The sequence below is a fragment of the Mesorhizobium sp. M0898 genome (assembly GCF_040319695.1).
GTDB lineage: Bacteria > Pseudomonadota > Alphaproteobacteria > Rhizobiales > Rhizobiaceae > Mesorhizobium.
This window is the reverse complement of the sequence record NZ_JAMYOE010000011.1, coordinates 55,932-111,217: the sequence shown is the minus strand read 5'-3', so window position 1 is coordinate 111,217 and position 55,286 is coordinate 55,932. Positions and strand designations below refer to the sequence as shown.

Below are 55,286 nucleotides of genomic sequence, written 5' to 3'. Positions count from 1 at the left end.
TTCTTCAGCACGGCCGTCGGGCCATGATTGTATTCGGCGGCGGTGAAGATGAAGCCGTCGAATCCGGCGACCTTCTTTTGCCAGCGCTGCGCCACTTCGTTCTGCGACGGCGCCCAGGCGGAGGATGCGACCTCATCGAAGAACGGCAGCGGGAAATCGCGCAGGTCGACGACTTCGACGTCGATATCGGCGTGCGACTTGGCGATCTTGGCAATCCATTCGGCCGGGACGTCGGCAAAGCGCGCGGCGCGGGTCGAACCAATGACGATGGCAATTTTGGGTTTTGACATAGAGGGGCTCTCCTTACAGGAATACTGGTATCGTTTAGATACCTGAGCTATATGAGTAACTGGCCGCTCAATGTGCAAGGAGGCACTTTTTTGTTACCAAGGCACCCGCACCGCACCGAGGACTGCCGCGCCATCTCGGAAATCCTGCAGCGCGTCGGCGACAAATGGACGGTGCTCGTGGTCGGCAAGCTTGGCAACGGGCCGCTGCGTTTCAACGAGTTGCGCAGCGCCGTCGGCGGCATTTCGCAAAAGATGCTGACCACCACCTTGCGCGGGCTCGAGCGCGACGGCTTCGTTACGCGCACCGTGTTCCCGACCATCCCGCCGCGGGTCGACTACGAATTGACCGATCTTGGCTACGAACTGCTGGTGCCGGTCGATGCGCTCGGCGAATGGGCACGCAAGAACACCGAGCGCGTCAAGGCGGCGCGCGAGAAGTTCGACGCCATGCACAGCTGAACCCTTGTGCTGCAAGGGTTTGAACCTGCCCGGGAGCCTCCGGATGAGCGCTACTGCTGTAACTGCATCTTGCTCTTCGGCAGCTTCTCGATCCGGTTCCATTTCGGGTTGGGACTGACCACCCTGCCGCCAATTGTGCAGGTCGTGGTCGTCTCCTTGCGGCAATTGCTCACCGTCGTGCCGCTGGTGTCGCATTTCGTCGCCGAGCAGATCTCGCACTTAGCCGCCTGCCCGTTGATGGTGCGGTTTTCCGACGTGCAGGTGGCGCCTGGATCGCCTTTTTTGACCTCGGCAAAAGCGCTTGCGGACGACAGGCAGAGCAAGGCTGCAAAGCCACCCGCCAGGGCAGCGTTCAGCATGTGTTGACGCATTGTCTTTCCTCCCAAGATCCCGTCGGTCGCGCTGCAGGCGCGCATGCGGGAACCCGTTAGCCAAAGACCACGCGGGATCGCTGTCCGCATCCCCCGCGCGGGAGAGACGGCTGTTTAAATCCGTCTTCTGGAATCAGGCCGGGTCAGCCTTCGGCCGGAACCGCCTTCGGCTTGCCTTCGCCGTCCAGCGCCACCATGACGAAGTCGGCATGGGTGACCTTCTCCATCAGGTCGGAGAGATAGCGCTGCGCCCAGGCCTCGACCTTGAGCGTCATCGAGGTGCGGCCGACGCGTTCGACATGCGTATAGATGCACAGCGTGTCGCCGATCTTCATCGGCTTGGCGAAGGACATTTCCTTCACCGCCGCCGTCACCACGCGGCCCTTGGCGCGCTCGGCGGCGCGGATGCCGCAGGCGAGATCCATCTGCGCCATCACCCAGCCGCCAAAAATGTCGCCTGCCGCATTGGCGTCGGAAGGCATGGCCAGCGTCCTGAGCGTCAGATCGCCGATCGGCCGCCCGTCCGCGTAATGCACCATGCTGAAAAAACCTTTGCGATCGATTGTCCCGATCCGTATCGGCGGGACGATGATACGTCAACGCGCTCTCCGCACCTGGGTTGCCGGTATGGTGCGCGGCGCACGTACTAACGATAGAGTGCGTAATCGATGGACTTCTCACTTGCTTCTAGGGCGATACACCCCGCCATCACGTGCGAAAGGCTCTATATCTCGACAATCAGGAGGGGCTTTAACGGCGGCCATCCTTGCCAACAGGTACGGGACTCGAAACTCATCCATATTATTTTTTTGCATTTTCTCCACAGCGTTCGAACTGACAGAGTAATCGGGGCAAGTGATGAACGCTTGGAGATATCCACCCCATGCCACCGCCGCTGCATAGATTTTGTACTGTGAACTGCCACGCGGCGCCGCATTGAGTAGACTTAGCATCTCGTCGCGGGGATTCGGGGTTCCAATATCTAAATCTAGAATTTCATAGCTGAGGTCATCGCACTCTGTTCCGGGTACCCCGCCGCCTTTGGCGCTCCAAGTGGTTTGTGCGTCGGAGTAGTGCTTTTGTACCAGCGCGAGGTCTGAAGGACTAAGGCTCCAAGTCAGCTTCTTGTAGTAATTTTCGAATGCCTTCATGTCTATCAGCGGAACCAAGTCGCACTTGTCGTCAAATTCTTTGTGTCTCGTCAGCGCGTTCATCATGCGGCCGAGTATGTCGGCGCGAGCCAATGAATCTTGGCTGGCCACGTTGTGATAGACCTCCTCCGCCAAAACGGTCGACGACGCGAGAGATGCGAGAAGCGGCAATACAAAGATGAGGCGCATTTGAGACTCTTCACGTGAGCGTCGCCGATTTTGTCAGATGCAGCAGACCCTAACGAAGGACTGAGATAACAACAATATAGGAATTACGGCTCTACCTACCGATAGACTGAACGGCCTCGAAGAATTCACTCGATGCCGAGCCCTTGCTTTGCGTGCCGGACAGGTGTCTGACGTTCGAGCGCTCGACGCAACGTCGGCGCCTCTTGCTCGATATGATCCCATAGACGGTTCGAGATCGGCCCGTGCGGCCGGTCGCGGCGGCGCGCCACCACCAACTCCTCGGTGCGGCCTGGCAGATGACGGCCGGCAACGGATTGCAGGCGTCCGTCGCGCAGCTCTTCCTCGATCAGGAAGCGGGGCATGTGGCCCCACGCGAGGCCCTGCAGGATGATTTCCTTCTTCATCCCCTGGTCGGCCACCATGCATTGCGGCGCACCCTCGATCATGAAGTAGTCTTGTTGCGGTGAATGGCGGGCCGTGTCGCGCATGACACATTGGGTGAACGCGTGCATCTGATCCGGCGTGATGGGGTGCTTGATCCGCTCCGGTAGAAAGCCCGACGCCACTACTGGGACGAAGGGCACCTTGCACAGATCGATCCATTCCACCCGCGGATCGGTCTTGTCGATCCAGTGCAGGATCAAATCGGCTTCGTCATCGAAGAGGCGCTCCCACGGGCCGCCCACCGCCTCGAAGTGCAGATGCAGGCGTGTGCCCGGACACTGGGCGAAGAACCGTCCGAGCATGCCCAATGCCTGCGGACGCGGGCAAAGGTCGCCGATCACCACATGGATCTCGCTTTCTTCGCCCATTGACAGCTGAGCAGCATGAAGCCGCAAGCCCTCGAGCTCGCGCAGCAGCGATTGTGCCCTGCGATGGAACGACAGCCCTGCCTCGGTGGGGCGCACGCGATAGCCGCTGCGATCCAGGAGAACGAGGTCGAGTTGCCGCTCCAGCTTTGCAACGGCTGCGAACACAGCCGGGTGCGAGCGATGCAGCATGGCCGCCGCAGGCTGAAAGCCGCCGCAGCGGACCACCGCATCAAAGCATTGCAGGTCGTGCAAAGTGAATTCGGCCATGTCAGCTTCTATTACAGAGATAGTCCTATCTTTGTAATATCATCAAAAGCGCGCCGCAGCTAGGCTTTGCCACATTCAACGCTCCAAGAAGGAAGGTGTATTCACCATGAATGAGCTGGATTTCGTGACCGTCGGCGATGGCACACGCATCGCCTACCGCATCGACGGCGACGCCGGGAAGCCCGTGCTGATGCTGTCGAATTCCATCGCCACGACGCTGCGGATGTGGGACATGCAGGTCGGCGAGCTGTCGAACCATTTCCGTGTTCTGCGCTATGATTTTCGCGGCCACGGAGGGTCGAGCGTTCCGGCCGGCGCTTATTCGCTCGACCGGCTTGGCCGCGACGTGATCGAGTTGCTCGACACCCTGGGCATTGAACGCGTACACTTCCTCGGTCTGTCGTTGGGCGGCTTCGTCGGGCAGTGGCTCGGCATCCACGCGCCCGAGCGGATCGAGCGCTTGATCCTGAGCAACACCTCGTCCTACCTCGGACCGGCAAAGCAGTTTGACGAGCGGATTGCCGCCGTGCTGCAGGCGCCGGATATGTCCGAAACCGCCGAGATGTTCCTGGGCAACTGGTTTCCTGCGCGTATGCTGGCGGCCAACGAGCCCGTCATCGAAGAATTTCGCGCCATGCTGCTGGCCATCGACCGGCAAGGCTTGGCTGGTCTGTTCGCGGCGGTTCGCGATGCGGACCTTCGCCGAACCGTAGCGCTGATTTCCAGGCCAACGTTGGTGATCGCCGGCCGGCACGACACTGTGACAGCCGCCAGCCATAGCGAGTTGATCGCGGCGATGGTGCCCGGCGCGAAACTGGTTGTCCTGCCCGCGGTCCACTTGTCGAATGTCGAGTACCCCACCGAGTTCATGGAGGCCATGCTTGGTTTTCTGCGCTGAGATGGAGCACGACAGGGACGCTGAGTGAAACCCCGGTTTGAACATCCCCGCATGGACCGCAACCTATGATGCGCTAGCGCGCAGTGCAGGCTAGACTGGGCAATATCAATAGCGGATGACGGCTGACATGGAACTTGGCTTTCGCCCATTAACGCCCGATCTGTGGCCGGCGCTCGAGGACCTGTTCGGTGACAGCGCCGTCTGCAGTCGCTGTTGGTGTATGTACGGACGGATCGGCAGTTCTTATCGAAAGCGACCCGGCGAGGAAAACAAGGCAGCGTTCCGGCAGGCCGTCCAGCATGGTCCGCCTCCGGGTTTGCTCGCTTTCGACGGCGATACGGCTGTCGGCTGGTGCCGGGTGACGCTGCGAGATGCCCTGCCCTGGCTCGATCGGCTATGGCAGCTCAAGCGCGTGGACGACAGGCCGGTCTGGTCCCTGTCCTGCCTCTACGTGCGAAAACGATACCGCAGGCGGGGCGTAACATTCCAGCTGATTGCGGAAGCACTGGAAGTCGCAAGGCGCGCAAATGCTCCGGCACTCGAAGCCTATCCTTTCGAGGCCGACGTATCGCCGAGTGCTTCCGGCAGCGGATATGCCTCCACCTTCGCGCGCGCCGGGTTCAGGGTCGTCGCTCGCAGAACGCCGGCCCGCCCGATCATGCGCTATGATTTCAAGCAGATTGCCGATCATCGCCTGTAATGCTTGGATCGCTTGCGAGGAAGCTCAGGCACTTCGAAATGAAGCCGGATCGTTTTCAACTTTTGGTCAGAGGCACAACGTGGATTGGTTCACACGACGCAAGCCGTTCTCGGGCGCTGCGAAGTCAGCTTTCCCATTCAGCATGTTGACCACCATGGCAGAGGAGGAGCTGACGCCCTTTGTCGACGACACTTACCGAACGACGTCCCGACATCTCATTTCTGATGGAGCGGTCATCTATATTCCTTATCGGTTACATTTTCTGCCAAGCGTGCGAGAGCATCACCTTGGCTTTTCATTTCCGTTGCATTGCCTGCTGACACGATCGACAGATGGCTTTTTGCGGCAGAAATCAGCCAAGGTGATCCTGTCGCTGAACGAAAGTTGGAGCATCGCCTTCGTCGTTCTGCTGTTGGGCGAATATGTCGTCGAAATCGCCGAAGACATCTACGCCGCAGTACCTGATCTGGACGCTTCAGCCTATGCCAGTTTTGTCCGACAGAACCGAGACGTAATGCGTGCAATGCGCAGCAAGGCCACAAGCTATTGGAATGCCTATTACAGGCGTGCTTATCCCAACCGGAAATCCTATCCAGCCATTGCTGTCCTCAATCAACTCGATGCGTGGGCAAGTTAGGTCTTCATCAATCTTCTTGGCGCTGAAAGTCGAAATTCAAACGAAGTTGCCAGTCGCTTTTTTCACATCGGATGCCGGAAGACCCGGCGACGCCGCGCCGCGCTCAAGTCTAGGCTAGAGCTGAATTCCGGAGCCGGCCCATCCACCATGCAGACCTATGACTTCATCATCGTTGGCTCCGGTTCGGCCGGCTCGGTCCTGGCCGAAAGACTGTCAGCCTCGGGCCGCTTCTCGGTGCTGGTGCTCGAGGCCGGCGGCAGCGACCGTCGCTTCTACGTGCAGATGCCGCTCGGCTACGGCAAGACCTTCTTCGACCCGGCGGTCAACTGGAACTACAAGGCCGAGCCGGATCCCGGCCTCGCCGGCAATGCCGACCACTGGCCGCGCGGCAAGCTGCTCGGCGGCTCGAGCTCGATCAACGCCATGGTCTGGATCAGGGGCGCGCGCGAGGATTTCGACGCTTGGGCAGCGGCCGGCAATCCCGGCTGGGGCTTCGATGACCTGCTGCCCGCCTTCAAGGCGCTGGAGGATAACCAGGCCGGCGCCGACCAATGGCGCGGCGTCGGCGGGCCGCTGCATGTCACCGACTGCTCGACCTCCGTCCATCCGCTCACCAAGCGCTATCTCGCCGCCGCCAACCAGGCCGGCCTGCCGCTCAACCCGGATTTCAACGGCGCCTCGCAGGAAGGCGTCGGCATCTACCAGATCACCACCAGGAACGGCCGCCGCATGTCGGCGGCGCGCGCCTTCCTGCGCCCGGCGATGAAGCGCAAAAATGTCCGCGTCGAGATCAACGCGCTGGCGACAAAGATCCTGTTCGAGGGCAAACGCGCCGTCGGCATCGAATATCTCCAGAATGGCGCGACGAAAACCGCCCGTGCCGGCCGCGAGGTCATCCTGTCGGGCGGCTCGGTCAATTCGCCCCAACTTCTCCAGCTCTCCGGTGTCGGCCCGTCGGCGCTTCTTGGCGCGCTCGGCATTCCCGTCGTTCACGCCAACGAGAATGTCGGGGCAAACCTGCAGGACCATGTCGGCATCAACTGCACGTTCAAGGGCAGTCTGCCGACGCTCAACCAGATCCTGCGCCCGTGGTGGGGCAAGCTGCTGGTCGGCATGCAATACGTGTTTTTGCGCTCAGGCCCGCTGTCGCTGTCGATGAACAATGCCGGCGGCTTCTTTCGCACCGATCCGGCCACGGCACGGCCCAACATGCAGCTCTATTTCCAGGCGTTTTCGACCGTCATTCCGAAGAGCGGCGAACGCCCGATCCTGACGCCCGATCCATGGCCGGGCTTTTCCATCGGACTGTCCAATTGCCGTCCGTCGAGCCGCGGCGAAATCATGATCCGTTCCGCCAATCCGCGCGATTATCCCAAAATCGTCGCCAATGCCTTTTCGACCGAGGCGGACGTCGCTGAAATGCTGGCGGCGGTAAAATTCGTCCGGAAGATCGCCTCGATGCCAGCGATGGCGGAGATCATAGAGGAAGAGGTTTTGCCCGGTCCCTCGATCACCTCCGACGCGGATCTCATTCAGGATTTCAGGAAGCGCTCGGGCACCGTCTATCACCCGGTCTCGACCTGCCGCATGGGGCCGGACCCGGCGCGCGCCGTCGTCGATCCGCGCCTCAAGGTACACGGCATCCAGGCGTTGCGCGTCATCGACGCCTCGATCTTTCCGGACAACATAACCGGCAACACCAACGCCGCCGCGATCATGACCGGATGGAAGGGCGCCGAACTGGTTCTGGAGGATCAAAAATGAAAATCACCGACGTCAAGACCTGGGTGGTCGGCAATCCGCCGCCCGGCATCGGCGGCAAGTATTTCATCTTCGTCAAGCTCACCACCGATGGCGGCGTCGTCGGCTATGGCGAGGCCTACAACGCCACCTTCTCGGCACATGTCACCGCAAAAATGGTCGAGGACATGGCCGAGCGTTATCTGATCGGCCGCGACCCGCACGATATCGAGACCTTCTTCCGCCGCGCCTATTCATCCGGCTTCACCCAGAGGCCCGACGTGTCAGGCATGGGCTGTTTCTCGGCGCTGGAAATCGCCTGCTGGGACATTATCGGCAAGGAGGCCGGCAAGCCGGTCTACAAGCTGCTTGGCGGCCAGGTACACGAAACGCTGCGTTCCTATACCTACCTCTACCCGCACAGCGGCAGCGTCCATTCGGAGGACGCCCGCGGCAAGAACGTCTACAACGACCCAGATCTGGCCGCCGCCTGCGCGCTCGAATATGTCGAGCAGGGTTTCAATGCGGTCAAGCTTGACCCAGCCGGCCCCTACACCGCCTTCGACGGCCACCAGCCGCGCCTCGTCGACATCGACCTCTCCGCCCGCATGGTTAAGGCGATCCGCGAGGCGGTCGGCACCAGGGCCGACATCCTGTTCGGTACGCACGGCCAGTTCACCGCATCGGGCGCGCTGCGCCTCGCCCGCGCCATCGAGCCCTATGATCCGCTGTGGTTCGAGGAGCCGGTGCCGCCCGACATGCCCGAGGTGATGGCGCAGGTCGCCCGCGCGACCTCGATCCCGATTGCCACCGGCGAGCGGCTAACAACCAAATTTGAGTTCGCCCGCGTCATCGAGAACCGTGCGGCGACCATTCTTCAGCCCGACCTTGGCCGCTCCGGCGGCATTCTCGAAACCAAAAAGATCGCCGCCATGGCCGAAGCCTACCACATCCAGGTCGCGCCGCACTGCTACTGCGGACCGATCGTCGGCGCCGCCAACATCCAGCTTGCGGTGACGCTGCCCAATTTCCTCATTCTGGAATCGCTGAAACAGTGGGACGGTTTTCACGCGAAGCTGCTCAAGAAGAAGATCGAATGGCTGGACGGCAACGTCATCCCGTCGAAGGAGCCAGGCCTCGGTGTCGAACTCGACGAAGCCGTCTGCGAGGCGCATCCCTGGACCGGCAAGGACCTGCATTTGCAGATGCTGCAGACGCCGTTGATGCCGTGAGCGCGCGTCAGAGCTATGCCTTCGTCGGTCTTGGCCATCTCGGCGGCCAGTTCGCCGCCAACCTGATCCACAACGGCTTTGCCGTCACCGTATTCGACCTCGACCAGGCGGCCGTCGAGCGGCTGGTGATGCTTGGTGCCGATGCCGCCAACAGCCCGGCTGATGCCGCTGGCCGCGCCGGCAATGCCATCACCTGCCTGCCCTCGCCAAAAGTCAGCGAGGCGGTGCTGGCCGGCCCCGGCGGATTGCTCGAAGGCCTGCCCGCAGGCGGCAGTTGGATCGAGATGTCGACCAATGGCCAAGACGAGATCTTGCGCCTTGCATCCCTCGCCTCGGCAAGAGGCGTCGAGACGCTCGAATGCCCGGTCACCGGCGGCGTGCATCTGGCAGCCGTCGGACAGATCACCGCGCTGGTCGGCGGCGACATAGCGCTTTATGCGCGCCACCGCCCTGCCGTCGAGGCGATGTGCGCGCGCTCGTTCCTGATGGGTCCGGTCGGCTCGGCGGCGGTGATCAAGGTCATCACCAACATGCTGGCCTTCATCCATCTGGTCGCCGCCGGCGAAGCGCTGATGCTGGCCAAAAAGGGCGGGCTCGACCTTGCCCAGTCCTATCACGCCATCGTCGCCTCCTCCGGCAACAGCTTCGTCCATGAGACCGAAAGCCAGCTGGTGCTGAACGGCTCCTACGACATCGGCTTCACCATGGACCTGGCGTTGAAGGATCTCGGCTTCGCCCTCGGCATGGGTGAAAAATTCGGCGTTCCGCTCGAGCTTGCCTCGCGCGTCGACGCAATCTTCAGGCAAGGCAAGCAGGCCTATGGCGGCAGCGCCTGGTCGACGATGATCGTGAAACTGCTCGAGGATGCCGTCGGCACCGACCTGCGCGCACCCGGTTTCCCGGCTAAACTCGCAAGTTGATATTGGCCGGATTATCAATCGATTTCAGTCGATTGGAGAGATCGCCGGAACCAGAGCCGCAGTCAACTGAATCAAAGACTTAACAGCTTGATTCAATATCTCAGCGTCAATGCGCCGGGCAGGATCTCGAAAGTCGCTGGTATGCGACCCGGCGATTCGCCGTCTATGTCGATCAGCGCGGCGTTCTTTTGCAGATCGCCGAGCGGCTCGACAACCACTTTCTTGCCGCGCAGGATGGTGATCGCAGGATGGTTGCGGTGCCGCCCGCCATAGAGCAGGCGGATGTCCCAGATCAGCTTCAGCTTGCCGGCGGCGCGCAGGATGACGATGTCGAACTCGCCGTCGTTAAGCTCGGCGTCGGGCGCGATCATCATGCCGCCGCCGAAGAATTTGCCGTTGGCCACCGCCACCAATGCCATGCGCGCCTCAACCGGGGCACCGTCGTCGATGGTGATCGCAACCTCCTGGAACCGATAGCGGAGGAATTCCCAGACCGTGCGCCAGTAGAACAGTGCCTTGGCCGAAACCTTGCCCTTGCGCCTGTCGGCGTTGACGGCACGGTCGGTAGCGCCGGAAAGCCCGAGGCTGGCGATGTTGATGAAATGGCGGCTGGCCAGTGCGCCATGGTCGTCGACATAGCTGATGCAGCCGGCATCGACCTTGCGCGGCTTGGCCTCGGCAATCCGCTTCAGCGTCAGATCGACATTGTTCGACAGGCCGAGCCCGCGGGCAAAGTCGATGCCGGTGCCGCAAGGCAGCAGCCCGAGTTCGGCCGTCCGGCCGCTTTCCCGGAAAGCCTTCAGCAGCCCGTCGGCGACTTCGCTGGCGGTGCCGTCGCCGCCGGCCGCGATCACCAGCTCGAAGCCGATGGCGGCAAGGTCGAGCGCCAGCCGTTCGGCATCCCCCTCGGCCTGCGTTTCACGCAGCTCGAAATCACCGAAATGTCTTTTCAGCGAAGCCGCAACCTCGGGCCAATGCCGCTTGAGCCTGCCGCCGCCGGCGATCGGATTGAGAACCACCGCGACCTTCAAGCCTGCCTCCCCAAGGCCATCGAACACGCCTTCCAATCATTTGCCGGCATTGAAGCCCGCGCCGGCCTGCGGGGCAAGGGTCGATTACCCGACAATGCGGCTTCGGCATCGAGGCGGCAAATCCTGACCGGCGGCGGCAGAGATCGGAAAGTCGCTATTTTGGCAGGGTCAGTCCCCGATAATCCCGCTATCCACAGGCATGCGGCAGTTCCGCCAAACGCTTATCCGACGTACGTTAAAACCCATCTCAGGCGGCTACCGATCGCCACGCCGAAAGGCAAAGCGGAACGGCGGATTTCCTGAGGCCCGTACGGCCCTGAACGAGAACAGGCTTGCTTGTTGGAGGGATGGACGCCGAGACCTACGGGGCCGCGGAAAGCGTGCGAACGCCGACGGCGGACCGATGCTGCCATGAAGGACGGCAAAAACCTTCGATGGCGCGCTGGGCAAAGCTCGCAAGAGTGGAGACCGGCGTGGTCCGGAACGGACGCTGCCCTCGGGTGGCGACTGGCAGGACCGTCAAAATCAAGGCCGGCATGGCGCGACATCTTTCGGGAGTTGCTGCCGCGACCGTGTCCTGATCTGACAGGGAGGCGCTGGGAGAAATCCCGGCGCCGACTGTCTTTGTGGCCCCGCCTGACGATTTTGCCGGCGACGCTTCACGCTGCGCCAAAATCAGCTACTATCCATTTGTCGTCGGGGGCCGTTTAAAGGGGCTGACGGCAGGGGGACATTTCATGACGCTCATCCAGAAGCTTGCTGTTGCCTATGCTTTCCTGTTCTTCGGCGTTGTTGCCATCGGCTATGTGCCGGCTTTCAACGACGCCGGCGGCAATCTGTTCGGCCTGTTCTCGCTGCAATGGTACGACGATTTGCTGCACGCCTTCTCCGGCGTCTGGGCGCTGGCCGCCGCCTTCATCTCGCACCGCCAGGCGGTGTTCTATTTCAAGCTGTTCGGCTCGGTCTATCTGTTCGACGGCGTGCTCGGCCTGGTCACCGGTTCCGGCTGCCTCGATGGCGGCATCTTCATCAACGGCTTCCGCTCCCTGAACGACATCGAATTCCCGGCCCGCTTCTTCGCCAACCTGCCGCACATCGTCATCGGCGGCTTCGCCGTCTACGTCGGGTTCTGGCTGTCGAAACGTGTGTACGACCATTTCGCCACGGCCTGACCGGCCATGTTCCTGTTCCGCTGGCTGAAGCGCATCATCAAGGCGATCCTCTGGCTCGTCGTCATTGTCGTGTTGATCCCGATCGCCGGGCTGGCCTACGGCTTTCTCACGACGCCGTCGCTGGACACAACGCCATTGCCGGGCGTCGCCGAGGGTGCCCCGCCAAAGGCGCTGGCCGACAAGATCCGTGCCGAGATCCCCGGCTACCAGCGGCCGGAGGAATCGACCTTTCTTACCTATCCGGAATGGACCATCGTCTACGCCGCCCGCGAATATGCCGGCTTCGTCGACAAGAACCAGCCGAGCGGTTTTCCCTATCTCTCCTATATCGGCCGCTTCTGGCAGGACTATGCGATGGTCATCCGCGCCAGTTCTACCTACAAGTTCAACCTCGACAACCACCAGATGCTGGTGATCATCGGCACCAGCCACACGATCGAGCACGCCATCCAGTGGGCCTATGAAAATACGATCGGCCGCGTCACCGAAGCGACAGCCGGCAAGCGCACCGCCGTCGACATCTACCAGGCCAAGGTGGCGGCCGACTACGCCGGTTTTCTCGATCAGGTGCCGTGGTACCAGTTTCCCTATGCCGAAAAGCGTGCCGGCCTGTTTGCCGTCCAGCCGGCGCCGGACGACAGCGCCGTCCGCACCAGCGAACGCAAGCTCGCCTTCGGCCTCGCCGACACGGTCAAGCAGGGCTATGCCGATCTGATCAAGTCGGCGCTCGCCGCCACCACCGATCCCGCCTTGCTCGATATTCATGTCTGGGCCAAGGGTCCGGTCGGCGAGGTGACGCGCAACGAACCCGACACCTTGCTGGAGCGCGATCTCGGCGCCGACGGCGCGATCTTCGTCACCAGACGCTATCAGGTGTTCACCGACATGATCCCGCGCCTGATCGGCAAGGGCGTCTCCTTCGTCGAGATCGGCGGCAATGACGAGATCATGGTCACCATGCTTTCCAATGACGAGATCAATGTTCCCGAAGGTGCACGCACCTTGTTCAGCTACCCGCTTCCGGCGGAACCTTCGACGCGCCGCACCGGCCTGACCGTCGCCGTGCGCAAGCTGCACATCGTGCTGCCGGCGCTGATGACGGCGGGCGCCAGGCTCGAGCATGTCTACGATTACTGAGGCCTTTCGGTCACAGCCGGCCTCGGCAGGACGTTGCGTGATGCTCCGCCACGCTCATTCCACAATCGCGGCCAAATCCCGCCTTGTTCCGCAACGATTGATGATGCCGTAGACACGTTGTCTTGCGCACATGTGCCAGGCAACTCGGAGGGACAAGACCGTGATCAAGACCGCCCTTGTCGCCATGACCATCGTCGGCTGCGATTGCGACGCCAGGCTTTGCGAATATATCGGCGAGACGCCCGCCAAATGGTCGACCATCGCCGAATGCGAAGCGGCGATGAAAAGCCAGATGCTGCACGAGCGCAATTTCGACTATCCGCTGGTCTCCGGCATCTGCCGGACACAGAACTCGTCTTCGTCATCGCAGCTCGCTGCGACCGCTTCCGAGCCTGAATTGACGACGGCCAGTACGGCCGCGACAGACCCGCTGCCACCGGAACTGAGCCATCGGCCCAGTGCTGCGGTCGGAACGCAGGCCGCGGCGACGGAAACGGAAGCCGTCCGGCCGGTCGCCTATGAAGCGGCGGTCGATGGCGGCCGCGCCGTGGTCTACCGCACGAAGGCCGGCTACGCCGTGGTCAAGACCGATCTCGGCCGCGCCGCATCGGCAACGATCGGCATCGCCAGGCGTTCGGCGAACTGGCTGGCGGCGAAGCTGCCTGACGGTTTGTAGCCGCCGCTTCAGGCCGTGCCGATCAGTGCCTTGACGGCGCGATAAAAAATCGACGAAAACAGCTCGCCCGGATCGTATTGCAGCTTCTTCGCCAGGAAGGACGGCAGTTCCGGATAGGAGGCAAGCAGCTCCTTGCCTGTGTAGTGGAGCTGGTAGGGCAGGAAAAAACGCCCGCCATGCTTGATCGTCACGTCGATCAGCGCCCTTGTCAGCGCCCGCATCCTGGCATTGCCGTCGGTGTCTGTCGGCTGATTGATGTAGAGCACCAGCGAATAGGCCGGCTCCGGCGCATAATTCAGCGCCACATCCTCCTTGTGGACGATGCGTACCGACGCGTTGAGCACCGGCAGGGTCTGGTTGCGCAGGATCTCGCGCGCTTCCGCGATGAACGGGTTATAGGCCGCCCGCGGGATGAAATACTCGTGCAGGATGTCGGTCTCGTCGAGCAGATCGTTGAACAGATAGGGCACTGAATCGTGCATCGGATGGTTGCGCGTGACGAGGCAGGCCTCGCCCTCGCCCATTGCCGTCGTCCGCGCCACCGTGCAGCTCTCGAATTGCGGCTCCAGCGTCTTTTCGGTGAACCATTTCAGCTCCTGGAACAGGCTGCCCCATTTCGCCAGGTTAATGATCACCCGCTTGAGCCCGACCGAACCCGGTTCACCGATTGCCGGCTGGTCGGCCGGCGGCTGGTCGGCGACCTTATCATAGCGGTAGACGATCATATCCTCGAGGAAATTGCCCGGCGCAGTCGACAGATGCCCATAAAACAGACCGATCGCCCTGTTTGGCTCCAGAACCTCGGCGAAGAACGTCGGGAAATCGTCCGATTTGATGATCTCGCGCGAGGTCCGGTAGACGGCGTTGTCGACGATGTCGAGTGTCGCCTCCAGCACCACGCCGAACAGGCCGTAGCCGCCGACGACGTGGCGGAACAGCTCGGTATTTTCGGCCGGTGAGCAGGTCGTCACCGAACCGTCCGCCAGCATCACCCGCATCGATCGGATCGAGCCGGCGACCGAGCCGGCCTGGTGGTCCATGCCATGCGCGTTGACCGACAGCGAGCCGCCGACCGAAAAGATGTCGGTCGACTGCATCGCCTTCACCGCGAAGCGCGGGTGCAAAAGGTTCTGGATGTCGTGCCAGCGCGCGCCCGGCTGCAAGGTCATCGTCTTTGCAGCCGGGTCGATACTGACCTTGTTGAATTTACGCATGTCGAGGACCAGCGCGTTGTCGTCGAAGGCGTGGCCGCCCATCGAATGGCGCACCGCCGCGACCGAGACCTTCAGGCCATTGGCGCGGGCAAAGGCCAGCGCGCTCGCGATGTGGTCTTCCTTGCTGACTTCGATAACGCCGTAGACCGGTGTCATCGACAGGCCGCTGGCATCGTTGATGTTGCCGCCCTTGGTCAGCCATGGCAGCGCCGGATCGTAGGCTGGCGGGCCCTCCAGCGGCTTCTGCGCCAGGTCGATTCCGTCAATGTCGGCGATGCGCCCGGAATTCTTCTGCCCCGACGGACCGCGCGCCAGCCGCGCCACGGTCGTGCCGCCCCAGAGCATCGCGCCGCCGACCACGGTCGTACCCAGCAGCAGCCGCCGCGACAGGCGAAACCCCTTGCGTTCTTCGACCATAGCCCCACCCCACTGCCCCAGGAATAGCGCCTGATGGAGACAAAAACCAGTTGCCAATCAGACGTTCGGCGAACGATGATCCGGTTTGTCTGGCGAAAATGTCGAAAGCAGTCGCATCATGAAGCTTGCAGCCCGTATCGCGCTTGCCCTGTTGCTTGCGTTTGCTCCGGCATCAGCCGACGCGCAGACTCCTGGTCAAGGCGACGACAAGGTCGTCAGCGTAGCTGGCGACGATCCGGAGATGGCGGCCGCTATCGAGCAGGCGCGTGCCAGCCTCGACGACTTCCTGGTATTGGCCGACGCACCGCCATCCGGAACGGCCGACTTCCAATTGAAAGTCGTGGTCAGGGACGGGGACGCCACTGAACATTTCTGGGTCTTTCCCTTCCACCGGACGGCGGCCGGATTTGCAGGAACCTTGGACAACGAGCCGCAGACCGTGCACAACGTCGTGGCAGGCCAGGAGATCGAATTCAGCCGGGACGATATTTCCGACTGGGGCTACATGAAGAACGGCCGCCGGGTGGGAAGTTTCACTGTCTGCGTTCTCTTCAAAAAAATGTCGAAGGAAGACGCCGACTATTATCGCCAGAACTATGGCTTCGATTGCTGACGGCTGAATTCTAGTTCAACCGGCTTCTACATCCTTCACGCCGATCTTGCGGACCAGTGCCGCGGTCGCCAGGATCGTGGCCATGTCGGCGATCATCGGCGCAACATGCTTGGCATAGTCGAGCGGCACAGAGATGTCCGGCAGTTCGAAGAAGTTCTTCGTCTGCGGAAGCAGCAGAAAGCCGTCGCTGCCGTTGAGCGCGACGCGTGCCGGTTCCTTCGGCCATGTTTCGCCAAGCCATTCGAGCGCCTGCGCCAGCCGGCCGGTCACCAGCGGCCGCGCCGCTTCGATGTTGTCGGTGTGGAACTCGTAGGCGGCGTCGAGTTCGGGTACGCCGCATGACAGTTGTTCCGTCTTGCTGCCGAACATGCCTCGGAAGAAACCTACCACCATATTGGCACGGCGCGCCGCCACCAAGATTCCCGGGAACGGCGCAATGGTGTCGAACGCGATAATGACGCCCTTGAACGCCTGAGATGTGGTCTTGCCGTTCCTCTCCAGCAGCGTCACCTCATAGAGCTCGAACGCAAAGCCTTCATACCGACCGGAGACGACGTCCTCGAAATACGAACGGTTGAACACGCCAATCGTCTCGCGCGGCAGCCGATCGAAGGAGTTCGGCGTTACGCCAGGCTGATAGCGCACGTCCTGGATGAAGCCGAAGACGATCGGCAGCAAACTGTTGCGGAACGTCTGCTGCAATTTGCGCGCCGGCCTGATCGCCTGGAGATAGAGCAGGATCGCCGCCAGGAACCCGCCGATATAGAGGAACACATGCGGGGTCGAGAACCACTGCTCGTTGGGGTCGGCAACCCCGTTGAAGAGCCAGGCCACCAGCGCCACGAAGACAACCACCGATCCGATGAAAAGTGGCACCCGCCAGTGCGTCCGGCGATAGGCCGAAGCCCTTTGCGCCTCGTAGGCCTCGATGTCCTTCCTGAGGCCGGCGATCACCGCTTCGCTCGGCATGAAATCCGCAGTTTCCATCACCCACCCGCCCCACAAGCCCGCCCGCGTTGGGCATGATAGCCGGTTTGGTGGACCGCGTCAGCGCAGCTGTCAGCGCCCGGCACCGAAGATCGCATCGAGGCGGGCCAGAACCCTTTGCCTGGATTTTCCCGCCAGCGTTTCAACCGGCATCAGCCGCTCGTGATCGCCGGCGCGCAGCCGCATGAAGGCATGCAGCCGGTAGGCGGCGATGGCCCCGCGCGTGCCGGGATCGTCGCTGATGTCGACGACGAGAATGGCGCCGATGCGGCCGGGCCATGGCTGGCGCGCGAAGGCGGTGCCGATGAAATCGCCGAGCCCATAGGCGACGAGCGTCTTGCCGATCCGCTCGATCGGCTGCACGACATGGGCATGATGCCCGGCGATCAGGCCGACGCCATGTTCGGCCAGAAGTCGCGCCATTGCCCGCGTCTTCGCACGTGGAAAATGCCGGAATTCCCAATCCCAATGCGGCACCGCGCAGAGGAGGTCGACACCCGAAGCGGCAGCGTGCGGCCATTGCGTCGGATCGGCTTGCATCGAGACTCGGCCCGCCAACTGAGCCTCGTCGGTATTGCGCCACAAGGTAAAGGCGGCAAGGCCTATGGTCAGCGAACCAACCGCAAACCGCTCGACCGGAGCCGCACTGCCGATCGTGCGGATGCCTAATTGCTCCAGCGCGGCGACGGTCTCGTCGAAGCCGGCAATACCCTGGTCGAGCACATGGTTGTTGGCCAGCGACAGCACCAGTTTTTCACGCGAAATGCCGGCGGCGGCCAGCGCCTCGGCAAGGAACCGCTCGCTCATCGCGTGGTGCGTGCCGAGCCTGGTGCCCCAAACAGCGCTCGGCCGCTCCACCACCGGGCTTTCGCAATTGCCGACCACCAGATCGGCCGAGGCAAGCAGTGCCGCAATCGCCGGATCGCAGTCTGGCGCGCGGCGATTGGCCACCGCCGAGATATCGCCGACGAAAGCCAGCCGCACCGTCCGCGCCGGCAGTGGTTCGAGCAGGGCTGCGGCCGCCGGAGCAAAGCCGCGCGCGTCGCCATTGAGCGAAGGCCGGAGAAAACGCGGCAGCCACGACAGTTTGTAGGAAAGCGGATAGTTCGACACGCGACGCCCAATCGTTTGCCTTGTGTAGACCGTCCGCCGGATTGATTGAAGCGTCGACTGTTGTGGGTGAACCGCAGGCCACAGGCGCAGCGAACCAAATGCGTGTATGATCCACTGCGGAGCGACAAAGGGGCGATCACGATGACGCGTTTTTCCAGGCTGGTGGCGTGCGCCATCATTCTTCTCCTGCCGCTGGCTTCACCCAGCGCCGCGGCTCCCGAAGCGGCGGCCCTGTTCGAGGCAAAAATCGTAGCCGAACGCGACAGCGCTCTTGCCGCTCTGGAAGCCGCCGCGCCAGGCGATCCGGCAGCCGCCTACGCCGCCGGCGCCGGCGAATTCTTCACCGCGCTGGAGATCCTGGCCGGCGGCCTGCACCGCCACGGTTTCGACAGCCCGCAATCCTTCATGCTGCCGCTGATGCGGCTGCCGGTGCCGGACAATGCCAATCCCGAGCCGCTGACCTACGAACAATTCCGCGCCATTCTCGTCGCCTTCCGCGACCGGCTGGAGAAATCCGCAGCCACGCTCGGTTCGGTACCCCCCGACGCCGACATCGGCATGGTCATCGACCTCACCCGTCTCGGCATCGACGTCAACGAGGACGGCACGATCGCGCCGGACGAGAGCGCCGCCGCGATCATGGCGTCTCTGTCACGCGGCGGTGGTGCGCCAGACGCGGCCGCACCCGCCCTCACCTTCCGCTTCGACCGCGCCGACGGCTATTGGCTGCAGGGCTATGCCGAGTTCCTGATGGCGCAGGCCGACTTCTGGCTGGCGCATGATTTCAGAAACACGTTCGACGGCTCCTTCCACATGCTGTTCCCGCGCGCAAAACTGCCGCTGCAGGATACGCTCGTGCCGCTGGACGGTGGCACGAATGGCGGCATCCTGACGTCCGAATGGCGACTAGCCGACTTTATCTCCCTGGTGCATCTCATTAACTGGCAAGTGGTCGAGCCTGAGCGCCGGGAAGCGGCACGCCGCCATCTCATGGAAATGATCCGGCTGTCGCGCGAGGACTGGAAAGCCATCCGCGCCGAAACCGACAATGACCGCGAATGGCTGCCCGGGCCGCAGCAGAAAGGCACCAGCCCGCTGACCGGTCTCGAAGTTGGTGAGCAGCAGGTACAGGCCTGGCTCGCCGCCCTTGATATGGCCGAGGATCTGCTGGAGGGACGCACCTTGCTGCCGCATTTCCGCAGCGCCGACAAAGGCATCAACATGAAGCGCTTCTTTGATGAGCCAAAAACCTTCGACCTGGTGCTGTCGATCACCGGCCCGGCCATCGCGCCCTATCTCGAACGCGGCAAGGTTCTCACCAGCGAGGAGTTCGATCAGATCCAGCGCCAATTCGGCGGCGCCGGGTTTCTGACATTTGCGCTGTGGTTTAATTGAGCGGCGCACTTCGACGTTGCTCCTGACAGCCTGCTGTCAGCAGCCAAATTGCGCGCGGCACCCTTCACCACTCCGCTCTTTCCATTTTGGCCGATACCTCCCATATTCGGGCCATGGCCAGACTCCCCGACAAGAAAACGCCGCCGCCGGCGAATGACGAGCGCGCTTCGCCGCACAAGCGGCGCAGTCCGCTGACCGATTTCCTCGATGCGTCGGAGCCCCTGTACAAGGGCGGCTTTGCCGAGGCGCCGCAGACCGAGTTCACCGGCGCCCCGCTGACCGGCTCGATCGCCGACTGGGCCGAACAGATCGAGCAGGAAGCCGAGAAAGAAGGGCGTCAAATCTCCCCCCTCGAGGGGGAGATGTCGCCGAAGGCGACAGAGGGGGTCGGCAAAGGAAGCGCTCGGCATCAAGGGTCGCCGAGCACTGCCGCACCGACCCCACCCGGCGGCTCCGCCGCCACCCTCCCCTCGAGGGGGAGGGAAGGCGCCAAGTCTGCGAAGAAAATCCCCGAGCGCTCCTCTTCCCCCGGCCGTACGGCACGCGGCACCTCGATGGGCGGCGCGGCTTCGGCGCGGGAGCGCACTGCGGCCGGTCTCAACCCTGTCGCCGGCCTCGATGTCTCACTGGAAGAGGCCGAGACAATGGCCTCGGGCGGCGTCACCGCCACCGTCGCGGCACTGTCGGCGCTGATCGAATCCGGCAATCCGCTGCACAAGGACGGCGTGCTGTGGACACCGCACCGCCCTGCCCGGCCGGAGAAATCCGAAGGTGGCATCGCCATCAGGATGGTTTCGGATTTCGAGCCGGCCGGCGACCAGCCGACCGCGATCAAGGATCTCGTCGAAGGCGTCGACCGCAACGACCGCACCCAGGTGCTGCTCGGCGTCACCGGCTCGGGCAAGACCTTCACCATGGCCAAGGTGATCGAGGAGACGCAGCGCCCCGCTCTGATCCTGGCGCCCAACAAGACGTTGGCCGCGCAGCTCTACTCCGAGTTCAAGAAATTCTTCCCGGAAAACGCCGTCGAGTATTTCGTCAGTTACTACGACTATTACCAGCCGGAGGCCTATGTGCCACGGACCGACACCTACATCGAGAAGGAATCCTCGATCAACGAGCAGATCGACCGCATGCGCCATTCGGCGACGCGTTCGCTGCTTGAGCGCGACGACGTCATCATCGTCGCCTCGGTGTCCTGCATCTACGGTATCGGCTCGGTCGAGACCTACACGGCGATGACCTTCCAGATGCAGATCGGCGACCGGCTCGACCAGCGCGCGCTGCTCGCCGACCTCGTCGCCCAGCAATACAAGCGCCAGGATATCAATTTCGTCCGCGGTTCGTTCCGGGTGCGCGGCGACACGATCGAGATCTTCCCGGCCCACCTTGAGGATCGCGCCTGGCGCATCTCGCTGTTCGGCGACGAGATCGAGGCGATCACCGAGTTCGATCCGCTGACCGGCCAGAAGACCGGCGAGCTGAAGAGCGTCAAGATCTACGCCAATTCGCACTATGTGACGCCGCGGCCGACCTTGAATCAAGCCATCAAGTCGATCAAGGAAGAACTGAAGTATCGCCTGCAAGAGCTTGAAAAGGCTGGCCGCCTGCTTGAGGCGCAGCGGCTCGAGCAGCGCACCCGCTTCGACCTGGAGATGCTTGAGGCGACCGGTTCCTGCGCCGGCATCGAGAATTATTCGCGCTATCTGACCGGCCGCAAGCCGGGCGATCCGCCGCCGACCTTGTTCGAATACATCCCCGACAATGCGCTGGTCTTCATCGACGAAAGCCATGTCACCATACCGCAGATCGGCGGCATGTATCGCGGCGACTTTCGTCGCAAGGCGACGCTGGCCGAGTATGGTTTCCGCCTGCCGTCCTGCATGGACAACCGGCCGCTGCGCTTCGAGGAGTGGGACGCCATGCGCCCGCTCTCCGTCGCGGTTTCGGCGACGCCCGGCGCCTGGGAGATGGAGCAGTCCGGCGGCGTCTTCGCCGAGCAGGTCATCCGCCCGACCGGCCTCATCGACCCGCCGGTCGAAGTACGCCCGGCCAAGACGCAGGTCGACGACGTCGTCGGCGAAATCCGCGAAACCACGAAGGCCGGCTACCGCACGCTGGTCACCGTGCTGACCAAGCGCATGGCCGAGGATTTGACCGAATATCTGCATGAGCAAGGCATACGCGTGCGCTACATGCACTCCGACATCGACACGCTGGAGCGCATCGAGATCCTGCGCGACCTGCGCCTCGGCGCCTTCGACGTGCTGGTCGGCATCAACCTGCTGCGCGAAGGCCTCGACATTCCCGAATGCGGCTTCGTCGCCATTCTCGATGCCGACAAGGAAGGTTTCCTGCGCTCCGAGACATCGCTGATCCAGACGATCGGCCGCGCCGCCAGAAACGTCGACGGCAAGGTCATCCTCTATGCCGACCAGATCACCGGCTCGATGGAGCGGGCAATGGCCGAGACCAACCGCCGTCGCGAAAAGCAGATGGAGTGGAACGCGGCCAACGGCATCACCCCGGAATCGGTCAAGTCGCGCATTTCGGACATCCTGGACTCGGTCTACGAGAAGGACCATGTCCGCGCCGACATTTCGCAGTTCACCGACAGCGCCGGCGCGATGATGGGCAACAATCTGAAAGCGCATCTCGACGCCCTGGACAAGCAGATGCGCGACGCCGCCGCCAACCTCGATTTCGAGAAGGCCGCCCGCATTCGCGACGAGATCAAACGGCTGCGCGAGATGGAACTGTCCATCTCCGACGATCCGCTGGCCAAATATGCCGACATGGAAAGCCCGGTCTCGGGCCGCGAAAAGGGCAAGCACAACAAGGGCGTGGCCAAACATCGTACGGCTGAGGAACAGGAGCGTTTCCGCAAGCTCGACGAGGCACGTGCCGCCGAAGAGGCGGCCCGGCCCAATCTCTTCCGCAAGCCGGCGCTCGACGAAATGGGTGCCGATGGCACCGTGCCGGTGAAGAAGCCGCTGTTTTCGAAGCCCTCGCTCGACGCCATGGGGCCGGGCACGGATATGCCGACCCCGGCCGGCGCAGTGTCGCGTTCGCTGTTCAAGAAGCAGTCGGCCGAAGAGGCGCACGGCTCCGATTTCGGCATCCCGGGCGAACCGACCAAGCCGCTGTTCAAGAAGAACTCGCTCGACGAGATGACCGTGCGGCGGACGGAAAAGCCGGTCGAAGGAAAGGTGCCAGCGAAACCACAGCCAATCTCCCCCGGTGTGGGGGAGATGCCCGGCAGGGCAGAGGGGGGCGCGAAGGAACGCAACGATTCCGCCAAACCCATTGTCCGCCAGCGCAGTGGTATCGGCTCCTACGAAGACCCGGCCGACGCCCGCCGCGAAGAGCGCCGGCCTGGCAAGACGGGGCGCCCGGGACGCTAGCGAGCTTCCCTTCTCCCCTTGGGGGAGAAGGTGGATCGGCGCGCAGCGCCGAGACGGTTGAGGGGTGCTGGACGGATCGCCGTCGGTGCCAAGCTGGAGCACCCCTCATCCGACCGCTTCGCGGCCACCTTCTCCCACAAGTGGAGAAGGGGGAGCCTAGCCACTTGCCATCGGCCCTAGCCTTGGTGTAGCCAGTTTCTACAACTCGAACGTCTTGAAAGGAGGGCTGCGTGTTATTTTCTCACCACCGTCAGCGCGGCCCTGTCTTTGCCCTGCGAGCTAGCTTGCAGGGCTGACCAGGGACGGTCCGGGTTTTTCCCCGCTTCGATTTTTTGGTCTGCCCTTCGTGGTGCGCAATGCCGAGCCTAATGGCTGGCACGTGCACCGTCAAAGTGCATTGAGCCGGGCTCCGGCAAGACCAGAGAAATCAAAATGGCCCTGATCAGCCTCAAATCCCTCGGCGTCACCCTGAATGCGCCGCTGTTTTCCAACCTCGACCTCACCATCGGCACCGGCGACCGGCTCGGCATCGTCGCCGCCAATGGGCGCGGCAAATCCACTTTGCTGAAGTGCCTGACCGGCGAGATGGAGCCGACATCAGGCGACATCACCCGTACGCGCGGCCTGCGCGTCGGCTATGTCGAGCAAGTCGTCCCGGCAGCGCTGGCCGGGCGCAGCTTCCAGCAGGTGGTCGCTGATGCCTTGCCGGCCGGACAGGTCGAAAGCGAACAATGGCGCGTCGATGTGGTTCTTGACTCGCTTGACGTGCCAGAACCGATGCGCGGGCGGCCAATGCAGGCGCTGAGCGGCGGCTGGCAAAGGCTGGCGTTGATCGCCCGCGTCTGGGTCACCGACCCCGACGTCCTGCTTCTCGACGAGCCGACCAACCATCTCGACCTCGGCAAGATCAGCCAGCTCGAGACCTGGCTGAAGGCGCTGCCGCGGGAGGTGCCGGTGGTGATTGCCAGCCACGACCGCGCTTTTCTCGATGCTACGACCAACCGGACGCTGTTCCTGCGCCCCGAACAATCGCCGGTGTTTTCGCTGCCCTATTCGCGGGCGAGGCTTGCGCTGGACGAGGTCGACACCTCGACCGAACGCAAGTTCCAGCGCGACATGAAGGTGGCGCAACAGCTGCGCCGGCAAGCGACCAAGCTCAACAATATCGGCATCAATTCCGGCAGCGACCTTTTGACGGTCAAGACCAAGCAGCTCAACCAGCGGGCAGAGCGTCTGGAAGAAGCGGCAGCGCCGGCACACCGCGAAAGATCGGCGGGCGCGATCAAGCTCGCCAATCGCGGCAGCCATGCCAAGGTGCTGATCACGCTCGACGATTTGGTGGTCGGAACACCTGACGGCACGGTTCTGTTCAGCACCGGCAAGCGCCACATCTGCCAAGGCGACCGCATCGTCCTGCTCGGCCGTAACGGCGTCGGCAAGTCACGGCTGATCGGCCTGATCCGGAACGCCATCGTCGAGCCGGAAACGGCGGCGCAAAGCCTGAAGGTGACGCCGTCGACGGTGCTCGGCTATAGCGGCCAGGCATTGTCGGGCATCGGCGGCGACGACACGCCGCTGGCGATGCTCTCGCGCAGATTCGATGTCGGCGAGCAGCGCGCCCGCTCGCTGCTGGCGGGCGCCGGCGTCAGCATCGACATGCAGGAGCGCAGGATCGGCGTGCTGTCGGGCGGGCAGAAGGCGCGGCTGATGATGCTGGCGCTCAGGCTCGCCAATCCCAATTTCTATTTGCTCGACGAGCCGACCAATCATCTCGATATCGATGGTCAGGAAGCACTGGAAGCGGAATTGCTGGAACATCAGGCGAGTTGCCTGCTTGCCTCGCACGACCGCTCCTTCATCCGCGCGGTTGGCAACCGCATCTGGCTGATCGAGAAACGGCGATTGACCGAGATCGACAGCCCGGAGGAGTTCTTCCGGGAGGTTGCCGAAGCCGGCGGCTGAAGGCTTGCGGAAAAAAATTCCGGCGCTCTGTCGGATGATGATCGCATGCCACGTCCTTGGGTTGCCGACACGGTGATGCCGGCGCCAATCGAGGAGAAAGCATCATGTCCATTCTGTCATCCATAGGTCACGCCGTAACGCGTTACTCGGCGGCTCGCGCCCGTTATCGCAGCGAACGCGCCATCCTGTCATTGCCGATCGAGCTGCGCAAAGATATTGGCTGGCCGGAAATCGTCGTCGACGCGCAAAACAGCCCGCGGATTCGCATCGAAGGTTGAAGGTGGCAGTTGGCCGTCGCGGCAGGCGCCATTTCAAATCCAAAAAACCATCGGCCGTGTAGGATCGTCGCCGTTCCGTTCGTCCTGTGGTTCGCAAAGGCAAACCAGACGCAAAGAGGAGCATGACATGAATGACCAGCCGCAGACCCAGCCCGCCGCCAAAGTGCTTGGCGGATTGACGCCCTACCTTCAGCTTGACGGCGCTTTCAAAGCCGCAGAATTTTACCAAAAGGCCTTCGGTGCCGAGCAGGTCTTTGCCTATCCGCCGGATGAACAGGGCCGGACCATGCATATCCATCTCCACATCAACGGTTCGACCCTGATGCTTTCCGACTTCTATCCCGAGCATGGAATGGCCGCTGTGAAACCGCAGGGCTACACCATGCAGCTCCATCTCGGCAGCGACGACATCGACGCCTGGTGGAAGCGGGCCATCGAGGCGGGCTGCAAGGAAGTCGTGCCGTTGCAGGTGATGTTCTGGGGCGACCGCTGGGGTAATATGCGTGATCCGTTCGGTGTCGAATGGGCAATGAACGCACCGGTGAAAGCAGCTTAGCATTCCACACAGGCTGTGTCTGAAATCACCTCTCCCGCTCCAGACGGAGAGGAAAACGATCGCATGGAGGAAATCAGATGTCCTAATGTCGACGGTTTCGTACTTGCCGTACCAAAGGCAAAGCTCGATGCTTACAAGAAGCTGGCGGAAACCGGCGGCGCCGTCTGGAAGGAGCACGGTGCTCTTGCCTACGTCGAATGCGTCGGCGACGACGTCCCTTATGGCGAGCTCACCTCGTTCCCGCGCGCCGTACAGGCCAAGGACGACGAGGTCGTCATCTTCTCATGGGTGGTCTACGAATCGCGCCAGAGCCGCGACGCGGTGATGGCCAAGGTGATGGCCGACCCGCGCCTCAAGTCGGACTGGGAGACCATGCCATTCGACGGCAAGCGCATGATCTTTGGCGGTTTTCAGCCCTTCATCGAGCTGTAGGCGCCCCTCGATCAAGTTTGTCGTGCAGCGGCTTCAGCCGGTCGCCATAGCGCTTCCACAGGTCGACCGAGCCCTGATACATCGGCTGGCGCACTTGCGCAGCCGACGCCGTTCGCACCGGCCGGTCGGTCTCGTGGAACGACAGCACGGCGTCGTCCCACGGCAGGCCGAGATGGGCGATCAGCGCCCGCGACCGGCCTTCCTGGTCGGCGACGAAATCCTCGTAGCGAACGTCGTGCACGACATCAGGCAGCACGGCATGCCAGTGCGCCATGATGTCGGTGTACAGATTGTGGAAATCGGCGAGCTCGTCGAGATCGTAGCCGTAGCGATGGCTGTCGCCGCGGAAGTGCACCTTGTAGATCGACAGGCAGGTCGCCGCCGCATCGCGCGCGCAATGGATGATCTTGGCCCGCGGCAGCATCATGTGGATGAAACCGACCAACAGGAAATTGCCGGGCATCTTGTCGGTGACCTGTCGAGAACCCGGATAGCGGGCGTGCAACATGTCGAGATAGGCCCGGCCGGCCTCGGCATAGGCCTTGTCGGGCATGTCGGCGATGCCCCAGGGAAAGCCGCCCTTCATGCTGAGCGGAAACTGCTTGCCGACCGCCGTCTTCAATATGCTGAGCTCGCCGGCGCCATAGACCTGCGGATGGCTGGCGATGATCTGCTCGACCAGCGTGGTGCCGGAACGCGGCATGCCGACGACGAAGATCGGCGTGTCCTCGGCTATCCCGCTCGGCTTGTGCCTTTCAAAAAAGGCCTTGTCGAACACCGCCTTCATCGCCTCGAACTCGCCGCGCGTCTTGCCGGCGTCGTAGTCGATGCCCTGGCGGCGGATCGCGTTGCCTTCGGCGAAATAGTCGAAGGCGCGGCCATACTCCCTGAGGTCGTCATTGGCCTTGCCGAGACCGAAGGAAAGCTGCATGCGCGCCAGGCTGCCTTGCGGCGCCTTGGCGTGCTCCGCCTCCATGCGGGCAAGCTCGGCGTCGCGCTCCTTTTGGCGCTTGACCTGGGTAAGCATCAGCCAGGCCCTCGCCATGCCGGGATCCACAGCCAGCGCCTGCCTGAAAAGATCCGCAGCCTCGTCGAGATTGCCCTTTTCCATCAGCCCGACACCCAGGCCGTGCAAAAGATCGGCATCCTTCGGCCGGATCGTCAGCGCCTCGCGAAAAACAGCCAGTGCCTCATCCAGCCGGCCCGCTTCCTGCAGCGTTTCGGCAAGCCCGACGCGGGCGCGGACATGGAACGGGTTGCGGCCGATCGTGCCGCGATAAATATCCTCGGCGCCTTCGAATTGGCCGAGCTGCTTCAGCGACGAGCCGAGATTGTCACGCGCCGCCAGCTGGTCCGGCCGAATCGCCACCACCTTGCGGAAGAGATCGGCGGCGGCCGCGACCCGGCCGAGGTCGCGCAGCACGGTGCCGAGATTGTTGAGGAAATCCGGATTGTTCGGTTGCAGACGCACCGATTGTTCGATCAGCGCCAGCCCCTCAGCGCTGCGCCCGGTCTGGTGCAGCAGAAGCCCGAGGAAATGCGCAGCAGCCGGGTGGTTGGCCTTTTGCGCCAGCACCTGTCGGTAAAGCGCCTCGGCTTCCTGCCGGCGCCCCGCCTGGTGCAGCTGCAGCGCTTGCTGCACGTACTGGTCGAGCCCCAGTGGTGGCTGCCCGCCTGAGCCGTAACGTGCGCCTGCCGGTTGTCTCGGATCTCTGTTGATGGGAAACCTGCCGTGTTGTCCGCCTGCCGCGATCTAGGCCATCGCTGCGGCGCGTGCAAGAGCAGAGGCGGTCGCAAGGGAGCGAACCTCGGAACCCACCGAGCTAGCGGAAGTCGGCCGGCGTCAGCACATACATGTTCCTGCGGCCGTGCGAGTAGGCTTGGCGCGCAATCTCGTGGATCGACGAACGCTTGGCGTCGAAGGCGCTGAGAAATTCGGCCTCGGCTCCGCTTGCAGCCGGGTTTGCCGCCGAAAGTGCCGCGACCTCGACAAAGAACGGGACTTCGAGCATGCCGTCATGGCCGACGAAACGAATGCGCTTGGCCGCCGCGTCATAGGAGCGGCTGGGATTGGGAAAATTGAGCGTCATGGCTTGCGCGTCAAATCAGGCGGTTGCTTTCGGCAAGCTGGCGCGCCCGCCGCGCCGTGCCGTCGGTGTCGGCAATCCTTCGCCTTGCCGCCTCGTCGCTTCTTATCGTGAGACGCGGCGACAAGACCTTTATCGGCTTTGCGACAGGACTGACTGCAACTGTCGGGACATCCGGTGTTCTTGCGGAGTTCATGACTCTCTTCCTTCCATTGCTAGATAAATACAAATGCCGGAGGAATTTTTTCGGAAGTTCTTCAAATAATTTTCGAGGTGCTCCGGGACCGTATCATCGTTCTGCGGATAACTATAGAAAAGTAATTTGACGTTGGTAGGGGTAAGAGGCCGAAAACTTCTTGAATAAGTCGTATTTTCAGACTAGAGGTATGAAACCGTTTGGGTCATGCTTGGCCCCGCGGTGTCAGGGATTCTCGGCCCGCCAAACTTATCCAAATCGCCGACACCTGGTACCGCAATGCAGGCTCCGCTTCCGGGGCAGGCCGGAAAGAAACTTCAAGGCACGAGAACTTCAAGGCACAAGCGAGAACTTCGAGGCGCACAAGAATGTCTGCTCGCACCACCCATTCCATAGCGCATTTCGCGGCACCTTTCGTGCTTGGCGGGCTGGATGGCATGCAGCCGGCCGGCGACTATGACATCGACCACGACGAAGAACTGATCGACGGCATGTCCTGGCCTGCCTGGCGCCGCGTCGCCACTTTCATCCATCTGCCGGCAAGGACAGTGAAAAGCGCGACCAGCCAGCTTGTCGCCATTGACCATGCCGAGCTCGACGCAGCGCTTCGGCACGACCAGGAGAATGTCACATGATCCGCTTCCAGCAGAATGCGCGGCGCACGGACACGCCGGCGCATATCTTCACCGTCGGCCAGACCGTCCGCATGAAGAGCCGCACCGGCCTTGCCCAAAAGACCGCGGAGCTGTTCCAGATCAAGAGCCGGCTGCCGGTCAAGGACGGCTCGCCGCAATATCGCATCCGCAGCGATCAGGAGACCTATGAGCGGGTCACCACGGAAGACAATCTCGAACCGGTCGACAACCCCGCCAACTGAGCCGACGCGCCGCAACGCTGCTTCACATGCTGATGATGCCGCAGATCCGCGTCGCCTGCGCATCTCCAACGGGAACGGCGCTGAGCTCTACGCCGGGGCCCAGATGGTGCTTATCCGGCCAGGCTGAGGTCGGTGCGCTAGCAGGGCCCGTCATCGACGACGCGATAGTCCGCCGCGCGGGCTTCGCATTCGTTGGGGAATGTGCGCAGTTCGCCATGGCGACGGGCACAGACCGGGCGGTATTCGCGGGTGCAGAATGTCTGCTCGCCGCCGCCACCACCGCCGCGGCACTCGCCCTCGCGAATGATGCGGTATCCGGCCCGTTCGGCAAGGCAGGCATTGGCGAAGGTCTGGCGGTCGCCGCCGCGCCGGGCACAGACCGGGTCATATTGCCTGGTGCAGAATTGCGGCCCCGGCCGTGGCGGGCGCGGCCCCGGCCCCTCATCATCCACCACGACGGTGCAAGCTGCGAGAATTGCCGACAGGAACAGGATGGAAAAAACCTGCCGCGGAAAGATTGCCGCAAGAAACCGCATGAATGTTCCCTCCCTCGAAACTCCTGCCCGCACAAATGGTGCCTGGGTCAGGCCGATCCTCGTCATTCCGCTGCCAGATGCAACCCCTGTTTGCAACTGGCGAGCCAGGGCGGTATGCCGGCGCAAGCCAAGACAGCACCTGCCCCGCTTGCTGGACCATGCCTGGGTGAAGTCTGGCCGATGACCGCGCAGAGAACCGGGACTATCGGTGCGATGCGTCGGGATGCGCCTGTTGGGGCCGCCCGCGGCTGTGTCTTGCAAGCATCACGTTTCCGTGCGATAAATTTTGTGTTCGGGCATTTGCGACCCGGAGAGCGGAACGTTTTGGACGACCTTTCCCCGATACTGTGAATCTCTGACAGCCCCGTTTTTCGGCGGGGGGTTTTACCCATGCGCCAATGCATGACTGCCGAAGCAACCACCGGGACTTGCCCACGGCGCCAGGCGGCGGGCGGAACCACCAAGACTGACACGGGTGAAGGAGTTTCCCCAATGGCCCAGACCGGCACCGTTAAATTCTTCAACGCTACCAAAGGCTTCGGCTTCATCACGCCCGATGGCGGCGCCAAGGATGTGTTCGTCCACATCTCGGCGATCGAGGCTTCCGGGCTGCGCACGCTCGTCGACGGTCAGAAGGTCACCTTCGATGTCGAGCCCGACCGTATGGGCAAGGGTCCGAAAGCGGTCAATCTCCGCGCCGCCTGAACGGCGGCGTTCCGCGCGTCCTTTCGGGGTGTGAGGATGCTGCAAGGCTTTTGAGTGAACTTGAATTCTGTAAAGGCGCGGCGGTTTTCGTCGCGCCTTTTGTGTTCCGGGATGCTTGCCGGCACCCGCAAAACTTTCTCTTGCCGATGGCACTAAAATAAAGGACAAATTTCCGTCCGGGCATTTGCCGGCCCGAGACTGGACTTGTGGGATCAAAGGAGCTTCCCATGCCGCAGACCGGCACCGTCAAATTCTTCAATCACGCCAAGGGCTTCGGCTTCATCACGCCGGACGACGGGGCAAAGGATGTCTTCGTCCATATTTCGGCCGTGCAGGCGTCGGGTCTTCCCGGTCTTGAGGATGGGCAGAAAGTGACATTCGACACCGAGCCGGACAAGCGCGGCAAGGGTCCGAAAGCCGTCAACCTGTCGATCGGCTGAACCACCCCCGGGCAGAATGGACGTGGGCCGGTCTGGCCTGCGGTATTTGCCGCACGCTTGAACCGCCCAGTTAGATGAACCGCCTGGCCAAATTTCGTTCAGCCCCCGTTCAGCCACGGTCGCATATTAATCTTCGTTAAAGCCGGACCGCATCCCCCGAAACGACCCGGGCCGGCACGAAGGAGACTGACATGAACCGAATTTTCAAGACTGCCATCCTGTCCGCCGCGGTCGTTGCGACCACGCTTGCGACCTTGCCCGCGGCCAATGCCGACGAATGGCGCCATCACCGCCGGCACCACGGCAACGGCGACGCCGTTGCGGCCGGCGTGCTCGGCCTTGCGGCCGGTGCCCTGATCGGCGGTGCGCTCGCCAGCCCGCAGCCCCGCTATTACGACCCGGCCTATGATGATGAATACTACAGGCCTGCCCCGGTGCGCCGTTATTACGTGCAGCCGCGAGTGGCCTATGCCGAAAGCTATGCGGAGCCGTGGACCCGCGGCTGGTACGAATACTGCTCGGACCGCTACCGGAGCTTCAACGCCCGTACCGGCACGTTCACCGGCTATGACGGCGAACAGCATTTCTGCACCGCCAATTAGCGGAGGCAGTTTCCCGTCGGAAAAAAGCGCGGTCGCACAGGCCGCGCTTTTTGTTTCCGGCAAGCGGTTTCAGACCAGAAAAGGATTGCTCCGCCGCTCCTCACCAAAACGGCCGCCGGGACCATGGCCGCAGATAAAGCCGATGTCGTCGCCCAACGGCAAAAGCTTCTCCTTGATCGAGGCGATCAGCGCGGCGTGGTTGCCGCCCGGCAGATCGGTGCGGCCGACCGAACCGCGGAACAGCACGTCGCCGACATGGGCGAACTTCGCAGCCCGGCTATAGTAGACGACGTGGCCGGGTGCATGGCCCGGACAATGGAGCACCTCGAACACGTGCGAGCCGAACGAAACGGTCTCGCCTTCGGCAAGGAACCGGTCGGGGACACAGTTGCGCACGGGATCGGTGATGCCGTAGCGCTTTGCCTGGTTCTCGAGATTGGTGAGCAGCGGCCGGTCGGCGGCATGCGGACCGATGATCTCGATACCGAGCGCCTCCTTCAGTTCCATGGCCCCGCCGGCATGGTCGATATGGCCGTGCGTAATCCAGATCGCGCCGGCAGTGATCGCATTGTCCTCGAGCGCCGCCAGCACCTTGTCGATGTCGCCGCCCGGATCGACGACAACGCCTTGCCTGTCGTCCATGTCGAAGAGGATGGTGCAGTTCTGCTGGAACGGCGTGACCGGCACGATGCCGGCGTTGAGCTGACCCATATTCGTCCTTTCACGCTGTCGGAGCGCTGCGCGTCCCCTCGAACGCGTCAGGAGAGCTCCAACCTTGAACCAGGCCCTGATGTAGAGACACACGCGAACGGCGTCCACCGCTCCCACAAACGGCAAACGAAATGGGCGGCCGAAGCCGCCCATTTGAAAACCTGAAACGTCAAAGCTTATTTCTTCATCGCGTTCATGACCGCACCGATGATGCCGGTCAGGATGGCGCCGCCGCCGGCACCGCCAACGATATTTGAAATGTTCAACGCGCTGCCGGCCCCTGCCGCCGTGGCGGCGGCTGCCGGATCGACCGAGCCACCCAGCAGACTGTTGAGGATGGCCGCACCGCCGACGCCGCCGACAGCGCCGCCCAGGATTTTGGTAAGCTGCCCCATCGCCGCAGTCTTGATAGCCGCGCCAACCGCCTGACCACCGATGATACCCGTAATCACCTGAATAATGATCGGAAGAAGCGTGTTCATATCCATATTTCCAGTCCCTCCATAGCTGCCAGCCTCCCGGGCCGACCCCATCATGAGACGCCGAATTGTGTGAAAGTCAAATGCAGAAGCGCTTAAATAAAAGGGGCGGCCCGAAAACCGCCCTTACTAGTTAAAAAAGCTGTGACTTTCGTTATTCTGCAGCGATTGCGTGCTTGGGCTGAACGGCCGCAGAATAGTCATTCATCAGCGTCTTGGCGATTTCGCCGACCTCGAATCGGTATGGACCGATCTCCGAAACAGGCGTCACCTCGGCTGCCGTCCCGGTGAGGAAGCACTGCTGGAAGCCTTCAAGCTCATCCGGCATGATGGCGCGCTCGATCACCTCCAAACCGCGGTCCTTGGCAAGGCCGATAACCGTGCGGCGGGTGATGCCGTCGAGGAAGCAATCAGGCTTGGGCGTATGGATCTTGCCGTCCTTGACGAAGAAGATGTTGGCGCCTGTCGCTTCCGCCACCTGGCCACGCCAGTCGAGCATCATGGCGTCGGCATAGCCCTTGGCCTCGGCGGCATGCTTGGACATGGTGCAGATCATGTAGAGTCCGGCCGCCTTCGATTTCGACGGTGCGGTGCGCGGGTCGGGGCGGCGCCATTCGGCCATGTCGAGGCGGATCCCCTTGAGCTTCTGCGCCGGGTCGAAATAGCTTGGCCACTGCCAGATGGCGATGGCGCAGTTGATCCGACTGTTCTGTGCGGAAACGCCCATCTGTTCGCTGCCGCGCCACGCGATCGGCCGGACATAGGCGTCCTGGAAACCTTGCTTCTTCAACAGCGTGCGGCAGGCGTCGTCGATCTCGGCGACCGAGTAGGGTATCTTGAAGCCAAGCAGGCGCGCCGATTCATGCAGGCGTTCGGTGTGGTCGGTCAGCTTGAAAATTTCGCCCCCATAAGCGCGCTCGCCCTCGAATACCGCGCTGGCGTAGTGCAGCCCGTGGGTCAAGACGTGGATCTTGGCGTCGGCCCATTTGACGAATTCGCCGTTCATCCAGATAAAGCCGTCCAGTTGGTCGAAGGGAACGGATGCCATGGTAACCTCCCGCGGGCGGCAGCCCGCACATCATTGTGTCGTTGCGTGTTTCGCCTCGGCCGCTGCGGGCGGCCATTGTCTCAAAGCGTAGGCGGATATTTAAGGTCTGGCAAACTCAGGAAGTTCCGGAAAAAACGGCTTCGCTTGCCTTTTCGTTCGCAATCCGCCGAAAAGCTTGCCAAAAATTACCATCGCGCGGAAAATACGTCAATAGTGCTGACATAATTTCCTACTTCACACGGAGAAAAGATGACGAGCCACGCAGCCGCAGAGCCGATCAGGACAGCGATCACCGACGAGGACGGCATCGATTTCGCCATCATCGAGTTGTTCTTCTTCGCCTATCGCGACTTTACCTCCGATCCGGACCAGATCCTGGCCGATTACGGTTTTGGCCGCGCCCATCATCGGGTGTTGCATTTTGTCAATCGCCGGCCCGGCCTGACGGTCGCCGAGCTCCTCGATGTGCTCAAGATCACCAAGCAGAGCCTGGCGCGCGTGCTCAAGCAACTGATCGACACCGACCATATCGTGCAATTGCAGGGCCCCCGCGACCGCCGCCAGCGCGAGCTTTATCCGACGGCCAAGGGCCGTGCTCTGGCGCTGGCACTGGCGCGGCCACAGTCGCGCCGCATCCATGCTGCATTGGAAGATTCCGGAGCCACCGAACGCGCCGTTATCGAACGGTTCCTTGAAGCGATGGTAAATCCGGAACTAAGGGCGCAGATCGACATTGTGCCCGCAAAGATGTCAGGGAAAAACCATGGAGACCATTGAGAGGGTTGATCATCCGACAGCACCGGAAGACGACGCGCCGCATCTGCTGGTGGTCGACGACGACACCCGTATCCGCAATCTTCTGAAACAGTATCTGACCGAAAACGGTTTTCGCGTCACCGTCGCCGGAAATTCCGGCGAGGCGAGGCGCAAGCTCGCCGGCCTCGACTTCGATCTGATCGTGCTCGACGTCATGATGCCGGGTGAAAGCGGCGTCGATCTCACCAAGGCGCTGCGGGCCGAGAAAAACGTGCCGATCCTGATGCTCACCGCACTGTCCGAAACCGACAGCCGGATCACCGGGCTCGAGGCCGGTGCCGACGACTATCTGCCTAAACCGTTCGACCCGCGCGAGCTGATCCTGCGCATCAACAATATCCTGCGCCGCGGCGGCCCCGCGACGACGCCCAAGGTCGAACAGCTGGTCTTTGGCCCCTATACGTTCCAGATCGCCAGGCGTGAGCTGAAGCGCGGCGGCGAGGCGCTCAAGCTGACCGACCGCGAGCAGGAAATCCTGGCGATCTTCGCTGCGCGTGCCGGCGAAACGATACCGCGGCATGAGCTTGTCGGCGATGAATCCGAGGTCGGCGAGCGCACGATCGACGTCCAGATCAACCGGCTGCGCCGCAAGATCGAACGCGATCCGTCCAATCCGGTCTGGCTGCAGACCGTGCGCGGTATTGGGTATCGGCTCAGCGTGGAATAGAATGCCGCCGACAGCGGCCCTTTGCCGGGTCCCGGTGAGCGAAAGGACGAATGGCGACCACGCAACTCGAACGGCCGGGAGATGGCGGCTTCAGCGCCCGCGCGACGCGGGCGCTCAAGGCCGTGCCGCGCGCCTGGAACCGTTTCTGGCGCCTGGTGTCGCTTTACATGCCGAAGCGGCTCTATGCCCGCTCGCTGATCATCGTCATCGCGCCAATGATCATGCTGCAGTCGGTCGTCGCCTTTGTCTTCATGGAGCGCCACTGGCAGACCGTGACGCAACGCCTGTCGCAGGCCACGGTGCGCGACATCGCCGCCATCATCGACCTGATAGAGACCTATCCGCATGACGCCGACTACGCCAACGTCATCCGCATCGCCCAGGATCGCATGCAGCTGAAGGTCGACCTCCTCCCGCCCGACCCGCTGCCGCCTCCCGGGCCAAAGCCGTTCTTCTCGATCCTCGACGAGATCCTTTCGTCCGAGATCACCCGCCAGATCAACCGTCCGTTCTGGATCGATACGGTCGGCAATTCCAATATCGTCGAGGTCCGCGTCCAGCTCGAGAACAAGGTGCTGCGCGTCTTCGTGCGCCGCAGCCAGGCCTATGCATCGAACACCCATATTTTCCTGATCTGGATGGTCGGCACCTCGCTGGTGCTGCTGATGATAGCCATTCCCTTCCTGCGCAACCAGATCCGGCCGATTCTGACGCTGGCCGAGGCGGCCGAGAGCTTCGGCAAGGGCCGGCCGATGCCGCGCGATTTTCGCCCGCGCGGCGCCGAGGAAGTCCGCCGCGCCGGCTTTGCCTTCATCCAGATGCGCGAACGCATCGAACGCCAGCTCGAGCAGCGCACCGCCATGCTGAGCGGCGTCAGCCACGATCTGAGGACCATCCTCACCCGCTTCAAGCTGCAATTGGCGCTTGCCGGGACCAAGGCGGCCGATACCCAGGCACTCGATCAGGACATCGACGACATGCAGTCGATGCTGGAAGGCTACCTTGCCTTTGCACGCGGCGAAGCTTCGGAAGATGCCGGTCAGTTCGATCTCGAAGCCTTCTTCGACAAGCTTCGCGAGGAAGCCGCGCTGCGCAAGCGCAAGCTGTCGACCGTGCTTGTCGGCGATCCGCATGTGCACGTGCGCCCCAATGCCTTTGCGCGGCTGCTGTCCAACGTCGTCGGCAATGCATTCCGCTATGCCAAGACGGTGGAGATCAATGCCAATCATGGGCGCGGTTCGCTGCTCGTCACCATCGACGATGACGGCCCGGGAATTCCGCCCGAAAAGCGAGAGGATGTATTCAAGCCGTTCGTGCGGCTGGACGAGGCCCGCAACCTCGACGCCAGCGGCACCGGCCTTGGCCTCTCCATCGCACGAGACATTGCCCGCAGCCATGGCGGCGACATTGTCCTCGAACGCAGCCCGCTCGGCGGCCTTCGGGCGGTGATCAAGGTCCCCGCTTGACGGCAGCGACACCCGGGCCTTCATCGGCCCGTCATGAAACCATGGTGAAGAGCGCCAATGAAGCGCGCGATCCTGATTGATTCGGCCCTGCGGCCTCATTTCGACCCCGCGCCTGCCCAGGTGCGCTGGTGCGACGCCCGAGCTGCGGCGTGGTCGCCGCTCAGGCGTCGCGGCGAGGCAATCAAGCTTGCCGCCAAGGGACCGCCATGCGCATCCTGATGGTCACCGACGCCTGGCGCCCGCAAGTCAACGGCGTCGTCCACACGCTGGAGCGTCTCTCGGAGACCCTGAAATCCTTCGATATCGAGACGGACTTCCTGACGCCGAATATCTTTCGCACCCTGCCTCTGCCGACCTATCCCGATATCAGGCTGGCGCTGACGACGCCGCACCGCGTGGCGCAGCTGATCGAGGCACGCAAGGTGGACCACATCCATATCGTCACCGAAGGACCGCTCGGCATTATGGCCCGGCGCTACTGCCGCAACGCCGGCCGCCCGTTCACGACCAGCTATCACACACGTTTTCCGGAATATCTGAGCGCGCGCCTGCCGGTGCCTGAAGCATGGGCCTATCGCTGGCTGCGTGATTTCCACAATTCAGGACAGGGCACGCTGGTTGCCACCCAGTCGCTTGCCGACGATCTTGCGGCCCGCGGCTTCACCAAGCTCCGGCCGTGGACGCGCGGCGTCGACACCGATCATTTTCGGCCGGACAAAAGAAAGGACCTGGGATTTCCCGGACCGATCTTCCTCTGCGTCGGCCGCGTCGCGATCGAAAAGAACCTGCCGGCCTTCCTAGGCCTCGATCTGCCCGGCAGCAAGGTGGTCGTAGGCGAAGGGCCGGAATTGGCGAAGCTGAAGGCCAGATATCCCGATGCCCATTTCGTTGGCCATCGTCCGAACGACGAACTGGCCGAGATCTACGCCTCGGCCGATGCTTTCGTCTTCCCCAGCCGTACCGACACGTTCGGCAACGTCATCATCGAGGCGCTGGCCAGCGGCACGCCGGTCGCAGCCTATCCCGTCACCGGACCCATCGATATTGTGGGTGACGGCATCGGCGGCGCGGTGTCGGACGACCTGCGGCAAGCAGCGCTCGCCGCCCTTCACGTCGACCGCGCCGAGGCGCGGCAACGCGCAATGCGCTACAGCTGGAAGACCTGCGCGGAAATGTTCATGGAAACGGTCGAAGAAGCGCTGGGTACCAGGCGTAAACTGGCTGCGTGAACAACAGCGCAGCTAGAACAACCTGCCGCCGTCCGGCACTTTGCGTTCGATTGCCCCAAGCACCACCGCGCCCTCTTCATCGGGAAAGCCGAGCGTCAGCACTTCCGACATGAATGGCCCGATCTGACGCGGCGGGAAATTGACCACAGCGAACACCTGCCGGCCGATCAGGGCTTCGGGCAAATAGTATTTCGTGATCTGGGCCGAGGATTTCTTCACTCCGATCACGGGACCGAAATCGATTTTCAACTTGATCGCCGGCTTGCGCGCCTCGGGAAAAGGCTCTGCCTCGACGATCGTGCCGGCGCGGATGTCGACGCGGTCGAAATCGGCAAAGCTGATCTCGGGTTTTCGCGCGTTGCTCGAAACCATCGACGGTCAGGCGTTTCCGTAAGTTTCGAACAGCACGCCGGCCAACGCATCCTTGGCCGAAGTTCCTGACCAGACGACGAACTGGAACGCCTGGAAATAGCATTCGCAGGCCTCCAGCGCCGACGACAGCAGCACCTCGACCTGCTGGCTCGACGGCTCGACCCCACCGGCCAGCAGCAGCGACTGGCGGAACATGATGGCGCCTTCCTGCTCCCAGAGATCGAAATGGCCAAACAGCATCTGCTCGTTGATCAGCGAAAGCAGCCGCATCACCTCGAGCGCGCGCGCCTCCGGGACCTTGATGTCGAAGGCGCAGGCCAGGTGCAGCGCCTCGTAGTCCTCCATCCAGGAGAATGAAACGTGGTAGTCGGTCCAGCTTCCGGCAACCGAGATCGAGATCTCGTCGTCGCCGGCCCGCTCGAAGGACCAATCGTTATTGTGCGCCACCTGCTCGATAACATCCACCGGATGGATTTCGCGGGAGAATTCGAGTTCGAGAAGTTCCATGAAATGCTTCCTGTCGTTCTGGGAGCGCCACCACACGCTCCGCGGGAGAGGCACACTCGAACAATTCTGCCTAGAACTCGGACGGCCAGGACTTCGTCAACGCAAAGACCCCGGACCGGACCCCACCGCCCGGCGCATGACCCTGCTCCGAATCATGCAACAAATTCAGTCTATTGATCGGGAGTCGCGTGACCAGCCAAATTTTTCGCACTGCGTCATTCGCATGTGGAAAGGCGCTGTCACAAAGATTCACGCAGTACCGGTAAGCGATTCACGACAAAGCGCTTTTTGCGATCCGGCTTTGTGGAAAAGTTTAACGATTTATTTCTTTTTATTTTTTTGCACGCGGCTTTGACGCAGCCGCAGGCGCTGGTTGACCGGTCAATTCGGCAAGCCTGGCCTCGAGCGCCTCGATGCGAGCGGCGAGGCGGGTGTTTTCTTCCCTGGCCTTCGCCGCCATGTCGCGAGCGGCCTCGAATTCCTCGCGGTGCACCACGTCCATGGAGTTGAGTATGCGCTCGGCCTGGCCCCTGAAGGCGGTCTCCACCTCGCGCCGCACGCCTTGCGCGGCACCGGCTGCATCGGTCATCAGCTTGGCGAATTCATCGAGAATGCGGTTCGGTCCGGTCGCCATGGCAAATCCTCGCTTGGTCGAATTGACGTAGTGGCGCGCGATTCGGAATGCAAGCATATGCTTGCCTTGACCCCGCCAAAAGCCTGCCGCATGGTCCGCGCCCGAACCTGATTGGGAACCCGGAGACCCTGTTGAGCGAATATTTGCTGCCGCTGGCCGCCCTGCCCTTTCCCAACATCGACCCGGTCATCGTCCGGATCGGACCGCTGGCGGTGCATTGGTACGGCGTCGGCTACATCGTCGGCATTCTGTTCGCCTGGTGGTATGCCAAGCGCCTCGTCACCAACCCAAAACTGTGGCCCGACGGCACCCTGCCGATGAAGCCCGTCGACCTCGACGACTTCATCGTCTGGGCAGCCATCGGTGTGGTGCTCGGCGGACGCACCGGCTACGTGCTGTTCTACGACCTGCCGCGCTACATCGCCAATCCGCTCGATATCGTCGCCGTCTGGCAGGGCGGCATGTCGTTTCATGGCGGTCTGATCGGCGTCATTGTCGCAATGACGCTGTTTTCCCGGTCTCGCGGCATCCGCACATGGTCGCTGTTCGACGTGGTTGCCGCCGGCGTGCCGGTGGGGCTTGGCCTCGTTCGCCTGGCAAACTTCATCAATTCCGAACTATGGGGCCGGCCGACCGACGTTCCATGGGCATTCGAATTCCCCAATGGCGGTCCATTTGCACGCCATCCGAGCCAGATCTACGAGGCGCTGCTCGAAGGGCTGGTGTTGTTCCTTATCCTGCGCTTCCTCACCCATTCGCGGCTCAAGCTGAAGACGCCGCGCTTCGTCGGCGGCGCCTTCATCGCCGGCTATGGCGCCTCGCGCATCTTCGTCGAATTCTTTCGCGAGCCCGACCAGCAGCTTGGCTACCTCCTTGGCACGAGCTGGCTGACCATGGGAATGGTGCTGTCACTGCCGATGGTGCTGGCCGGCATCTGGGCGATGGCTACAGCCAAGCCGGTGACAAAACCGCAGCCGGCATGACGCGGCTGAAGACCCGCATCGCCGAGCTGATCGGTGCGGTGGGACCGATCCCCATCAGCGAATACATGGCGCTCTGCCTGTTCGATCCGCTGGACGGCTACTATACGACACGCGAGCCGTTCGGCGCCGCCGGCGACTTCGTCACCGCGCCGGAGATCAGCCAGATGTTTGGCGAACTGGTCGCCATCTGGCTCTACCAGGCGTGGCTGGCGATCGACCGGCCGACGCCGGTCGCCATCGCCGAAATAGGCCCCGGCCGCGGCACGCTGATGAGAGATATGCTGCGCACGCTTTCGCGGCTCGATCCGACGCTTACCGCCAGCGCATCGTTCGCCTTGATCGAGACCAGTCCGCGGTTGACCGAGGTCCAGAAACGAACGCTTGCCGGGACGTCGGCCACCGTCGCCTGGCATGAGGCCGTGGACACACTACCGCAGGCGCCGCTTCTGATTGTTGGTAATGAGCTGTTTGACGCGGTGCCCATCCGCCAGTTCGTCCGCGCCGGAGCCGGCTGGCGCGAGCGGATGATCGGTCTCGACGATGCGAACCGGCTGCGCTTTTTCGTCGGCGCCGGCTCGCTCGACCCGATGCTGCTGCCGGAGGGTGCCGAGAATGCGCCGGAAGGTGCGATCGTCGAGGTGGCGCCAGCCCGCGCCGCCCTGATGGCGGCCATCGCCGGGCGACTTGCCGGATTTGGCGGCGCCGGCCTGTTTCTCGACTACGGTCACCTCCAGCCCGGGATCGGCGACACCTTGCAGGCCTTGCGCAAGCACCGTCATGAGGACGTGCTGGCCAATCCGGGGCGGGCCGATCTCACAGCCCATGTCGATTTCGCTGCCCTCGCGGCAACCGTTCGGGCACACAGCCTCGATGCCCACCTCTCAACGCAAGGTGAATTCCTGCTCAAGATGGGGCTTCTCGAACGAGCTGGCCGGCTCGGCGCCAATGCCGATGAGGCAGCTCGCGAAAAGATCGCGGCCGACGTCGAGCGCCTCGCCGGCCCGCTGGCCATGGGCGAACTCTTCAAGGTGCTTGCCGTCCTCCCCGCCGGCATTGCCGTTCCGCCGTTTCCAAGCATGGATTGACTTTTCGCTGCCGCCTCTCCCACTCTCCCATCTCCGACTAGCGGCCGACATCAACTGCGCCAGCCTTAAACTGACCAGCCTTCAACTGCGCCCTTCAACTCGCTTGACGAAATCGCCCATACGGACAACAAAGCCGCCATGCTGAATCAGACCAAACCGGATCCCGTTCGGTCGCCCTTGCTGGAAACGGCGCAAGGCATCCGCCACGGCTACTTCACGCGCGTCGGCGGCATTTCCAGCGGCATCTACCGGGGCCTCAACATCGGCACCGGCTCGAACGACGACCAGACGCTGGTGCGCGAGAATCGCCGCCGGGTCGCCGAATGGATGGGCGTGCCTGCAAACCATCTGCTGACCGCTCACCAAGTTCATTCGCCGGACGTCGTCATTGCCAGGGAGCCTTTTGCCGGCGAGCGGCCCAAGGCCGACGCAATTGTCACCGACCGGCCGGGCATTGCCGTCGGTGCCTCGACCGCCGACTGCGGACCGGTCCTCTTCGCCGACGCCGAGGCGCGCATTATCGGCGCCGCCCATGCCGGCTGGAAAGGCGCTTTCACCGGAGTGCTGGAAAACACCATCGCGGCAATGGAAAGCCTCGGCGCCCGGCGCGACCGCATCGTCGCAGTGCTCGGTCCTTCGATCGGCCCACGGAATTACGAAGTCGGACCGGAATTCGTCGCCCGTTTCGTCGACGCCGATGCCGGCAGTGCCCGCTATTTCGCGCCCTCCGCAAATGCCGGACACGCGATGTTCGATCTCAACCGCTACACGGTCGACCGGCTGACCAGGGCTGGCGTCAATGCCGAAGGACTTGGCCGCTGCACCTATGCCGAGGAAGAGCTTTTCTACTCCTATCGGCGCAGCACGCATCGCAACGAGCCCGACTACGGGCGGCAGGTTTCGGCAATCGTTTTGGAGGCTGACTGATGGCGCTGCATTTCGAACGCTCGGAATTCGACGCGCGGCGCGATCGACTGATGATCGAGATCGCCGAAAAGAAGCTCGACGCCGTCCTGCTGTTTGCCCAGGAAAGCATGTATTGGCTAACCGGCTACGACACCTTCGGCTTCTGCTTTTTCCAGTGCCTGGTGGTCAAGGCCGACGGCTCGATGGTGCTGCTGACGCGTTCGGCCGACTTGCGCCAGGCGCGCCACACCTCGATCATCGACAACATCGTTTTGTGGACGGACCGCAACGGCGCCAATCCGGCGGTAGATCTGCGCAATCTGCTCAACGAGCTTGACCTGCTCGGCGCCCGGATCGGCGTCGAATACGACACCCACGGCCTGACCGCCTATAATGGCCGGCGCCTCGACGAGCAGTTGCAGACCTTCGGGCAGATCGCGGATGCCTCCGGCATTGTCAGCCGGCTACGGCTATTCAAGAGCCCGGCAGAAATCGCCAAGGCGGAAAAAGCCGCAAATCTGGCCGACGACGCGCTGGACGCAGCACTGCCGCTGATCAAGCAGGGTGGCGATGAGGCGCTGATCCTCGCCGCCATGCAAGGTGCGATCTTTGCCGGCGGCGGCGATTATCCGGCCAACGAGTTCATCATCGGCTCCGGAGTCGACGCCCTGCTTTGCCGCTACAAGGCCGGTCGCCGCAAGCTCACCAAGAACGACCAGCTGACGCTCGAATGGGCCGGTGTCTTCCACCACTACCATGCGGCAATGATGCGCACGGTGTTGACCGGCAAGGTATCGAAACGCCACCAGGAATTGTTCGATGCCGCCCGCGCCGCGCTACTTGCAGTCGAGAAGGCGATGACGCCCGGCAATACGTTCGGCGACGTGTTCGACGCCCATGCCCGCACCCTCGAAGCCCACAACTTGACCAAGCACCGGCTCAATGCCTGCGGCTATTCGCTCGGCGCCCGCTTCACCCCGTCCTGGATGGATATGCCGATGTTCTATCAGGGTAATCCCGAACCGATTGCGCCGAACATGACGCTGTTCGCCCATATGATCATCATGGACTCCGAAACCGAAACCGCGATGACGCTTGGCCGCACCTATCTGACCACCGAATCCCAGCCGAAGCCGCTGTCCCGCCATGATCTCGACTTGATCGTGCAGTGAATCCATAATGGAGAGAGTGTGAGGGGCGTTCGTCGCCAAGGAGTTTTCAGGCTAATGAGACGATCGCATGTGACGACCGTGTCATTGCTCGTGGCGCTGGCACTGGCGGCCTGCACCAATGCGAAGGACGTTCTCGAACCCTCGGCCATTGCCCCGCAATCGACGCAATCCCTCTCCGGAGCCGGAGGTGCCGCGACGCCCCCCGCAACTCCGGCTCAGCCTGCCGGCACCGCGCAAACTGCAGATACGGCGCAGCCTTCCGCTGCAGCCGTGCCGCCCGCCAAAAGCGCGGCTGCCATTGCGCGGACCCGGCTGCAGGTGGCGCCGATCGTCGGCGCCTCGGTAGAAGCCGCGACACCGCTGACCGCCGAGCTTCAGACACGCGCCAGGCAGCGCGGCATCACCTTGGCCGGCAGCACCGACCAGACCCCAACACATGTGCTCAAGGGCTATTTCTCGACCATGACGGAAGGCAAGGACACTACCGTCATCTATGTCTGGGACATCTATGACCCGGCCGGCAACCGGCTGCATCGCATCAACGGCCAGCAGAAGGCGCCCTCTGTTGGCGGCGGCGAAGGCTGGACGGCGGTCGCCCCGGCGACCATGCAGGCAATTGCCGACCAGACAATCGACCAGTTCGCCACCTGGCTTGGCGGCGGCGCCGGCTGACCTGGAGTATGATTTCCGAAAAGTGAATCCGGTTTTCGGAAAAGACCATCCTCAGACTGAAAGATAGAGCTATCCCCGATTCCGTCGGCATCGAAGTGGACCTATCGCGGCATCGTCAAGCCGTAAGCGTTTATTGAGATTAGCCGGCGGATTCCCATTCACGACGCTTGCAATACCGGCGCGGGCCGCTAAAAGCCCGACTAAGAGGCTGGAGTGCTATCGGAGTCTCTCAATCCTTCGCCAGGAACGGTGCATGAAGCTCTTCGCGGGCAATTCCAACAGGGTGCTGGCCGAATCAGTCGCCCGCTACCTCAACATTCCGCTGGGCAAGGCCAGCGTCAGGCGCTTCGCCGACCAGGAAATCTTCGTCGAGATCCAGGAGAATGTGCGCGGCGAGGACGTCTTCATCCTGCAGTCCACCTCGTTCCCGACCAACGATCATCTGATGGAACTGCTCATCATGATCGACGCCTTCATGCGCTCTTCGGCCAAGCGCATCACTGCGGTTATTCCTTATTTCGGCTATGCCAGGCAGGATCGCCGTGCCTCGGGCCGCACACCGATCTCGGCCAAACTGGTCGCCAACATGATCACGAGGGCGGGCGTCGACCGGGTGCTGACCCTGGATCTCCATGCCGGCCAGATTCAAGGCTTCTTCGACATCCCGACCGACAATCTGTTTTCCGTGCCGGTCATGGCCCGCGACGTAAAGGCGAAATACAAGCAGCTTGCCAATGTCATGGTGGTGTCGCCGGATGTCGGCGGCGTGGTCCGCGCCCGCGCGCTCGCCAAGCGCATCGACGCCCAGCTTGCCATCGTCGACAAGCGCCGCGAGCGCCCCGGCGAATCGGAAGTCATGAACGTCATCGGTGACGTGCGCGGCAAGGATTGCCTGTTGATCGACGACATCATCGATTCGGGCGGCACGCTGTGCAATGCGGCCGATGCGCTGCTTGCCGATGGCGCCACCAGTGTGACCGCCTATACTACCCATGGCGTTTTGTCCGGCGGCGCCATCGCCCGCATCGGCGCCTCGAAACTGCAGGAACTGGTCATCACCGATTCCATCCAGCCGACCCAGGCAGTGCTGGACGCCGCCAATATCCGCGTCATCTCCATCGCCGAACTGATGGGCGAGGCGATCTCGCGCACGGCGACCGAGGAATCGGTGTCGAGCCTGTTCGATTAATGCGTGTCGCGCAAAACTGTGCAGCGGTTTTGCGATAACGACATGCATACAACAAGAACCCAAAGCGCGTCGCATGAGGCCGGTCGAACGCGACGCCCTTCAGGGCTGCGCCTCAGGCCGAGCCGGACCACTTGTTCGTCGCACACCTTCGCCAGCATCACGGGCGCCCCGCATGTAACCGCGTGGCGAGGCTCCCAGCATGCGCTTGAACATGGTGATGAACGCCGGCACGCTGTCATAGCCGAGATCGAGCGCCACCCTCGTGATCGGCTCGCCGTCGGCCAGCCGTGGCAGCGCCGCGAACAGACAGGCCTGCTGACGCCAGGTCGACAGCGACAATCCGGTCTGGCGGTGGAACGCGCGGGTGAAAGAGCGGCGGCTCATGCCGACGATAGCGGCCCACTCGTCGATCGTCGCATGCGGTGACGGTGCCGAGACGAAGCGCCGGCACAGCGTCGCCAACCTTGCATCGGACGGGAACGGAAGGCCGAGCGGCCGTTCCGGCAGGTTCGGGATTTCGTGCAGCAGGAGCTTCATGATCAGTCCGCCCCGCCCCTTCAGCTCGGCGCCTTGCGGCAGCTTTTCCGATTCCACGATCAGGCTGTGCATCAGGTCGGTGATGCCGACGACACGCAACCCGTCCGGCAGGCCGGGAATGGCCTCCGGCATCACATAGACGGACCGCATGCTGACGTCGCCCAGCATCTCGACGGAATGTTCGGTGCCGGCGGGGATCCACATCGCGTGGTCCGGAGGCACCATCCAGCGCCCATGCCGCGTCGTCACCAGCACGACACCGACCAGCGCGTGCAGCAACTGGCTGCGGCTATGATGGTGCCGTGGCACATGGTAGCCGTCCGGATATTCGGTCGGCAGCGCCACTGCCGGCCCGACGGCCTCTTCCAGCCATTGCCAGCGACGCTCATGCAACAGCCCGAGATCGGTGTCGCCCGCTCTGAACATTTCCCTGCCATGCGGCATCAGCTATGGCCCACTTGCGAAACTATTGGACCAAACCACGAAAGAAGTCGCGTGACAAGCAACGTATAAGGCTGCGCCCTATAAGACCGCCTGCGGGAGCGCCCGCCAAAAAGACCACGGAGCCTGCCTTGACCGATACCACAGCAACCGCCGACGCCAAGCCGGCAGCGGCCAGCCACATTTCAGCTCAGGCGACGGCCTTCACCGTCATCCTGGCGGTGAGCTTCTGCCATTGCATCAACGATATCATGCAGTCGCTGCTGTCGGCGATCTATCCGCTGCTGAAGGACAATTACGGTCTCGATTTCTGGCAGATCGGCCTTTTGACTTTTACCTTCCAGGTGACGGCATCCTTGCTGCAGCCGGTGATCGGCATGATTACCGACAAGCGGCCGATGCCTTATTCGCTGCCCTACGGCATGGCTTCTTCGCTGATCGGGCTGGTCGTGCTGGCCTATGCCGGACATTACTCGCTGCTCCTCATCGGCGCCTCGCTGATCGGCATCGGCTCGGCGATCTTCCACCCGGAATCCTCGCGCATCGCCCGCTTCGCCTCCGGTGGCCGGTTCGGTCTTGCGCAGTCGCTGTTCCAGGTCGGCGGCAATTTCGGCCAGGCGATGGGGCCGCTGCTGGCAGCCTTCATCGTCGTGCCCTTCGGCCAGACCAGCATCGCCTGGTTTGCCGGCGGCTCGCTGATCGGCATCATCGTGCTGTGGCAGGTTGGCGGCTGGTACAGCCGCCTGCGCGCCGCACAGGGCACCCGCAAAGCGGCAGGCTTCGTTTCGCCTTTCCCGCGCCGCAAGGTCCTGGGCGCGCTGGCGGTGCTGACCTTGCTGGTATTGACCAAGAACGCCTACATCGCCAGCCTGTCCAGCTACTACACCTTCTATGCCATCCATAAATTCGGCGTTTCGGTGCAGATGTCGCAGGTCATGCTGTTCCTGTTCCTCGGCGCCTCGGCCCTGGGCATCCTGCTCGGCGGCCCGTTCGGCGACCGCTACGGACAGAAGGCGATGATCTGGTTCTCGATCGTCGGCGTGCTGCCCTTCACCCTGGCCCTGCCCTACGCCAATTTCGAGTGGACAATGGTTCTCACCGTGCTGATCGGCCTGATCCTGTCCTCGGCCTTCTCGAACATCGTCGTATTCGCGCAGGAACTGGTGCCCGGCCGGGTCGGCATGATCGCCGGCATCTTTTTCGGCTTCGCCTTCGGCATGGGCGGCATCGCGGCCGCCGTGCTTGGCGTCGTCGCCGACATGAAGGGCATCGATTTCGTCTTCCAGGTCTGCTCGTATTTGCCGCTGCTCGGGCTGCTGACGGTTTTTCTTCCCAACATGAAGGAGGCGAGGAAGCTCAAGGCGGGGACCACGATCGGGTGAAGTTTGGGTTGGACTTCGGCTTCCCCGCCCACCGGGCAGCGCGAAATTCGGTTCTCGACATAGACTTCGAGCCGGTCAGGGCCGCCGCTTAGCGACATCGCGGCCATTGGCTGACACGCTCCGTCATCTGAAACACGCTCCGTCATCTGAGCTTGAAAGCACGCGTCGCCCGCATCAGCCGGAATGCCTGCTCGGCAGCGTTCGCCAGCAGCGTGTCGGCGTCACGGATCGCGTCTTCGAGGGAACACGGTCGGCACAGAATGCTGAAGAAGGCATCGATGCCGATGTCGTGGGTCGCCTCTGCACCTGCTCCGATCGTTCCGGCCAAGGCGATGACGGGCAGATTGTGACGTTTCGCGCGCCGGGCAATCTCGGCTGGTATCTTTCCAAAGCTCGTCTGACCATCCAGGCCACCCTCGGCTGTCATGACGATGTCGGCGTTTGACAGCCGATGATCGAGATCCATATACCGCAGGATCAGGTCGAAGCGCGGATGCAGCCGGGCTCCAGCAAAGGCGTGAAGTCCGGCGCCGAGTCCCCCGGAAGCTCCTCCGCCGACAAGCGGCGTCACGTCGACGCCGAGGTCGCGGCGAACGACGTGAGCGACATTTTCCATGCCCTGCTCGAGCAAAACCACCTGATCAGGTGTTGCACCCTTTTGCGGGCCGAACACCCGAGCGACGCCTCTCTCGCCGAGCAGCATGTTGTAGGGATTTACCGCGACGTCGACACGAACATTCGAAAGGCGATGATCACGACTGGAAAGATCGACACGAGCTAGCGATGAGAGGGCCGAGCCGCTCCCCGAAATGGGACGGCCGCCGCCATCGAGCAGACGCACGCCTAATGCTTGGGCCATGCCGGTTCCTGCATCGTTGACACCCGAGTCACCGCAGCCGATCAGAATTCTTTCCGCGCCAAGATCGAGCGCAAAACGAATCAACTCACCAACCCCATAACTTGTAGTGCGGGTCGGGTCACGCATGTCAGTGGGGACGAGCCGGAGCCCGGCAGCCGCCGCGATTTCCAGAACTGCAGTCCGTTTCTTTCTTCGCCCGAGAAAACCGACATTGGCCGCCACGGGTTGTCCCACCGGTCCCGTCACTGTGACGGAATGCAGCTCGCCATCAGACAATTCAACAAGGGTCCGCGTAAAATCCTCGCCGCCATCCACCATTGGAAGGCCCAGGATCTTTGCTGTCGGAACGGCATTGCGAACGCCGCGCGCCAATGCAGCGATGACATCACGAACGCCGAGGCTCTCCTTAAAGCCGGAGGGTGCGACCAATACTCGAAGCCGTCTTCGTTTCGTCAATCCTTTCTTTTTCGACATTCTACGGCTCTCCAACAAGTTGCAGATGGAGCGTGTTGAGCAGGGCTCCGGTGGCTGGCCACACGGTGACCGCGAACACGACGATGAGGATGAACTGCATCGGCAGCAGGATTGAGCTGAGCAAGGCGAGGTCTTTCGGGCCGTAGCCTTCCTCGTCGACCCCCGCGAAAAGCGCCACCGGTTTCGCGCAGATCGCGAGGGTTTGGCAAAAGCCGGTCGCCGAGACGAGGACAAACATTGCCAGGAGAGGGTCGAGCCGCGCTGTCGATGCGAGCATCAGCGCCGGGGGCAGCAGCACCGAGACACGCGCCGTGCGACTGTGGATCACGAGATGACTGAAAAGCCCAAGCAAGGCTAATAAGGAGATAAGCGCCAACGGACCCAAGCCGGTGCCGCGCAGCGGATCGACAGTCGTCTCGATCAACCACCGATTGAGGCCTGATGCCGTCAGGCCGTCTGCCAAGCAGATCGTCGCCGCCAGAAACAAGAGCAGCTTCCACTCCGCACTCTTGATTGCATCGCCAAACGCCACGGAGCCTACTCTAGGAAGTGTGGCCAAGAGAGCGCCGCCAAGAGCGACAACGGTGGCATCAAGTCCGTGGACAGGTTCGGTCAGCCACGCGGTGACAACCCCGCCGGCGATCCAGAGTATCGGCTGCCGTGCCAATCCGGCACCGCCACTAGTCACCGTCGTTGGCTGCAAAAGGGTCATCCGCCGTTCGACCGGCGACAGGAAAAGCCGGAGCAGGCATTCGACCGAAAGGAAGGTGCTTACGGCCGCAAACGGCAGGCCGAAAGCGATCCATTCCAGATAGCTTACTTTCACACCCGAGAGGCGGCCGACCATTTCGATCGCCAGCAGATGGGCACCGGCGCCGACGGGCGATGCAATGGCCGAGAGCAGGATAACAGTGGGGAACAGCAGCGCGAAGGCCCTTCGCAACCGGGCGCTTCCACAGCGTCCCGCGATCGCCTGAAAGGCGGGGATCATCAAAGCTGCGCGACCTGAGGTCGACGGAATGACGAAGGCTGTGGCGATCATGACGGCCGTCAAGGAATAGGCGATTGCGCGAACCGATCGCATGCGCCCCGTCACGAGGCCGAGAACGCGATCTGCGACCCCACTCGCCTTGAAGGTGGCCGCCAACATGAAGGAGGCAAGCAATAGCCAGATCAACTCATCGCCGAGCGCATGAAACAGCGCGCCTGGATCACGGTTGACCAGCAGCGCCATTGCCAGCCCGGCGGCGATCGCAACGAAGGTGTCGTCGAACGGCGTCAGGGTCCACCCGATGATCGCGACAAGCAGGATCTCGAGCGCTCGCCGGGCGTCGGACGGGAGCGCGGAGAGGCCGAATTCAATGATGGCCACACACAGGGATACACAGGTTCCGATCAGTGCGGCTCGCCATATCGGCCAGAGCACCGGCGGTGTCCTTTCCCGAAGGGTGGCGTCACTGTCGGTCCGAAAATCTACTTGTGCCAACCGAAACCTCGTCTAGTTCGCCGCCAACGTGGCGATGAGGGCGTCGCACACCCTCCGCTCGAACTTAGGAGGTTCCGATTAGACGCTTGCGAGGGCTCCGGTTAGAATTTGGTGAGAGGCATTATCCGATCGCCGGCAGGATTACCGCATGACCGTTCGAGGCCGCATCTTCCTATTTCAAATCGTCATTCTCGCCCTTGTCGGACTGATTTCAGGACTGGCATTCGCAACACTCCAGCTGACAGAGGAATTCGTCCGCCGAATCGACAGCGTCCACGGGCGGTTCGAGGCGCTCGCCGAACTCAATGGGCAAGCCAACAATTACACCGAGCAACTCGCTGAAGTCTTGCTGCTTGGGCCCGAGCAAATGCCGGATTTCGAAGCGGCACGAGAAGCAGTGAAATCCGGATTCTACAAGCTGGAGGGCGCCACTCGCGAGGAACTCGGTGCTCTCGGATATTGGAGCGATAGACGCCAGGAGGAGGCCGAACTCAGATTCGTCGGTCGCGTCAAGGCGCTGTTTGAGGCGATCGATCGGGCCGCCCAGCGACTGTTCAGCCAGCGAACAAAGGGGGATCCAAAGGGCATCGTAGACGCCTTCCGCAACGATGTGGAGCACCGATTAGAGAACGATCTTGAAGAAATGATTGAAGCCGCTTTGCACGATGAGCGCAGGGAGGTTGGAGAGGAACTCGCCGGCGTCCGTGGCGCACAATGGCGGCTGCTGCTGCTGACCGGCGGCTTCGCTGCGTTGCTCATGCTGGGCAGTCTGGGGTTCGGCCTGGTCCTGCGACGATCAATCGCCACACCTGTGCGTGAACTGAACGAAAGCGCCAAAGCCATCGCTGCAGGCAAGCTCGACCATCGCGTTTCCGCGACCGGACGCGACGAGTTCGCTTCCCTCTCGCGAAGTTTCAACAGCATGGCCGAGGCTCTCGAGATCGAACGTGCTGCTCTGATTTCGGTACAGGACCGCTTGGAGGCGGAGGTTCAGTTGCGCACCCGTGAACTGCGGAAAGCCAATGAGCAACTGAGAGCGATCGATAGCCGACGCACACAATTTTTTGCGGAGGCAAGCCACGAACTCCGCACGCCGTTGACGATTCTCCGCGGAGAGGCCGACGTTGCCCTCCGCGGCCAACCGCGTGTTCGATCTTACCGCGAAGCTCTGAGCCGAATCCGCAATTGCGCTGAAGATATGGCTCGCAACCTGGGGGACCTTCTGGCATTCGCCCGCTCCGAAGCTGAAAATTTCAGGTTCTCCTTGCGCAACATCGATACCGGTGAGGTTGTGAAGGCGGCCGTTCAGGAGGCTTCCGTACTCGCAGGTCCCAAGCAGATATCCGTTGACCTGTCGCTCAACCCAGACCATTGCCTCATTCGGGTTGACGCCCAGCGCCTAAAGCAAGCGCTGCTGATCGGCTTCGACAACGCCATAAAGTACTCAAAGCCGTATCAGACAATAGCAGTCGAGATGGCTGAGCGTCATGGAATGCTTGAGATCGCCATCCGCGACAACGGTTCAGGGATCGATGCCAACGATCTCCCGTTCGTGTTTGACCGATATTATCGCGGGCGTGTCGGCGGGAGGTCCGCAGCCGACGGCCTTGGTGTTGGCCTCGCGATCGCCAAGGAGATTATAGACGGGCACAATGGCACAATCGGCCTTGAAGGAATTGAGCCTTCGGGAACCCTCCTCAGAATCAGACTGCCGCTGGTACATCGCACCCATGATTCGAATCCTGATCGTTGAAGACGACCGGCGTGTCTCCGACTTTCTCCGCCGGGGGTTGGAGGCCGAAGGCTTCCACGTGAGTGTCGCGGAGGACGGTCGCGAGGGACTAGCCATTATTCGTACGGATCCATTCGATCTCGTGATCCTGGACCGTCTGCTTCCCTACCTGGACGGCCTTGAGCTGTGCCGGATCGTGCGATTGGAGCAGTGGCCGGTTCTCATCCTGATGCTGACCGCGAAGGAGACAATTCAGGATCGCGTAGATGGGCTCAAGGGCGGTGCCGACGATTACCTGACGAAACCGTTTGCGTTTGATGAACTGGTGGCCAGGATTGACGCGCTGCGCCGACGCCGTCAGGGTGCAGTGGATCGACAATTGCTTCGAGTGAGCCGCCTCAATCTCGACACGAGCGCTCGTCGTTTTGCGGACGGCGACCGGGAAATCAGCCTTACCCGACGTGAATTCGACCTTCTGCATTTTCTCATGCTCAACGCGGGGAAAGTGGTTAGCCGCGAGCGCATCCTCAACAATGTCTGGTCATACAGCTTCGAACCCGGGACGAAGATCGTGGAGGTATACATTCGCTATCTGCGTGCGAAGCTCGGGCCGGATGCATCGGCCAGCATTCAGACAGTTCGTGGGATCGGCTACATGCTGGTCGAGCGGAAGCCATAGAAGGTAGAGCGAAACTCTTTATCGCACCGTTCTCGCCACTCGCTGGAAACCTCCTCTTTCCGCAACGCCGCTTCCACCGCTTGTTTCCGAATAGGTGTTCATCGGCTCCCTTCCATGCTGCCGGCGCGCGCCGTCCACCCGCCGTGGGCATTGCCCCGCCGCGGTTCCCCTTTCCACCCGCCGCGGTTCCCCTTTCCATTTGTGTTCGGGCTTGGGCGGCGACACCGATTTTGGCGGCCGTTAACCGCTTTCGTAATTCACGGCCTCTACCCCCAGGCCTGCAGCCACCCAGTCGGGGAAGCCGCCTTCGAACCGGCGCGGGGCCCAGCCTCGTGCCCTGAGGATTGCCAAGGCGTCGGGCGAAAGAACGCACTGGACTCCACGACAATAGGCGACAACGGGTGAAACAAGAGATGCCAAAATGTTGGAGTTCGTTGTTCGTGCGGCCGTCGTTGGAATCGGCGCGACAGCCCTGATGGACCTCTGCGGATGGTTTCTGAAGCGAATGTTCGCGATTCCACCGCTTGATTACGCCTGGGTCGGCCGCTGGATCGGGCACTTTCCACATGGACGTTTTGCACATGCGAATATCGCACAAGCTGCCCGCGTTCGCGGCGAAACCGCCATTGGATACCGCCATTGGATGGAGTGCGCATTACGCGACCGGCATCGTATTTGCCGCAGCGCTGATTGGAGTGTGGGGCCTCGACTGGGCACGGCACCCGACAGTGCTTCCGGCCCTGTTGGTCGGCGTCTGCACCATCGTCGCCCGTTCTTCGTGATGCAACCGGCTTTTGGGATCGGCATCGCGGCTTCGAAAGTTCCCAACCCGCGCACTGCGCGCCTGCGCAGCCTTATGGCCCATCTGTCTTTCGGGGTTGGGCTGTACGTTGCAGCATCGCTTTCGGCATTGCTACTTCCGGCCTGATGGGCCGCCCGCTTGCACCTCGCGCCGCCTTCCGCTATAGAGCCGCCACCCGCGTAGACACCCTTGGAGGCAACGCGGCGGAAGGCCGCCTTCCCGCATGATCCCGAAAAGTGGATTCCGGTTTTCGGACCAGGTCATGCGTTAGCTATGTCGGCTTTCGACGTTTACGGCCCCGGCACGTTGCCGGCCGCGAACGCTCCAGAACAACGCGAAAGGAAATGCCATGAGCCACGATACTTACGAGCTCAAGGCCGAAGCGCGCGAACAGGTCGGTAAGGGGTCCGCCCGTGCAGTTCGCCGCAACGGTAAAGTGCCTGCAGTGATTTACGGCGACAAGCAGCCTCCCCTGGCGATTGCGCTGACCTACAAGGACATCTACTACAAGATCCATGGCGGCGGGTTTCTGACCACGGTCGCCACGATCGATGTCGACGGCAACAAGATCCAGGTTCTGCCCAAGGATTTTCAGCTCGACCCGGTCAAGGATTTCCCTGTCCATGTCGATTTCCTGCGCATCGGCAAGGATACCGAAGTCAACGTCGATGTGCCCGTGCACTTCATCAATGAAGACAAGTCGCCCGGCATCAAACGCGGCGGCGTGCTCAACATCGTGCGCCACGAGGTCGAGTTCCACTGCCCGGCCAATGCGATCCCGGATTTCATCACCGTCGATCTCACCGGTACCGATATCGGCGATTCGATCCACATTTCGGCCGTCACCTTGCCGGCCGGCGTCAAGCCGGTGATCTCCGACCGCGACTTCACCATCGCGACCATTGCCGGCTCCTCGGCGATGAAGCCGGAGGCTGCGGAAGAGACGACTGAAGCGGCTGCGCCCGAAGCGGCTCCTGCCGCCGAAGAGAAGTAACCCCTTCCCGCCCGGAGGCGACGATGCTTGTCTTTGCAGGCCTCGGCAATCCGGGCGCGAAATACGCCAACAACCGGCACAATGTCGGCTTCATGGCGGCGGACGCGATCGCCCGCCGCCATTCCTTTTCGCCTTGGTCGAAGAAATTCCAGGGTCTGATTGCCGAAGGCACGCTTGCCGGCGAAAAGGTGATCCTGATCAAGCCGCAGACCTTCATGAACCTGTCCGGCCAGGCGGTCGGCGAAGCCTTGCGCTTCTACAAGCTCGGCCCTTCGGCGCTGACTGTCTTTTATGACGAGATCGACCTTGCCGCCGGCAAGGTGCGGGTCAAGGTCGGTGGCGGTTCCGGCGGCCACAACGGCATCCGCTCCCTCGACCAGCACGTCGGCAAGGATTTTCGCCGTGTGCGCATCGGCGTCGGCCACCCCGGCGTCAAGGAAATGGTGCATGGCCATGTGCTCGGCGATT

At 62.4% G+C, this 55,286-nt stretch carries 60 protein-coding genes (2 of these 60 cut by a window edge); 38 read left to right on the top strand and 22 right to left on the bottom strand.

The genetic code is table 11. The annotated features are described in order from the left end of the window. On the bottom strand, positions 1–290 hold the start of the coding sequence (locus NKH90_RS14980) for an NADPH-dependent FMN reductase (protein ID WP_352469781.1). It extends 316 nt beyond the left edge of the window; the window shows 290 of its 606 coding nt (coding positions 1–290); the start codon lies at positions 288–290; its stop codon lies off the left edge, out of view. Positions 291–380: 90 nt separating this feature from the next. On the opposite strand from NKH90_RS14980, the gene NKH90_RS14975 reads away from it, so the two are divergent. After that, complete coding sequence (locus NKH90_RS14975; protein ID WP_023678378.1) at positions 381–749, top strand: winged helix-turn-helix transcriptional regulator; 369 nt, start codon at positions 381–383, stop codon at positions 747–749. 50 nt (positions 750–799) lie between these two features. Here NKH90_RS14975 and NKH90_RS14970 read toward each other — a convergent pair whose 3' ends face one another. The 4 genes from NKH90_RS14970 to NKH90_RS14955 form a co-directional block, all read right to left on the bottom strand. Further along, the gene (locus NKH90_RS14970; RefSeq protein WP_352819939.1) at positions 800–1,120 is read right to left on the bottom strand and encodes a hypothetical protein; all 321 of its coding nucleotides are present in this window, start codon (positions 1,118–1,120) and stop codon (positions 800–802) included. Between the two features lie 143 nt (positions 1,121–1,263). Then, on the bottom strand, positions 1,264–1,659 hold the full coding sequence (locus NKH90_RS14965) for an acyl-CoA thioesterase (protein ID WP_023678380.1): 396 nt from the start codon (positions 1,657–1,659) through the stop codon (positions 1,264–1,266). 138 nt (positions 1,660–1,797) lie between these two features. Further along, positions 1,798–2,460: a hypothetical protein gene (locus NKH90_RS14960; RefSeq protein ID WP_352623115.1), complete on the bottom strand. Its 663-nt coding sequence runs from the start codon at positions 2,458–2,460 to the stop codon at positions 1,798–1,800. A 125-nt stretch (positions 2,461–2,585) separates the two neighbouring features. Beyond that, positions 2,586–3,539: a LysR family transcriptional regulator gene (locus NKH90_RS14955; RefSeq protein WP_352819938.1), complete on the bottom strand. Its 954-nt coding sequence runs from the start codon at positions 3,537–3,539 to the stop codon at positions 2,586–2,588. Between the two features lie 106 nt (positions 3,540–3,645). Between NKH90_RS14955 and NKH90_RS14950 the strand changes: the two genes are divergently transcribed. The 6 genes from NKH90_RS14950 to NKH90_RS14925 all read left to right on the top strand — a co-directional run bounded on the left by NKH90_RS14950 (position 3,646) and on the right by NKH90_RS14925 (position 9,666). After that, a complete protein-coding gene (locus NKH90_RS14950) occupies positions 3,646–4,437 on the top strand; it encodes an alpha/beta fold hydrolase (RefSeq protein WP_352819937.1) in 792 nt (263 codons plus the stop codon). Positions 4,438–4,564: 127 nt separating this feature from the next. After that, positions 4,565–5,137 carry a GNAT family N-acetyltransferase gene (locus NKH90_RS14945; RefSeq protein WP_198023584.1) on the top strand — a complete coding sequence of 191 codons (573 nt, stop codon included), beginning with the start codon at positions 4,565–4,567 and terminating at the stop codon, positions 5,135–5,137. Further along, positions 5,118–5,774, top strand: a complete 657-nt coding sequence (locus tag NKH90_RS14940; protein ID WP_352819936.1) for a hypothetical protein — start codon at positions 5,118–5,120, stop codon at positions 5,772–5,774. The genes NKH90_RS14945 and NKH90_RS14940 overlap by 20 nt, the downstream gene beginning before the upstream one ends. A gap of 147 nt (positions 5,775–5,921) precedes the next feature. After that, positions 5,922–7,538, top strand: coding sequence for a GMC family oxidoreductase (locus NKH90_RS14935; protein WP_352819935.1), 1,617 nt, complete (start codon positions 5,922–5,924; stop codon positions 7,536–7,538). After that, positions 7,535–8,746, top strand: a complete 1,212-nt coding sequence (locus NKH90_RS14930; protein ID WP_352816082.1) for a mandelate racemase/muconate lactonizing enzyme family protein — start codon at positions 7,535–7,537, stop codon at positions 8,744–8,746. The genes NKH90_RS14935 and NKH90_RS14930 overlap by 4 nt, the downstream gene beginning before the upstream one ends. Then, positions 8,743–9,666 (top strand): NAD(P)-dependent oxidoreductase, encoded by a 924-nt coding sequence (locus NKH90_RS14925; protein WP_352819934.1) that lies wholly within the window; start codon positions 8,743–8,745, stop codon positions 9,664–9,666. The genes NKH90_RS14930 and NKH90_RS14925 overlap by 4 nt, the downstream gene beginning before the upstream one ends. A 92-nt stretch (positions 9,667–9,758) precedes the next feature. Here NKH90_RS14925 and NKH90_RS14920 read toward each other — a convergent pair whose 3' ends face one another. Then, positions 9,759–10,697 carry a diacylglycerol/lipid kinase family protein gene (locus NKH90_RS14920; RefSeq protein ID WP_352683501.1) on the bottom strand — a complete coding sequence of 313 codons (939 nt, stop codon included), beginning with the start codon at positions 10,695–10,697 and terminating at the stop codon, positions 9,759–9,761. Between the two features lie 737 nt (positions 10,698–11,434). Here NKH90_RS14920 and NKH90_RS14915 point away from each other — a divergent pair. From NKH90_RS14915 to NKH90_RS14905, 3 genes are all read left to right on the top strand, one after another. Next, positions 11,435–11,869 carry a DUF4383 domain-containing protein gene (locus NKH90_RS14915; protein ID WP_023719157.1) on the top strand — a complete coding sequence of 145 codons (435 nt, stop codon included), beginning with the start codon at positions 11,435–11,437 and terminating at the stop codon, positions 11,867–11,869. A 6-nt stretch (positions 11,870–11,875) separates the two neighbouring features. Continuing rightward, on the top strand, positions 11,876–13,006 hold the full coding sequence (locus NKH90_RS14910) for a hypothetical protein (protein WP_352819933.1): 1,131 nt from the start codon (positions 11,876–11,878) through the stop codon (positions 13,004–13,006). A gap of 160 nt (positions 13,007–13,166) precedes the next feature. Further along, on the top strand, positions 13,167–13,682 hold the full coding sequence (locus tag NKH90_RS14905; protein WP_352502228.1) for a hypothetical protein: 516 nt from the start codon (positions 13,167–13,169) through the stop codon (positions 13,680–13,682). Between the two features lie 8 nt (positions 13,683–13,690). Here the strand turns inward: NKH90_RS14905 and NKH90_RS14900 are convergent, their stop codons facing one another. Next, on the bottom strand, positions 13,691–15,313 hold the full coding sequence (locus tag NKH90_RS14900) for an FAD-binding oxidoreductase (RefSeq protein ID WP_352819932.1): 1,623 nt from the start codon (positions 15,311–15,313) through the stop codon (positions 13,691–13,693). A 118-nt stretch (positions 15,314–15,431) separates the two neighbouring features. Between NKH90_RS14900 and NKH90_RS14895 the strand changes: the two genes are divergently transcribed. Then, entirely contained in the window at positions 15,432–15,926 is a 495-nt protein-coding gene (locus tag NKH90_RS14895) for a YegJ family protein (protein WP_352469768.1), read from the top strand. Between the two features lie 15 nt (positions 15,927–15,941). On the opposite strand, the gene NKH90_RS14890 is transcribed toward NKH90_RS14895, so the two are convergent. Next, a complete protein-coding gene (locus NKH90_RS14890; protein ID WP_352469767.1) occupies positions 15,942–16,913 on the bottom strand; it encodes a DUF3137 domain-containing protein in 972 nt (323 codons plus the stop codon). 72 nt (positions 16,914–16,985) lie between these two features. Further along, the gene (locus tag NKH90_RS14885) at positions 16,986–18,026 is read right to left on the bottom strand and encodes a CapA family protein (protein WP_352469766.1); all 1,041 of its coding nucleotides are present in this window, start codon (positions 18,024–18,026) and stop codon (positions 16,986–16,988) included. Positions 18,027–18,167: 141 nt separating this feature from the next. Here NKH90_RS14885 and NKH90_RS14880 point away from each other — a divergent pair, with 141 nt between their 5' ends. From NKH90_RS14880 to NKH90_RS14855, 6 genes are all read left to right on the top strand, one after another. Beyond that, the gene (locus NKH90_RS14880; protein ID WP_352819931.1) at positions 18,168–19,421 is read left to right on the top strand and encodes a hypothetical protein; all 1,254 of its coding nucleotides are present in this window, start codon (positions 18,168–18,170) and stop codon (positions 19,419–19,421) included. A gap of 113 nt (positions 19,422–19,534) precedes the next feature. Further along, positions 19,535–22,825 carry an excinuclease ABC subunit UvrB gene (gene uvrB / locus NKH90_RS14875; RefSeq protein WP_352819930.1) on the top strand — a complete coding sequence of 1,097 codons (3,291 nt, stop codon included), beginning with the start codon at positions 19,535–19,537 and terminating at the stop codon, positions 22,823–22,825. A gap of 432 nt (positions 22,826–23,257) precedes the next feature. Then, a complete protein-coding gene (locus NKH90_RS14870; protein ID WP_352819929.1) occupies positions 23,258–24,787 on the top strand; it encodes an ABC-F family ATP-binding cassette domain-containing protein in 1,530 nt (509 codons plus the stop codon). Positions 24,788–24,891: 104 nt separating this feature from the next. Continuing rightward, the gene (locus tag NKH90_RS14865) at positions 24,892–25,065 is read left to right on the top strand and encodes a hypothetical protein (protein WP_023719167.1); all 174 of its coding nucleotides are present in this window, start codon (positions 24,892–24,894) and stop codon (positions 25,063–25,065) included. Between the two features lie 127 nt (positions 25,066–25,192). Continuing rightward, complete coding sequence (locus NKH90_RS14860; protein ID WP_352819928.1) at positions 25,193–25,621, top strand: VOC family protein; 429 nt, start codon at positions 25,193–25,195, stop codon at positions 25,619–25,621. Between the two features lie 63 nt (positions 25,622–25,684). Then, the gene (locus tag NKH90_RS14855) at positions 25,685–26,053 is read left to right on the top strand and encodes a DUF1428 domain-containing protein (protein ID WP_352819927.1); all 369 of its coding nucleotides are present in this window, start codon (positions 25,685–25,687) and stop codon (positions 26,051–26,053) included. On the opposite strand, the gene NKH90_RS14850 is transcribed toward NKH90_RS14855, so the two are convergent. The 3 genes from NKH90_RS14850 to NKH90_RS14840 form a co-directional block, all read right to left on the bottom strand. Then, positions 26,040–27,695: a tetratricopeptide repeat-containing sulfotransferase family protein gene (locus NKH90_RS14850; RefSeq protein WP_352819926.1), complete on the bottom strand. Its 1,656-nt coding sequence runs from the start codon at positions 27,693–27,695 to the stop codon at positions 26,040–26,042. The two genes, NKH90_RS14855 and NKH90_RS14850, sit on opposite strands and share 14 nt — an antisense overlap. 181 nt (positions 27,696–27,876) lie before the next feature. Next, positions 27,877–28,143 carry a DUF1488 family protein gene (locus tag NKH90_RS14845; RefSeq protein WP_023678405.1) on the bottom strand — a complete coding sequence of 89 codons (267 nt, stop codon included), beginning with the start codon at positions 28,141–28,143 and terminating at the stop codon, positions 27,877–27,879. A 10-nt stretch (positions 28,144–28,153) separates the two neighbouring features. Further along, entirely contained in the window at positions 28,154–28,336 is a 183-nt protein-coding gene (locus NKH90_RS14840) for a hypothetical protein (protein ID WP_023678406.1), read from the bottom strand. A 368-nt stretch (positions 28,337–28,704) separates the two neighbouring features. Between NKH90_RS14840 and NKH90_RS14835 the strand changes: the two genes are divergently transcribed. Both NKH90_RS14835 and NKH90_RS14830 read left to right on the top strand, forming a co-directional pair. Further along, positions 28,705–28,971: a hypothetical protein gene (locus tag NKH90_RS14835; protein ID WP_352469759.1), complete on the top strand. Its 267-nt coding sequence runs from the start codon at positions 28,705–28,707 to the stop codon at positions 28,969–28,971. Beyond that, a complete protein-coding gene (locus tag NKH90_RS14830; RefSeq protein WP_023678408.1) occupies positions 28,968–29,213 on the top strand; it encodes a hypothetical protein in 246 nt (81 codons plus the stop codon). The genes NKH90_RS14835 and NKH90_RS14830 overlap by 4 nt, the downstream gene beginning before the upstream one ends. Positions 29,214–29,350: 137 nt before the next feature. Here NKH90_RS14830 and NKH90_RS14825 read toward each other — a convergent pair whose 3' ends face one another. Further along, positions 29,351–29,749 carry a Kazal-type serine protease inhibitor family protein gene (locus tag NKH90_RS14825; RefSeq protein WP_352774270.1) on the bottom strand — a complete coding sequence of 133 codons (399 nt, stop codon included), beginning with the start codon at positions 29,747–29,749 and terminating at the stop codon, positions 29,351–29,353. A gap of 492 nt (positions 29,750–30,241) precedes the next feature. On the opposite strand from NKH90_RS14825, the gene NKH90_RS14820 reads away from it, so the two are divergent. The 3 genes from NKH90_RS14820 to NKH90_RS14810 all read left to right on the top strand — a co-directional run bounded on the left by NKH90_RS14820 (position 30,242) and on the right by NKH90_RS14810 (position 31,496). Beyond that, positions 30,242–30,454 carry a cold-shock protein gene (locus NKH90_RS14820; RefSeq protein ID WP_006202520.1) on the top strand — a complete coding sequence of 71 codons (213 nt, stop codon included), beginning with the start codon at positions 30,242–30,244 and terminating at the stop codon, positions 30,452–30,454. Between the two features lie 227 nt (positions 30,455–30,681). Beyond that, a complete protein-coding gene (locus NKH90_RS14815) occupies positions 30,682–30,894 on the top strand; it encodes a cold-shock protein (protein ID WP_006202521.1) in 213 nt (70 codons plus the stop codon). A gap of 191 nt (positions 30,895–31,085) precedes the next feature. After that, complete coding sequence (locus NKH90_RS14810; RefSeq protein ID WP_352687867.1) at positions 31,086–31,496, top strand: BA14K family protein; 411 nt, start codon at positions 31,086–31,088, stop codon at positions 31,494–31,496. A 69-nt stretch (positions 31,497–31,565) separates the two neighbouring features. Here NKH90_RS14810 and NKH90_RS14805 read toward each other — a convergent pair whose 3' ends face one another. From NKH90_RS14805 to NKH90_RS14795, 3 genes are all read right to left on the bottom strand, one after another. After that, complete coding sequence (locus tag NKH90_RS14805) at positions 31,566–32,207, bottom strand: MBL fold metallo-hydrolase (protein ID WP_352819925.1); 642 nt, start codon at positions 32,205–32,207, stop codon at positions 31,566–31,568. A 176-nt stretch (positions 32,208–32,383) separates the two neighbouring features. After that, complete coding sequence (locus NKH90_RS14800; RefSeq protein WP_352450492.1) at positions 32,384–32,695, bottom strand: hypothetical protein; 312 nt, start codon at positions 32,693–32,695, stop codon at positions 32,384–32,386. A gap of 145 nt (positions 32,696–32,840) precedes the next feature. Continuing rightward, positions 32,841–33,734 (bottom strand): branched-chain amino acid aminotransferase, encoded by an 894-nt coding sequence (locus tag NKH90_RS14795; RefSeq protein ID WP_352450493.1) that lies wholly within the window; start codon positions 33,732–33,734, stop codon positions 32,841–32,843. A 249-nt stretch (positions 33,735–33,983) separates the two neighbouring features. Between NKH90_RS14795 and NKH90_RS14790 the strand changes: the two genes are divergently transcribed. From NKH90_RS14790 to NKH90_RS14775, 4 genes are all read left to right on the top strand, one after another. Continuing rightward, positions 33,984–34,511 carry a MarR family winged helix-turn-helix transcriptional regulator gene (locus tag NKH90_RS14790; RefSeq protein WP_352456926.1) on the top strand — a complete coding sequence of 176 codons (528 nt, stop codon included), beginning with the start codon at positions 33,984–33,986 and terminating at the stop codon, positions 34,509–34,511. Beyond that, on the top strand, positions 34,498–35,217 hold the full coding sequence (locus NKH90_RS14785; RefSeq protein WP_023678415.1) for a response regulator: 720 nt from the start codon (positions 34,498–34,500) through the stop codon (positions 35,215–35,217). Before NKH90_RS14790 ends, NKH90_RS14785 begins: the two co-directional genes overlap by 14 nt. A gap of 50 nt (positions 35,218–35,267) precedes the next feature. Continuing rightward, entirely contained in the window at positions 35,268–36,683 is a 1,416-nt protein-coding gene (locus NKH90_RS14780) for an ATP-binding protein (protein WP_352541020.1), read from the top strand. Positions 36,684–36,889: 206 nt separating this feature from the next. Beyond that, positions 36,890–37,912, top strand: a complete 1,023-nt coding sequence (locus NKH90_RS14775) for a glycosyltransferase family 4 protein (RefSeq protein WP_352819924.1) — start codon at positions 36,890–36,892, stop codon at positions 37,910–37,912. A 12-nt stretch (positions 37,913–37,924) separates the two neighbouring features. Here the strand turns inward: NKH90_RS14775 and NKH90_RS14770 are convergent, their stop codons facing one another. The 3 genes from NKH90_RS14770 to NKH90_RS14760 all read right to left on the bottom strand — a co-directional run bounded on the left by NKH90_RS14770 (position 37,925) and on the right by NKH90_RS14760 (position 39,425). Continuing rightward, positions 37,925–38,284 (bottom strand): tRNA-binding protein, encoded by a 360-nt coding sequence (locus tag NKH90_RS14770; RefSeq protein WP_352778020.1) that lies wholly within the window; start codon positions 38,282–38,284, stop codon positions 37,925–37,927. A gap of 6 nt (positions 38,285–38,290) precedes the next feature. After that, on the bottom strand, positions 38,291–38,791 hold the full coding sequence (locus tag NKH90_RS14765; protein WP_023678420.1) for a type III secretion system chaperone family protein: 501 nt from the start codon (positions 38,789–38,791) through the stop codon (positions 38,291–38,293). 331 nt (positions 38,792–39,122) lie between these two features. After that, positions 39,123–39,425: an accessory factor UbiK family protein gene (locus NKH90_RS14760; protein WP_352683971.1), complete on the bottom strand. Its 303-nt coding sequence runs from the start codon at positions 39,423–39,425 to the stop codon at positions 39,123–39,125. Positions 39,426–39,556: 131 nt separating this feature from the next. On the opposite strand from NKH90_RS14760, the gene lgt reads away from it, so the two are divergent. From lgt to NKH90_RS14730, 6 genes are all read left to right on the top strand, one after another. Further along, positions 39,557–40,408 (top strand): prolipoprotein diacylglyceryl transferase, encoded by an 852-nt coding sequence (lgt, locus tag NKH90_RS14755; RefSeq protein WP_352541017.1) that lies wholly within the window; start codon positions 39,557–39,559, stop codon positions 40,406–40,408. Then, on the top strand, positions 40,405–41,493 hold the full coding sequence (locus tag NKH90_RS14750) for a class I SAM-dependent methyltransferase (RefSeq protein WP_352541016.1): 1,089 nt from the start codon (positions 40,405–40,407) through the stop codon (positions 41,491–41,493). The genes lgt and NKH90_RS14750 overlap by 4 nt, the downstream gene beginning before the upstream one ends. A gap of 138 nt (positions 41,494–41,631) precedes the next feature. Then, positions 41,632–42,420 carry a peptidoglycan editing factor PgeF gene (gene pgeF / locus NKH90_RS14745; protein WP_352683930.1) on the top strand — a complete coding sequence of 263 codons (789 nt, stop codon included), beginning with the start codon at positions 41,632–41,634 and terminating at the stop codon, positions 42,418–42,420. After that, the gene (locus NKH90_RS14740; protein WP_023678425.1) at positions 42,420–43,571 is read left to right on the top strand and encodes a M24 family metallopeptidase; all 1,152 of its coding nucleotides are present in this window, start codon (positions 42,420–42,422) and stop codon (positions 43,569–43,571) included. Before pgeF ends, NKH90_RS14740 begins: the two co-directional genes overlap by 1 nt. A gap of 54 nt (positions 43,572–43,625) precedes the next feature. After that, the gene (locus NKH90_RS14735; RefSeq protein WP_352819923.1) at positions 43,626–44,243 is read left to right on the top strand and encodes a hypothetical protein; all 618 of its coding nucleotides are present in this window, start codon (positions 43,626–43,628) and stop codon (positions 44,241–44,243) included. Between the two features lie 253 nt (positions 44,244–44,496). Continuing rightward, complete coding sequence (locus NKH90_RS14730; RefSeq protein ID WP_254819191.1) at positions 44,497–45,432, top strand: ribose-phosphate pyrophosphokinase; 936 nt, start codon at positions 44,497–44,499, stop codon at positions 45,430–45,432. 99 nt (positions 45,433–45,531) lie between these two features. Here NKH90_RS14730 and NKH90_RS14725 read toward each other — a convergent pair whose 3' ends face one another. After that, a complete protein-coding gene (locus NKH90_RS14725) occupies positions 45,532–46,413 on the bottom strand; it encodes an AraC family transcriptional regulator (protein ID WP_352770932.1) in 882 nt (293 codons plus the stop codon). A gap of 128 nt (positions 46,414–46,541) precedes the next feature. Between NKH90_RS14725 and NKH90_RS14720 the strand changes: the two genes are divergently transcribed. Further along, positions 46,542–47,792, top strand: coding sequence for an MFS transporter (locus tag NKH90_RS14720; protein ID WP_352469748.1), 1,251 nt, complete (start codon positions 46,542–46,544; stop codon positions 47,790–47,792). 142 nt (positions 47,793–47,934) lie between these two features. Here the strand turns inward: NKH90_RS14720 and NKH90_RS14715 are convergent, their stop codons facing one another. Together NKH90_RS14715 and NKH90_RS14710 are read right to left on the bottom strand one after the other, a co-directional pair. Next, a complete protein-coding gene (locus NKH90_RS14715; protein WP_352819922.1) occupies positions 47,935–49,125 on the bottom strand; it encodes a glycerate kinase family protein in 1,191 nt (396 codons plus the stop codon). 1 nt (position 49,126) lies between these two features. Next, a complete protein-coding gene (locus tag NKH90_RS14710) occupies positions 49,127–50,497 on the bottom strand; it encodes an SLC13 family permease (protein WP_352819921.1) in 1,371 nt (456 codons plus the stop codon). 262 nt (positions 50,498–50,759) lie between these two features. Between NKH90_RS14710 and NKH90_RS14705 the strand changes: the two genes are divergently transcribed. The 5 genes from NKH90_RS14705 to pth all read left to right on the top strand — a co-directional run. After that, entirely contained in the window at positions 50,760–52,364 is a 1,605-nt protein-coding gene (locus tag NKH90_RS14705; protein ID WP_352819920.1) for a sensor histidine kinase, read from the top strand. Further along, positions 52,342–53,022 (top strand): response regulator transcription factor, encoded by a 681-nt coding sequence (locus NKH90_RS14700; protein WP_352450507.1) that lies wholly within the window; start codon positions 52,342–52,344, stop codon positions 53,020–53,022. Before NKH90_RS14705 ends, NKH90_RS14700 begins: the two co-directional genes overlap by 23 nt. 421 nt (positions 53,023–53,443) lie before the next feature. Continuing rightward, entirely contained in the window at positions 53,444–53,950 is a 507-nt protein-coding gene (locus NKH90_RS14695) for a DUF2938 family protein (RefSeq protein ID WP_352819919.1), read from the top strand. Between the two features lie 223 nt (positions 53,951–54,173). Next, positions 54,174–54,818 carry a 50S ribosomal protein L25/general stress protein Ctc gene (locus NKH90_RS14690; RefSeq protein ID WP_352469743.1) on the top strand — a complete coding sequence of 215 codons (645 nt, stop codon included), beginning with the start codon at positions 54,174–54,176 and terminating at the stop codon, positions 54,816–54,818. 23 nt (positions 54,819–54,841) lie between these two features. Continuing rightward, on the top strand, positions 54,842–55,286 hold the 5' portion of the coding sequence (gene pth, locus NKH90_RS14685) for an aminoacyl-tRNA hydrolase (RefSeq protein ID WP_352819918.1). Its footprint extends 281 nt past the window's final position; 445 of the gene's 726 nt are visible here — the first part of the coding sequence; its start codon is at positions 54,842–54,844; its stop codon lies off the right edge, out of view.

Bases quoted from the DNA above. Each gene is read 5' to 3' on its own strand.
- NKH90_RS14970 (WP_352819939.1), bottom strand. From the start codon at position 1,120: ATGCGTCAACACATGCTGAACGCTGCCCTGGCGGGTGGCTTTGCAGCC.
- NKH90_RS14965 (WP_023678380.1), bottom strand. From the start codon at position 1,659: ATGGTGCATTACGCGGACGGGCGGCCGATCGGCGATCTGACGCTCAGG.
- NKH90_RS14960 (WP_352623115.1), bottom strand. From the start codon at position 2,460: ATGCGCCTCATCTTTGTATTGCCGCTTCTCGCATCTCTCGCGTCGTCG.
- NKH90_RS14955 (WP_352819938.1), bottom strand. From the start codon at position 3,539: ATGGCCGAATTCACTTTGCACGACCTGCAATGCTTTGATGCGGTGGTC.
- NKH90_RS14950 (WP_352819937.1), top strand. From the start codon at position 3,646: ATGAATGAGCTGGATTTCGTGACCGTCGGCGATGGCACACGCATCGCC.
- NKH90_RS14945 (WP_198023584.1), top strand. From the start codon at position 4,565: ATGGAACTTGGCTTTCGCCCATTAACGCCCGATCTGTGGCCGGCGCTC.
- NKH90_RS14935 (WP_352819935.1), top strand. From the start codon at position 5,922: ATGCAGACCTATGACTTCATCATCGTTGGCTCCGGTTCGGCCGGCTCG.
- NKH90_RS14930 (WP_352816082.1), top strand. From the start codon at position 7,535: ATGAAAATCACCGACGTCAAGACCTGGGTGGTCGGCAATCCGCCGCCC.
- NKH90_RS14915 (WP_023719157.1), top strand. From the start codon at position 11,435: ATGACGCTCATCCAGAAGCTTGCTGTTGCCTATGCTTTCCTGTTCTTC.
- NKH90_RS14910 (WP_352819933.1), top strand. From the start codon at position 11,876: ATGTTCCTGTTCCGCTGGCTGAAGCGCATCATCAAGGCGATCCTCTGG.
- NKH90_RS14900 (WP_352819932.1), bottom strand. From the start codon at position 15,313: ATGGTCGAAGAACGCAAGGGGTTTCGCCTGTCGCGGCGGCTGCTGCTG.
- NKH90_RS14895 (WP_352469768.1), top strand. From the start codon at position 15,432: ATGAAGCTTGCAGCCCGTATCGCGCTTGCCCTGTTGCTTGCGTTTGCT.
- NKH90_RS14890 (WP_352469767.1), bottom strand. From the start codon at position 16,913: ATGGAAACTGCGGATTTCATGCCGAGCGAAGCGGTGATCGCCGGCCTC.
- NKH90_RS14880 (WP_352819931.1), top strand. From the start codon at position 18,168: ATGACGCGTTTTTCCAGGCTGGTGGCGTGCGCCATCATTCTTCTCCTG.
- uvrB (WP_352819930.1), top strand. From the start codon at position 19,535: ATGGCCAGACTCCCCGACAAGAAAACGCCGCCGCCGGCGAATGACGAG.
- NKH90_RS14870 (WP_352819929.1), top strand. From the start codon at position 23,258: ATGGCCCTGATCAGCCTCAAATCCCTCGGCGTCACCCTGAATGCGCCG.
- NKH90_RS14865 (WP_023719167.1), top strand. From the start codon at position 24,892: ATGTCCATTCTGTCATCCATAGGTCACGCCGTAACGCGTTACTCGGCG.
- NKH90_RS14860 (WP_352819928.1), top strand. From the start codon at position 25,193: ATGAATGACCAGCCGCAGACCCAGCCCGCCGCCAAAGTGCTTGGCGGA.
- NKH90_RS14855 (WP_352819927.1), top strand. From the start codon at position 25,685: ATGGAGGAAATCAGATGTCCTAATGTCGACGGTTTCGTACTTGCCGTA.
- NKH90_RS14845 (WP_023678405.1), bottom strand. From the start codon at position 28,143: ATGACGCTCAATTTTCCCAATCCCAGCCGCTCCTATGACGCGGCGGCC.
- NKH90_RS14840 (WP_023678406.1), bottom strand. From the start codon at position 28,336: ATGAACTCCGCAAGAACACCGGATGTCCCGACAGTTGCAGTCAGTCCT.
- NKH90_RS14835 (WP_352469759.1), top strand. From the start codon at position 28,705: ATGTCTGCTCGCACCACCCATTCCATAGCGCATTTCGCGGCACCTTTC.
- NKH90_RS14830 (WP_023678408.1), top strand. From the start codon at position 28,968: ATGATCCGCTTCCAGCAGAATGCGCGGCGCACGGACACGCCGGCGCAT.
- NKH90_RS14825 (WP_352774270.1), bottom strand. From the start codon at position 29,749: ATGCGGTTTCTTGCGGCAATCTTTCCGCGGCAGGTTTTTTCCATCCTG.
- NKH90_RS14820 (WP_006202520.1), top strand. From the start codon at position 30,242: ATGGCCCAGACCGGCACCGTTAAATTCTTCAACGCTACCAAAGGCTTC.
- NKH90_RS14815 (WP_006202521.1), top strand. From the start codon at position 30,682: ATGCCGCAGACCGGCACCGTCAAATTCTTCAATCACGCCAAGGGCTTC.
- NKH90_RS14810 (WP_352687867.1), top strand. From the start codon at position 31,086: ATGAACCGAATTTTCAAGACTGCCATCCTGTCCGCCGCGGTCGTTGCG.
- NKH90_RS14805 (WP_352819925.1), bottom strand. From the start codon at position 32,207: ATGGGTCAGCTCAACGCCGGCATCGTGCCGGTCACGCCGTTCCAGCAG.
- NKH90_RS14800 (WP_352450492.1), bottom strand. From the start codon at position 32,695: ATGGATATGAACACGCTTCTTCCGATCATTATTCAGGTGATTACGGGT.
- NKH90_RS14795 (WP_352450493.1), bottom strand. From the start codon at position 33,734: ATGGCATCCGTTCCCTTCGACCAACTGGACGGCTTTATCTGGATGAAC.
- NKH90_RS14790 (WP_352456926.1), top strand. From the start codon at position 33,984: ATGACGAGCCACGCAGCCGCAGAGCCGATCAGGACAGCGATCACCGAC.
- NKH90_RS14785 (WP_023678415.1), top strand. From the start codon at position 34,498: ATGGAGACCATTGAGAGGGTTGATCATCCGACAGCACCGGAAGACGAC.
- NKH90_RS14780 (WP_352541020.1), top strand. From the start codon at position 35,268: ATGGCGACCACGCAACTCGAACGGCCGGGAGATGGCGGCTTCAGCGCC.
- NKH90_RS14775 (WP_352819924.1), top strand. From the start codon at position 36,890: ATGCGCATCCTGATGGTCACCGACGCCTGGCGCCCGCAAGTCAACGGC.
- NKH90_RS14770 (WP_352778020.1), bottom strand. From the start codon at position 38,284: ATGGTTTCGAGCAACGCGCGAAAACCCGAGATCAGCTTTGCCGATTTC.
- NKH90_RS14765 (WP_023678420.1), bottom strand. From the start codon at position 38,791: ATGGAACTTCTCGAACTCGAATTCTCCCGCGAAATCCATCCGGTGGAT.
- NKH90_RS14760 (WP_352683971.1), bottom strand. From the start codon at position 39,425: ATGGCGACCGGACCGAACCGCATTCTCGATGAATTCGCCAAGCTGATG.
- NKH90_RS14750 (WP_352541016.1), top strand. From the start codon at position 40,405: ATGACGCGGCTGAAGACCCGCATCGCCGAGCTGATCGGTGCGGTGGGA.
- pgeF (WP_352683930.1), top strand. From the start codon at position 41,632: ATGCTGAATCAGACCAAACCGGATCCCGTTCGGTCGCCCTTGCTGGAA.
- NKH90_RS14740 (WP_023678425.1), top strand. From the start codon at position 42,420: ATGGCGCTGCATTTCGAACGCTCGGAATTCGACGCGCGGCGCGATCGA.
- NKH90_RS14735 (WP_352819923.1), top strand. From the start codon at position 43,626: ATGAGACGATCGCATGTGACGACCGTGTCATTGCTCGTGGCGCTGGCA.
- NKH90_RS14730 (WP_254819191.1), top strand. From the start codon at position 44,497: ATGAAGCTCTTCGCGGGCAATTCCAACAGGGTGCTGGCCGAATCAGTC.
- NKH90_RS14725 (WP_352770932.1), bottom strand. From the start codon at position 46,413: ATGCCGCATGGCAGGGAAATGTTCAGAGCGGGCGACACCGATCTCGGG.
- NKH90_RS14715 (WP_352819922.1), bottom strand. From the start codon at position 49,125: ATGTCGAAAAAGAAAGGATTGACGAAACGAAGACGGCTTCGAGTATTG.
- NKH90_RS14705 (WP_352819920.1), top strand. From the start codon at position 50,760: ATGACCGTTCGAGGCCGCATCTTCCTATTTCAAATCGTCATTCTCGCC.
- NKH90_RS14700 (WP_352450507.1), top strand. From the start codon at position 52,342: ATGATTCGAATCCTGATCGTTGAAGACGACCGGCGTGTCTCCGACTTT.
- NKH90_RS14695 (WP_352819919.1), top strand. From the start codon at position 53,444: ATGTTGGAGTTCGTTGTTCGTGCGGCCGTCGTTGGAATCGGCGCGACA.
- NKH90_RS14690 (WP_352469743.1), top strand. From the start codon at position 54,174: ATGAGCCACGATACTTACGAGCTCAAGGCCGAAGCGCGCGAACAGGTC.